47 protein-coding genes, 1 tRNA gene and 1 pseudogene (2 of these 49 only partly in view) are annotated in these 57,076 nt (G+C 73.9%); 21 read left to right on the top strand and 28 right to left on the bottom strand.

What is annotated here, in order from left to right; all coding sequences use genetic code 11:
• Window positions 1-760, bottom strand: a pseudogene (mgt, locus tag IF88_RS0119655) (macrolide-inactivating glycosyltransferase) (it extends 487 nt beyond the left edge of the window).
• Window positions 761-766: 6 nt separating this feature from the next.
• Window positions 767-3,028 (bottom strand): FUSC family protein, encoded by a 2,262-nt coding sequence (locus IF88_RS0119650; RefSeq protein ID WP_063754817.1) that lies wholly within the window; start codon window positions 3,026-3,028, stop codon window positions 767-769.
• A 180-nt stretch (window positions 3,029-3,208) separates the two neighbouring features.
• Here IF88_RS0119650 and IF88_RS0119645 point away from each other — a divergent pair, with 180 nt between their 5' ends.
• A complete protein-coding gene (locus IF88_RS0119645; protein WP_030713665.1) occupies window positions 3,209-4,072 on the top strand; it encodes an aminoglycoside phosphotransferase family protein in 864 nt (287 codons plus the stop codon).
• A gap of 20 nt (window positions 4,073-4,092) precedes the next feature.
• On the top strand, window positions 4,093-4,731 hold the full coding sequence (locus IF88_RS0119640; protein ID WP_078892995.1) for a hypothetical protein: 639 nt from the start codon (window positions 4,093-4,095) through the stop codon (window positions 4,729-4,731).
• Between the two features lie 15 nt (window positions 4,732-4,746).
• Here IF88_RS0119640 and IF88_RS0119635 read toward each other — a convergent pair whose 3' ends face one another.
• The 5 genes from IF88_RS0119635 to IF88_RS0119615 form a co-directional block, all read right to left on the bottom strand.
• Window positions 4,747-5,247 carry a hypothetical protein gene (locus IF88_RS0119635; RefSeq protein ID WP_030713661.1) on the bottom strand — a complete coding sequence of 167 codons (501 nt, stop codon included), beginning with the start codon at window positions 5,245-5,247 and terminating at the stop codon, window positions 4,747-4,749.
• Between the two features lie 137 nt (window positions 5,248-5,384).
• On the bottom strand, window positions 5,385-6,293 hold the full coding sequence (locus tag IF88_RS0119630; RefSeq protein WP_030713659.1) for an oxidoreductase: 909 nt from the start codon (window positions 6,291-6,293) through the stop codon (window positions 5,385-5,387).
• A 367-nt stretch (window positions 6,294-6,660) separates the two neighbouring features.
• Window positions 6,661-6,939 carry a GlsB/YeaQ/YmgE family stress response membrane protein gene (locus tag IF88_RS0119625; RefSeq protein ID WP_030713656.1) on the bottom strand — a complete coding sequence of 93 codons (279 nt, stop codon included), beginning with the start codon at window positions 6,937-6,939 and terminating at the stop codon, window positions 6,661-6,663.
• A gap of 502 nt (window positions 6,940-7,441) precedes the next feature.
• Window positions 7,442-8,173 (bottom strand): exonuclease domain-containing protein, encoded by a 732-nt coding sequence (locus IF88_RS0119620; protein WP_030713654.1) that lies wholly within the window; start codon window positions 8,171-8,173, stop codon window positions 7,442-7,444.
• A 148-nt stretch (window positions 8,174-8,321) separates the two neighbouring features.
• Window positions 8,322-9,611: an SAV2148 family HEPN domain-containing protein gene (locus IF88_RS0119615; RefSeq protein WP_030713651.1), complete on the bottom strand. Its 1,290-nt coding sequence runs from the start codon at window positions 9,609-9,611 to the stop codon at window positions 8,322-8,324.
• Window positions 9,612-9,894: 283 nt separating this feature from the next.
• On the opposite strand from IF88_RS0119615, the gene glgX reads away from it, so the two are divergent.
• Window positions 9,895-12,009 carry a glycogen debranching protein GlgX gene (glgX, locus tag IF88_RS0119610; protein WP_030713650.1) on the top strand — a complete coding sequence of 705 codons (2,115 nt, stop codon included), beginning with the start codon at window positions 9,895-9,897 and terminating at the stop codon, window positions 12,007-12,009.
• On the opposite strand, the gene IF88_RS0119605 is transcribed toward glgX, so the two are convergent.
• Window positions 11,994-13,277 carry an MFS transporter gene (locus IF88_RS0119605; RefSeq protein ID WP_030713647.1) on the bottom strand — a complete coding sequence of 428 codons (1,284 nt, stop codon included), beginning with the start codon at window positions 13,275-13,277 and terminating at the stop codon, window positions 11,994-11,996. The genes glgX and IF88_RS0119605 overlap by 16 nt on opposite strands.
• Before the next feature lie 82 nt (window positions 13,278-13,359).
• Between IF88_RS0119605 and treY the strand changes: the two genes are divergently transcribed.
• Entirely contained in the window at window positions 13,360-15,630 is a 2,271-nt protein-coding gene (gene treY, locus IF88_RS0119600) for a malto-oligosyltrehalose synthase (RefSeq protein WP_051837188.1), read from the top strand.
• 52 nt (window positions 15,631-15,682) lie between these two features.
• On the opposite strand, the gene IF88_RS0119595 is transcribed toward treY, so the two are convergent.
• Window positions 15,683-16,591: a LysR family transcriptional regulator gene (locus IF88_RS0119595; RefSeq protein WP_051837186.1), complete on the bottom strand. Its 909-nt coding sequence runs from the start codon at window positions 16,589-16,591 to the stop codon at window positions 15,683-15,685.
• A gap of 83 nt (window positions 16,592-16,674) precedes the next feature.
• Between IF88_RS0119595 and lpdA the strand changes: the two genes are divergently transcribed.
• Both lpdA and IF88_RS0119585 read left to right on the top strand, forming a co-directional pair.
• A complete protein-coding gene (gene lpdA, locus IF88_RS0119590) occupies window positions 16,675-18,126 on the top strand; it encodes a dihydrolipoyl dehydrogenase (RefSeq protein WP_107050575.1) in 1,452 nt (483 codons plus the stop codon).
• Window positions 18,127-18,264: 138 nt separating this feature from the next.
• On the top strand, window positions 18,265-19,545 hold the full coding sequence (locus IF88_RS0119585) for a M14 family zinc carboxypeptidase (protein ID WP_030713640.1): 1,281 nt from the start codon (window positions 18,265-18,267) through the stop codon (window positions 19,543-19,545).
• Here the strand turns inward: IF88_RS0119585 and IF88_RS0119580 are convergent.
• A complete protein-coding gene (locus tag IF88_RS0119580; RefSeq protein ID WP_037806404.1) occupies window positions 19,542-20,021 on the bottom strand; it encodes a GNAT family N-acetyltransferase in 480 nt (159 codons plus the stop codon). The genes IF88_RS0119585 and IF88_RS0119580 overlap by 4 nt on opposite strands.
• 582 nt (window positions 20,022-20,603) lie before the next feature.
• Window positions 20,604-23,261, bottom strand: a complete 2,658-nt coding sequence (gene lanKC / locus IF88_RS0119560) for a class III lanthionine synthetase LanKC (protein WP_051837184.1) — start codon at window positions 23,259-23,261, stop codon at window positions 20,604-20,606.
• Between the two features lie 219 nt (window positions 23,262-23,480).
• On the opposite strand from lanKC, the gene IF88_RS0119555 reads away from it, so the two are divergent.
• The 3 genes from IF88_RS0119555 to IF88_RS42195 all read left to right on the top strand — a co-directional run bounded on the left by IF88_RS0119555 (window position 23,481) and on the right by IF88_RS42195 (window position 28,896).
• Window positions 23,481-23,945, top strand: coding sequence for a hypothetical protein (locus IF88_RS0119555; RefSeq protein ID WP_030713634.1), 465 nt, complete (start codon window positions 23,481-23,483; stop codon window positions 23,943-23,945).
• Between the two features lie 95 nt (window positions 23,946-24,040).
• Entirely contained in the window at window positions 24,041-25,672 is a 1,632-nt protein-coding gene (locus IF88_RS0119550; RefSeq protein WP_051837182.1) for an AfsR/SARP family transcriptional regulator, read from the top strand.
• Between the two features lie 269 nt (window positions 25,673-25,941).
• The gene (locus tag IF88_RS42195) at window positions 25,942-28,896 is read left to right on the top strand and encodes an AfsR/SARP family transcriptional regulator (RefSeq protein WP_051837181.1); all 2,955 of its coding nucleotides are present in this window, start codon (window positions 25,942-25,944) and stop codon (window positions 28,894-28,896) included.
• An 80-nt stretch (window positions 28,897-28,976) separates the two neighbouring features.
• Here IF88_RS42195 and IF88_RS0119540 read toward each other — a convergent pair whose 3' ends face one another.
• On the bottom strand, window positions 28,977-30,362 hold the full coding sequence (locus IF88_RS0119540) for a helix-turn-helix transcriptional regulator (protein ID WP_051837179.1): 1,386 nt from the start codon (window positions 30,360-30,362) through the stop codon (window positions 28,977-28,979).
• A 153-nt stretch (window positions 30,363-30,515) separates the two neighbouring features.
• Between IF88_RS0119540 and IF88_RS45525 the strand changes: the two genes are divergently transcribed.
• Window positions 30,516-30,767 (top strand): hypothetical protein, encoded by a 252-nt coding sequence (locus tag IF88_RS45525; protein WP_030713623.1) that lies wholly within the window; start codon window positions 30,516-30,518, stop codon window positions 30,765-30,767.
• A gap of 99 nt (window positions 30,768-30,866) precedes the next feature.
• Here the strand turns inward: IF88_RS45525 and IF88_RS0119530 are convergent, their stop codons facing one another.
• Window positions 30,867-31,430, bottom strand: a complete 564-nt coding sequence (locus tag IF88_RS0119530; protein ID WP_030713620.1) for a DUF1707 and FHA domain-containing protein — start codon at window positions 31,428-31,430, stop codon at window positions 30,867-30,869.
• Window positions 31,431-31,541: 111 nt separating this feature from the next.
• On the opposite strand from IF88_RS0119530, the gene treZ reads away from it, so the two are divergent.
• The gene (gene treZ / locus IF88_RS0119525) at window positions 31,542-33,326 is read left to right on the top strand and encodes a malto-oligosyltrehalose trehalohydrolase (protein WP_030713619.1); all 1,785 of its coding nucleotides are present in this window, start codon (window positions 31,542-31,544) and stop codon (window positions 33,324-33,326) included.
• A 29-nt stretch (window positions 33,327-33,355) separates the two neighbouring features.
• Here the strand turns inward: treZ and IF88_RS0119520 are convergent, their stop codons facing one another.
• Together IF88_RS0119520 and IF88_RS0119515 are read right to left on the bottom strand one after the other, a co-directional pair.
• Entirely contained in the window at window positions 33,356-34,495 is a 1,140-nt protein-coding gene (locus tag IF88_RS0119520; RefSeq protein WP_030713618.1) for an aminopeptidase P family protein, read from the bottom strand.
• Complete coding sequence (locus IF88_RS0119515) at window positions 34,492-35,337, bottom strand: LysR family transcriptional regulator (protein WP_030713617.1); 846 nt, start codon at window positions 35,335-35,337, stop codon at window positions 34,492-34,494. Before IF88_RS0119515 ends, IF88_RS0119520 begins: the two co-directional genes overlap by 4 nt.
• A 77-nt stretch (window positions 35,338-35,414) precedes the next feature.
• Here IF88_RS0119515 and IF88_RS0119510 point away from each other — a divergent pair, with 77 nt between their 5' ends.
• Both IF88_RS0119510 and IF88_RS0119505 read left to right on the top strand, forming a co-directional pair.
• The gene (locus IF88_RS0119510; RefSeq protein WP_078892997.1) at window positions 35,415-36,251 is read left to right on the top strand and encodes a glutamine amidotransferase-related protein; all 837 of its coding nucleotides are present in this window, start codon (window positions 35,415-35,417) and stop codon (window positions 36,249-36,251) included.
• Window positions 36,252-36,324: 73 nt separating this feature from the next.
• Window positions 36,325-36,397: transfer RNA gene (locus tag IF88_RS0119505), tRNA-His, on the top strand.
• 100 nt (window positions 36,398-36,497) lie between these two features.
• Here the strand turns inward: IF88_RS0119505 and IF88_RS0119500 are convergent.
• Entirely contained in the window at window positions 36,498-37,253 is a 756-nt protein-coding gene (locus tag IF88_RS0119500) for an alpha/beta fold hydrolase (protein ID WP_030713613.1), read from the bottom strand.
• 72 nt (window positions 37,254-37,325) lie between these two features.
• Here IF88_RS0119500 and IF88_RS0119495 point away from each other — a divergent pair, with 72 nt between their 5' ends.
• A complete protein-coding gene (locus IF88_RS0119495; protein ID WP_158754458.1) occupies window positions 37,326-38,039 on the top strand; it encodes a hypothetical protein in 714 nt (237 codons plus the stop codon).
• Here IF88_RS0119495 and IF88_RS0119490 read toward each other — a convergent pair.
• The 9 genes from IF88_RS0119490 to IF88_RS0119450 all read right to left on the bottom strand — a co-directional run bounded on the left by IF88_RS0119490 (window position 38,026) and on the right by IF88_RS0119450 (window position 47,657).
• Window positions 38,026-40,086 (bottom strand): phosphocholine-specific phospholipase C, encoded by a 2,061-nt coding sequence (locus tag IF88_RS0119490; RefSeq protein WP_030713609.1) that lies wholly within the window; start codon window positions 40,084-40,086, stop codon window positions 38,026-38,028. The two genes, IF88_RS0119495 and IF88_RS0119490, sit on opposite strands and share 14 nt — an antisense overlap.
• A gap of 199 nt (window positions 40,087-40,285) precedes the next feature.
• On the bottom strand, window positions 40,286-40,870 hold the full coding sequence (locus tag IF88_RS0119485; protein WP_030713605.1) for a GTP-binding protein: 585 nt from the start codon (window positions 40,868-40,870) through the stop codon (window positions 40,286-40,288).
• Window position 40,871: 1 nt separating this feature from the next.
• Window positions 40,872-41,240, bottom strand: a complete 369-nt coding sequence (locus IF88_RS0119480) for a DUF742 domain-containing protein (protein WP_030713602.1) — start codon at window positions 41,238-41,240, stop codon at window positions 40,872-40,874.
• A complete protein-coding gene (locus tag IF88_RS0119475; protein WP_030713599.1) occupies window positions 41,240-41,659 on the bottom strand; it encodes a roadblock/LC7 domain-containing protein in 420 nt (139 codons plus the stop codon). The genes IF88_RS0119480 and IF88_RS0119475 overlap by 1 nt, the downstream gene beginning before the upstream one ends.
• Entirely contained in the window at window positions 41,656-44,007 is a 2,352-nt protein-coding gene (locus IF88_RS0119470) for a nitrate- and nitrite sensing domain-containing protein (RefSeq protein ID WP_030713598.1), read from the bottom strand. The genes IF88_RS0119475 and IF88_RS0119470 overlap by 4 nt, the downstream gene beginning before the upstream one ends.
• A gap of 366 nt (window positions 44,008-44,373) precedes the next feature.
• Window positions 44,374-44,787, bottom strand: a complete 414-nt coding sequence (gene msrB / locus IF88_RS0119465; RefSeq protein WP_030713597.1) for a peptide-methionine (R)-S-oxide reductase MsrB — start codon at window positions 44,785-44,787, stop codon at window positions 44,374-44,376.
• 23 nt (window positions 44,788-44,810) lie between these two features.
• Window positions 44,811-46,205: a UDP-N-acetylmuramate--L-alanine ligase gene (gene murC / locus IF88_RS0119460; RefSeq protein WP_030713596.1), complete on the bottom strand. Its 1,395-nt coding sequence runs from the start codon at window positions 46,203-46,205 to the stop codon at window positions 44,811-44,813.
• Between the two features lie 53 nt (window positions 46,206-46,258).
• On the bottom strand, window positions 46,259-46,726 hold the full coding sequence (locus IF88_RS0119455) for a hypothetical protein (RefSeq protein WP_037806379.1): 468 nt from the start codon (window positions 46,724-46,726) through the stop codon (window positions 46,259-46,261).
• A gap of 148 nt (window positions 46,727-46,874) precedes the next feature.
• Window positions 46,875-47,657 carry a pyrimidine reductase family protein gene (locus tag IF88_RS0119450; protein WP_030713594.1) on the bottom strand — a complete coding sequence of 261 codons (783 nt, stop codon included), beginning with the start codon at window positions 47,655-47,657 and terminating at the stop codon, window positions 46,875-46,877.
• 84 nt (window positions 47,658-47,741) lie between these two features.
• Between IF88_RS0119450 and zapE the strand changes: the two genes are divergently transcribed.
• Entirely contained in the window at window positions 47,742-48,797 is a 1,056-nt protein-coding gene (zapE, locus tag IF88_RS0119445) for a cell division protein ZapE (protein ID WP_420710991.1), read from the top strand.
• A gap of 62 nt (window positions 48,798-48,859) precedes the next feature.
• Entirely contained in the window at window positions 48,860-49,288 is a 429-nt protein-coding gene (locus tag IF88_RS0119440) for an OsmC family protein (RefSeq protein WP_030713592.1), read from the top strand.
• A 58-nt stretch (window positions 49,289-49,346) separates the two neighbouring features.
• On the opposite strand, the gene IF88_RS0119435 is transcribed toward IF88_RS0119440, so the two are convergent.
• Both IF88_RS0119435 and IF88_RS0119430 read right to left on the bottom strand, forming a co-directional pair.
• Window positions 49,347-50,441, bottom strand: a complete 1,095-nt coding sequence (locus IF88_RS0119435; RefSeq protein ID WP_078892993.1) for an amidohydrolase family protein — start codon at window positions 50,439-50,441, stop codon at window positions 49,347-49,349.
• Window positions 50,442-50,468: 27 nt separating this feature from the next.
• Complete coding sequence (locus tag IF88_RS0119430; protein ID WP_051837177.1) at window positions 50,469-51,782, bottom strand: cytochrome P450 family protein; 1,314 nt, start codon at window positions 51,780-51,782, stop codon at window positions 50,469-50,471.
• A 253-nt stretch (window positions 51,783-52,035) separates the two neighbouring features.
• On the opposite strand from IF88_RS0119430, the gene IF88_RS0119420 reads away from it, so the two are divergent.
• From IF88_RS0119420 to IF88_RS0119410, 3 genes are all read left to right on the top strand, one after another.
• Window positions 52,036-52,617, top strand: a complete 582-nt coding sequence (locus tag IF88_RS0119420; protein ID WP_030713580.1) for a hypothetical protein — start codon at window positions 52,036-52,038, stop codon at window positions 52,615-52,617.
• Between the two features lie 95 nt (window positions 52,618-52,712).
• Window positions 52,713-54,065, top strand: coding sequence for an alkaline phosphatase PhoX (locus IF88_RS0119415; protein WP_030713577.1), 1,353 nt, complete (start codon window positions 52,713-52,715; stop codon window positions 54,063-54,065).
• An 88-nt stretch (window positions 54,066-54,153) separates the two neighbouring features.
• Entirely contained in the window at window positions 54,154-55,071 is a 918-nt protein-coding gene (locus IF88_RS0119410; RefSeq protein ID WP_030713574.1) for a polysaccharide deacetylase family protein, read from the top strand.
• 23 nt (window positions 55,072-55,094) lie between these two features.
• On the opposite strand, the gene IF88_RS0119405 is transcribed toward IF88_RS0119410, so the two are convergent.
• A complete protein-coding gene (locus IF88_RS0119405; protein ID WP_030713571.1) occupies window positions 55,095-55,286 on the bottom strand; it encodes a hypothetical protein in 192 nt (63 codons plus the stop codon).
• Window positions 55,287-55,553: 267 nt separating this feature from the next.
• Between IF88_RS0119405 and IF88_RS0119400 the strand changes: the two genes are divergently transcribed.
• On the top strand, window positions 55,554-56,903 hold the full coding sequence (locus IF88_RS0119400) for a discoidin domain-containing protein (RefSeq protein WP_030713569.1): 1,350 nt from the start codon (window positions 55,554-55,556) through the stop codon (window positions 56,901-56,903).
• Window positions 56,903-57,076: the beginning of an MFS transporter gene (locus IF88_RS0119395; protein ID WP_030713567.1), read on the top strand. It continues 1,065 nt past the right edge of the window; 174 of the gene's 1,239 nt are visible here — the first part of the coding sequence; its start codon is at window positions 56,903-56,905; the stop codon falls past the right edge of the window. The genes IF88_RS0119400 and IF88_RS0119395 overlap by 1 nt, the downstream gene beginning before the upstream one ends.

The raw sequence follows: 57,076 nt of genomic DNA, 5'->3' as shown, positions 1-57,076 counted from the left end.
GAGACGAGCACGACCTTCTTGCCCTCGGCGGTGGCGGGCCTGTGCCAGCGGCCCTGGGGCGCGCGGTCGCCCTGGCAGGCGCCGACGAAGGTGTACGCGGACTCGTCGACGCGGTCGGCGTGGGGCTGAAGGGCCCTGGGGATCAGGACCAGGCTGCGGCGCGGCCGGCCCTGGAAGCGGTCGACATCGTCCGGGAGGCCGTTCTCGGTGAGCCAGGCGGCGAATCGGGCGTAGTACGCCCGGCCCCGTTCGGAGGCCTTCAGCTCGGCGAACATCGGCTCGGCCACCTCCTGCTCGTACCCCTCCCAGGCGACGAGGTTCGGGGAGAGGGAGACGGCGGGGACGCCCCACCGGTGGGCGAGCACGGGCGCCGGGTAGGAGGTGATGTCGTGCAGGACGAGGTCCGGCTCGTCGCCGTCGAAGGCGGCGGCGAGCTGCGGGAGTGCCTGGACGGCGTCGTCCAGGAAGGGCTCCAGGTTCTCGATGAGCTCGGTGCCCCAGGCCTCCGGGTCGTCGTCGGTGGGGAGGGTGGAGGTGTAGATCACGGGCGTGGCGCCGGTCTCCGCGATCTTCTCGGCGAAGGCGGCGGGGATGGCGTAGCTGACGCGGTGGCCGCGGGCGACGAGCTCGCGGATCACTTCGATGCTCGGGTTCACGTGGCCGTGGGCGGCGATGGAGAACATGGCGATGTGCGCGACGCCGGCGGCGGGCTGGGCGGAGGTCATGATCAGACCATAACGAGACGAGACGTCTCGTGCAACCAATTTCAGGGCGCCGTCCCGTCCGGCCCGCCGGAACCGCCGATGGGTGCGGTGACGCGCTCGACGTCGGTGGTCAGCGAGTCGAGCCAGGCCAGGCCCGCGTAGAACCGCGGCAGGGCGACCCCGTCCCCCGCTCCGTCGGGGGGCTCCCGGCCGGGAGCGGGCAGTCCGTCCGTCGGCGGTCCGTCCGCCGGCAGTCCGTCCGCCGGCAGGGCGCGGACGGCCGGCAGGGCGTGGACCGCCGGCGGGTCGTCCACCGGCACCGGCTGCCGCGGGTCCATCGGCAGGTCCTTGCCCGTCGGATGGTCCTTGTGCGGTGGTGGGGACGTGTTCGACGTCAGGGCCGAGGCGGCGCGCAGGCCGGTGGCCACCCGCGTCGCCCGGCCGCGCAGGCGCGTCTGCTGGGCCGGTTCCAGGGGTGGGCCGCCTCGGGCGAGCAGCCGCCGCGAGCCCCACAGCACGTGGTGGCCCGTCATCAGGGCCGCCTGCCAGTCCGCGGGGGCGCCGACCGGCGCGCGGGGCTCGCTCAGGCGCTGCGAGAACGCGGACTCCGCCAGCAGCAGAGCACGCTGCAGCGCCGTGTCGTCCGGGGGCCGTCCCGGCCCGCCCCCCGCCACGGCGGCCGCGGTGCTCCCGACCTTGTCGGCCGCCTCCGCCAGCAGCAGGGCGACCGCCCGGTGCAGCTCCACCTGCGCCCCCCGCGGCCAGGCGAGCAGCCCGAACACGATGCCGATCAGGCTGCCGATGACCACGTCCAGGATCCTGACCTCGGCCAGCTGCCAGGTCACCGGCGCCAGCTGGGCGAAGACGAAGGACACGACAAGGGTGAACATGCCCTGGGCCCAGCCCACGCCCCGCACCGGCCCGACCCGGAACGCCACGAACATGACGAACGGCAGGGCGACCGCGTAGACGGTGCTGTGCACGCCGATGAGGGCCAGTAGGACGCCGGCCGTGAGGGCGCCGAGCAGCGTGCCCGTGAGCGCCACGCGTACGGTCGCCCGCGTCTGCGAGACCGTGGTCCGGGTCAGGCTGAGCACGGCGAGCATCGCCCAGAAGCCGTGGGGCAGGGAGTCGATGCCCGCGATCGTGCGGGCGGCCGCGAGCGCGAGGCTGAGCCGCACCGCGTTCTGGAAGTGCACGGACCGCGGCCCGGCGTGCGCGGCCAGCCGGTGCCACCACAGGCTGGGGGCGTGCCGGCCGGCGTACCAGAAGCGGCCCGCGTCGATCTCGGCCGGCAGCCGCGCGCGCAAGCCCCGTACCGCGAGTTCGGCAGCCGTCGTGAAGGCGACGGCGGCGTCCGCCACTTCCAGCAGCGCCGCCCTGCGCACGCCCAGTGCCTCGTTCGCCGGCCGCTCGTCCACCGCCACGGCCTCGGCCCGTACGTGTCGCAGGGCGCGGGCCGCGTCGACGGAGTCGCCGGTGCCACGCAGCAGGGCCGCGCTCTCGGCGACGGCCGCGCCGACCGCGGCGGGCACCCCGGGCGCCTGCTCCGGCGGCGGGCGGTCCGGGGGCGGCGCGGGCAGGTTCACCATGCGGTTCAGGAGCGTACGGGCGGCCAGGCCCGCATGCGCGAGCCCGCGGTCCCGCAGCCCCGGCCCGGCGGGCCGCTCGGCCTCGGGGACCCGGAAGGGCCGCAGCGCCTCGCCGGCCGCCCTGGCCGCCTCCGCCCCGGCGGCGGACAGCGTGTACGGGGCACGGCGCAGCTCGTCGGCGCAGCGGGCGGCGGTGTCGGCGGCCTCGGCGGCCAGCGACCGGTAGGAGGTGCCGCGCGGCTCGGGCAGGACGAAGAGCTCGGCGAGGATCAGCAGCGCGAGGCCGACGGTCGTCCCCAGCAGGCGCTCGCCGAGGGTGTCGGGGGCGTAGGGCGGGAAGCACGGGAGGATGTAGAGCAGCTGCAGGCCGGGTGCGGCGCCCGACGGCCGGGGCCCGGCCACGGCCACGAAGGCGAGGCAGAAGCCGATCACCAGCATGCCGGCCACGGCGGTCCAGGTGCGCACCGCGAGGTAGGTGCCGATCGTGACCAGCACCCAGGCCAGCGGCGTCGTGCGGGCGATGACTACCGCCCGCTGGGGGCCGGTGCCGGGGATGTGCGAGAGGGCCGCCATCGACACGACGGCGAACAGGGCGTACGTCGCGGCGACGGACAGGTCCAGCCCGTACAGGAAGAGGAAGAACCCGGCGCACGCGGCAAGCGTGGTGCGGATGGCGCGCCGCGCCACGCCGCCGGGGCCGCGGGCGGCGCCTGCGTCACGGTCGGCGCCCATGCCTCCAGCATCGGGCCGCCCTCCCGAAGCCACCACCCGCGGGGGCCGGCGGCGGGCGGTGGTAGAACTCGGATGCGTCGTGATCACGCCGGCCGCAGGAGCCGAAGCCGGAGCCGGAGCCGGAGCACGATCAGGCACAGGCACAGGCACAGGAACGGGAACGGAACGGGAACCGACGGCATGGACGAAGCGCAGGCCAGGCGGGTACTGACGGCGGCGGGCCTCACGCGCGGGGCGACCCGCGAGCCGGCCCTCCTCGCGTTCGGCGAGAACGCCGTCTTCGCCGTCGGCGACCTCGTGGTGAAGGTGGGCCGGGAGGCGGCGCTGCTGGAGCGGGCCCGGCGGGAGCTCGCGGTGGCCGACTGGTTCGCGGCGGCCGGGGTCCCGGCGGTCCGTGCGGCCGAGCCGGAGCCGCGGCTGGTCGAAGGGCATCCGCTCACCGTGTGGCACCGGCTCCCCGACGCGGTCCGGCCCGCGGGCGCCGAGGACCTGGCGGTGCTGCTGCGCGCCGTCCACGCCCTGCCCGCGCCGCCCTTCGCCTTGCCCGCGCGGGACCTGCTGGGCGGGGTGGAGCGCTGGCTGCGGCTGGCGGGGGACGCGATCGACCCTGCCGACGCGGCGTACCTGTGGGCCCGCCGGGACGCCTACGCCGGCGAGGTGGCGGCCCTGGCCCCGCACATCCCGCCCGGCCCGGTCCACGGCGACGCCCTGCCCCGCAACGTCCACGTGGGCCCGGACGGCCCGGCCCTGGTCGACCTGGAGACCGTCTCGGCCGATCTGCGCGAGCACGACCTGGTGGTGATGGCCCTCTCGCGCGACCGGTACGGCATGCCCGACGAGGAGTACGGGGCGTTCGTGTCGGCGTACGGGTGGGACGTCCGTGACTGGCCGGGCTGCGCGGTCCTGCGCGGGGCCCGGGAGACGGCGAGCTGCGCCTGGGTCTCCCAGCACGCCCCGGGCAACCCGAGGGCGCTCGCCGAGTTCCGCCGCCGCGTGACCTCCCTCAGGGACGGCGATCCGGAAACGCGCTGGCATTCCTTCTAGGACCCCGGTAGCAAGGGACCATGCACGTGCAGATACCCGTCACCGTCCATCAGGCCCGTCTGGGTCCGCAGGAGTTCCAGGTCGTCCGCCCGGCACTGCCGCCGCGGCGCGCGCTGCTCCTGGACGAGGGCCCGTACCTGAACGCGTACGTCGGCCAGGAGGCCGCGCGGCTCCTGGCCGGGCTGTGGAGCCTGGCCGCCATCTCCCCGCGCTGGCTGGTCCACGTGCCGCTGCGCCCCACCGGCGCCGGCGCGGGGGAGCCGGGATCACGACCGCTCGACCTCGTTCTGCTGCACCACTCGCTCCGGTTCGCGCCCTCGCGCTGGAAGGAACTGCGGGGGCGGCTCGGCCCGGGCCGCCGCCGGAGCGTCAGCGCGCCCGCGTCGGAACCGGAGATCGACTACGAGGCCCTGCGCCACGCCGGGAACCGCGACCACTTCCACCAGCACCTCCATGCCGAGACGCTGTTCATGACGGGCAGCGCGAAGGCGTTCCGCGAGACCGCCGGCCTCTTCCGCGAGGTCGCCCGGCACGGCCCGGCTCACGTCCGCGACGCCACGCGCCACGGCCACTACTGTGCCCGCCTCCACCGCGGCGACGCCCGCACCCGGGAGATCCACATCGAGTACGTCGACTCCTGGCCGTTCGTGCCCGCCTGAACGGGTTCGCGCTCCTCATGCCCGGCGCCGTTTTGCGTACGACCAGGTCACCGCGGTCATCAAGGCGGGGATGGCGAACAGCGGGGCGAAGGCGAGCCACCAGACGGTCAGTGCGGTATCGCTCGACATGTACGTCTTGCTTTCGACGGTGAAAGCGACCACGAGTTGCCACAGCGCCACCAGGACCAGGGCGCCCGTGCCGGTCCAGGCCAGCCTGGCGAGTGCCCGGGGGCGCAGCGGCTGCCACCTGTCGCTGACGAGGAGGAGCGGAAACAGAGCGGCCGCCTCGGCCAGGACGGAGAGGCCGACGACGTACGCGATGCCCCATCCCGGGATGTCGAAGACGTCGCGCAGCACCTGGTCGCTGTAGCCCACGTAGACACCGGAGGCCATGGCGATACGCCACAGACCGGACGGGACCGCGCAGAGGGCTATGGCGTGGGCGGCGCGGCGAGCCCAGGCCGGCGCGGGTGCGAGGGAGGGGAGGGGAGCGTGGGCTGTCGTCATGACGTACATGCTGGCTTCGGACACGGCAGCCGCACATCGTCCGTCACGGCGGGCCGCCTCCCCTGGCGGAGGGAGGGCGCGCCCCTCAGGTAGGACCTGAGGGGCCCCCGATCGCCCGACCCGCCGGGCGACTCGCAACCAGCCCGCTAGGACTGCGCCTTCACGGTGTCCAAGGTTTCCAGGTCGTCCCGGGACAGCCGCAGCGCGCCGGCGGCGATGTTCTCCGCCAGGTGATCGGGGTTGGAGGTGCCGGGGATCGCCAGTACGTTCGGCCCGCGGTGCAGTGTCCAGGCCAGAAGGACCTGCGCGGGTGTCGCACCGTGCGCGCGGGCGACCACGCGGAGCGCGTCGTGGTGGGAGCCGGCCGCCGGCGCCTCGCGCCGGCGGCCCGAGATCGCGAAGAACGGCACGAAGGCGATGCCCTGCCGGTGGCAGTCGTCGACCAGTGCGTCATCGTCCGCGCGCCGCTGATCCAGGCCGTACGGATTCTGCACGCAGACCACGGGCGCGATGGTCAGGGCCTCGGCGAGCTGTTCGGGCGTGACGCAGGACAGCCCCAGGTGCCGGATCAGCCCGGCCTTCCGCAGCTCGGCCAGCGCACCGAAGTGGTCCGCGACCGACACGATCCCGTTCACCCGCAGGTTGACGACGTCGAGGTGGTCCCGGCCGAGCTGACGCAGGTTCTCCTCGACCTGCCCGCGCAGCTGTTCGGGCCCGGCCATCCCCAGCCATTCGCCCGACGGGCCCCGCCACGGCCCGACCTTGGTGGCGATGACCAGATCGTCGGAGTACGGCGCCAACGCGCGGTTGATCAGCTCGTTCGCGGAGCGCAGCGGCGAGAAGTAGAACGAGGCGGTGTCGATGTGGTTCACCCCGAGCCCGACCGCGCTCCGCAAGATCCGAACGGCGACTTCCCTGTCGATCGGGGCGCCGTCGGAGTTCCCACCCATCCCGTTCCCGGTCAGCCGCAGCGACCCGAACCCGAGGCGGTTCACCTCCAGATCGCCGAGCCTCCACGTACCCGCGGCCGCCGCCGTGACCGTCGCTGATTCCACCCTGTCCCACTCCCCTGCTCGTCGTTCCTCCGGCACCGGGCGGCCGTCGGCCACCGGTCGCGCTTGGGGAGTATGGGGTGGTGATCACCACGGCGAGAAGGCGTACAGGGTCGGCGAAAAGTCACACCGCGGACGGGAACCCAGCGCCCGCACAAAGCCGTTGGATTATGTGTACGGACCTGGCCGAGTGCTGGGACTTGTCCGGCAACATGTGACTACTCGCGCCGGCCGGCAGGTCACCTTGAAACTCTGACGCAGCGGTACACCGGGGAAGCGAGGCCCGGGTCTGCTTGGACTCCCGACGGCAAACGGCTCCGCCCTCGAAAGGAGGGGGAGCCGTTCGCGTGTGGCAGTGGGACCGGGCCGCTCAGGCGTGGCGGTGATTGCGCTTGTTGCCGGTGACCAGTCGGTAGATCACGAGGAGGATGACGGAGCCGATGATCGCGGCGATCCAGGTGGAGAGGTCGAAGAAGCCGTCGATGGAGTCGACGCCGAAGATGACCTTGCCGAGCCAGCCGCCGAGGAGACCGCCAGCGATGCCGATCAGCATCGTGATGATGACGCCGCCCGGGTCCCTGCCCGGCATCAGCGCCTTCGCGATGAAGCCCGCGAGCAGTCCGATCAAGATCCAGGCAATGATGCCCATGCGCTTCTCCTACCTCGCAGAATAAGAACGATGTCAACGCGCGTCTTCACCGCGACGAGGTTTCCAAACGTCGGAACCCTCGGTTCCTTTGCCGGCGGATCTGGCCGTAGCCCCTCCACTGTGGGGACGGATGACGACGCGTCCGCCCCGTTCCCGGCCGGCCGTCAGCTGCCCAGGGGGCACCAAGTTCTCCAGGTCCTCGGTCTGCGCTCGCTGCTGGGACGGCCGGGACTCGACGACGACGAAGCGGACGGACCGCCTGCACCGCCTGATCCGCGCAACCGGCGCCCCCGGCCTCGTCGAGGAGACGATCGACGCCCGCCGGCGGCGTGCACGGCGGCCTGGTCATGGTCTGCGCCGGCCTCAAGGACCGCCCGCCCCGTGGGGGAACCTCGATCAGGTGGTGGTCCGTGCGGCGGCCGTCACCAGCGTGCGGAACCGCTGCGAAGGCATGCGAGCCCGCAAGGTCTCAAGGTGTACGCCCAAGACGTCGAAGGCCTCATCATCGCCCGGAGTCCTGGCTCTCCCGGTGCGGGACCACCGGCCACGCCGGCTCGACTATCGCCTCGGGGTCCGAAGTGCGCCGGAGGTAGCTCTGGAGCGACTCGGCCTGCTGGGCGGCCGCGCGGATCTGGAGGTCGTGGAGGTCCGCCAGCTCGATCGTGCCTATGGAGGCGTGCCTCGCGCCCACCCGGCGGGCCGCGCGCGCCGCCGCGAGGGCGTCGGCGGCCGCGTTGTGCGCGTCGTCGAGGGTCACTCCGTAGTGCTCGCAGAGGGCCTGCAGGGTCCGCCTGCCCTTCCGGTACCGGTCCGCATGCTTGTCGAGGACCAAGGGGTCGATGACGGGCGCGGGCCTGCCCGGCAGCCGGTCGGCCAGCGATGCGATCCCGTGCCGGCGGCACTCTCGGTCGAGCAGGGACAGGTCGTAGCGTGCGTTCATCACCACCAGCGGGGTGCCGGAGCGCAGCCCGTCGGCGAGCGTCCGGGTGATCTCCGCGATCGCCGGGGCGGCCGGCACGCCCTCGGTGCGGGCGTGCTCGGTGGAGATGCCGTGGATCGCCGCCGCCTGTTCCGGGATGGCCACGCCGGGATCGAGCAGCCATGTGCGGGTCCGCGCGACCCGGCCGTCCGGCTCCATGGCCACGACCGCGGCGGTGACGATGCGGTCGGACTCGATGTCGGTCCCGGTCGTCTCCAGGTCGAAGGCCACCATCGGCCCGCTGATCCAGCTCATCGCAGGAACCCCCGCGATTCCCCCGGTTCCCCCGCGCCGGTCCGTTCCAGATCCCCCATGCCGTGCCCCTCCCCCGTACGCCTTCGGTCAACGGCTTTCAGCCTGCCACGGGGCACTGACAAACCCGACGACACCCCCCTCAGGGGGGTCACGACACGGGGCGGGAGTCCTCCCACATCGACTCGAACTCCTCCCGGTACGTCGCGAACAGCCCGTGGTCCGCGTCCTTCGGGACGCCGCGCCCGCCGCCCCGCAGGACCAGGACGGGCGATTCCATCCCGCGCGCCCGCCGCAGGTACGACTGGACCACCGCGATGCCCGAGGAGTTCCCCTCCACCAGGTAGGCGGTGAAGCGCGGGGTCTCGTCGAAGACGTGGATCTCGAAGCGCGAGGGGTCCCGCAGGCCCGCCCGGACCCGGCGGACGTGCAGGATGTTCATCTCCACCGAGCGGCTCAGCTCGCCCTTGCGCAGTCCCAGTTCCCGCTCGCGCCGCTTGACCGCGCTGCTCGCCGGGTTCAGGAACAGCAGCCGCACCCGGCAGCCGGCCTCCGTGAGCCGGACGAGTCTTCGGCCCGAGAAGTTCTGGACCAGCAGGTTGAGCCCTATGCCGATGGCGTCGAGCCGCCGCGCGCCCCCGAAGAGGTCCTCCGCGGGGAGCTGCCGCTGCAGGCGCACCCGGTCCGGGTGGACGGAGATGACGTCCGCGTAGCGGTCGCCCACCAGGTCCTCGACGGCGTCGATCGGCAGCCGGTCCGCCGAGGGGCTGCCGGCGCCGCCGCCGAGGACCTCCAGCAGCCGCGCCGAGGCCCGTTCCGCCTGCTCCAGTACGGGCCGCGACAGCGCCCGGTTGCGGGAGACGACGTTGCGGGTGACCTCCAGCTCGTCCAGGGCCAGCTCGATCTCGCGCCGGTCGTCGAAGTACGGCTCGAAGCACGGCCAGTGCTGGACCATCAGCTCCCGCAGCTGGGGCAGGGTCAGGAAGCTCAGCACGTTGTCGTCGGCCGAGTCGAGCAGGTAGCCCTTGCGCCGGCTGACCTCGCGGACGGCCACGGCCCGCTGCACCCATTCCTGCCCGGCGGGCCCGGCGGCCGCGACCACCCAGTCGTCCCCGCCGTGCACCGGCTCGTAGATCGGCCGGAGCACCGCCCCGACCACCGAGCGCAGCCGCTGTTCGATGAGGTTCAGCCAGATGTACGCTCGGCCGGCCCGCTGCGCCCGAGTGCGGACCTCGCTCCAGGCCTCCGTGCTCCAGTCGAGTTCGGCGCCGGCGGATCCAGGACCCCCGGCGCTCCCGGCCTCCGCCGGTCCGCCCGCCAGGGAGACCGCTCCGGCCGCGATCCCCGTCGGTGCCCCGCCCGGGACACCTCCTGGGGCGTCCGCCGGGCCACCCTCGTGACTGCTGTCACCAGGGGGCAGCTCCAGACCTCCCGAGCTCACCCGTGCACCGCCTTCTGCGTCTGGACGCCCGTCTCCAGTGATCACGGAAGGGTACTCCGCGCGCGCGGCCCGGTGCAGCCCGATGGACCCCCACCTGTCGCCCGTTGACCCATTATCCGATCCGCAGACAGTCCGCTGACCCGCATACCAGCTCTGCGGGTCACCCGGTAGGACCCCTCCCAAGTCCGCGCGTGGACGCCCTCTTTCGGGGAAGATCGGAACAGTGACGTGGTCCACGCCGGATCAGCCGGGACATCCGACAACGCGGGAAGAGTCGTTATCTATGCAGGTCTGGCCGGGACAGGCGTATCCGCTCGGCGCCACTTACGACGGCGCCGGCACCAATTTCGCGGTCTACTCCGAGGCCGCCCGACGCATCGAGCTGTGCCTCCTCCACGACGACGGCTCGGAGTCCGCCGTGGAACTGCGCGAGACGGACGCCTTCGTCCGCCACGCGTACCTGCCCGGGGTCATGCCGGGTCAGCGCTACGGTTTCCGCGTCCACGGCCCGTACGAGCCCGAGCGCGGGCGGCGCTGCAACGCGGCGAAGCTGCTGCTGGACCCGTACGCGCGGGCCATCAGCGGCCGGGTGACGTGGGGCGAGGCGGTGTACGGCTACCACTTCGGCCGGCCCGACTCGCGCAACGACCTGGACTCCGCCCCGCACACCATGAGCTCGGTCGTGGTGAACCCGTACTTCGACTGGGCCAACGACCGGCCGCCGCGCCACGAGTACCACCACACCGTGCTGTACGAGGCGCACGTCAAGGGCCTGACGATGCGCCATCCGGACCTGCCCGAGGAGCTGCGCGGCACGTACGGGGCGCTCGCGCACCCGGCGGTCATCGGGCACCTCGCCAAGCTCGGCGTGACGGCGCTGGAGCTGATGCCGGTGCACCAGTTCGTCAACGACCACCGGCTGGTCAACGACGGGCTGAGCAACTACTGGGGCTACAACACGATCGGTTTCTTCGCCCCGCACAACGGCTACGCCTCGGGCGACCGCGGCCAGCAGGTGCTGGAGTTCAAGTCGGCGGTCCGGGCCCTGCACGAGGCGGGGATCGAGGTGATCCTCGACGTGGTCTACAACCACACCGCGGAGGGCAACCACCTGGGCCCGACGCTGTCCTTCCGCGGGCTCGACAACGCCTCGTACTACCGGCTGGCGGACGATCCGCGGCACTACATGGACACCACCGGCACGGGCAACTCGCTGCTGATGCGCTCCCCGCACGTGCTCCAGCTGATCATGGACTCGCTGCGCTACTGGGTCACCGAGATGCACGTGGACGGCTTCCGCTTCGACCTGGCGGCGACGCTGGCCCGCCAGTTCCACGAGGTGGACCGGCTGTCCTCGTTCTTCGACCTGGTCCAGCAGGATCCGGTGGTCAGCCAGGTGAAGCTGATCGCGGAGCCCTGGGACCTGGGCGAGGGGGGCTACCAGGTGGGCAACTTCCCGCCGCTGTGGACCGAGTGGAACGGCAAGTACCGGGACACCGTACGGGACCTCTGGCGCGGGCAGCCGCGCACGCTCGCGGAGTTCGCCGGGCGGCTGACCGGCTCCTCGGACCTGTACCAGGACGACGGGCGGCGCCCGCTGGCGTCGATCAACTTCACCACCTGTCACGACGGTTTCACCCTGAACGACCTGGTCTCGTACAACGAGAAGCACAACGAGGCCAACCGGGAGGGCAATCGGGACGGCGAGACCCACAACCGGTCCTGGAACTGCGGGGTGGAGGGGCCGACGGAGGATCCGGAGGTGCTGGAGCTGCGCGAGCGCCAGATGCGCAACTTCACGGCCACCCTGATGCTGTCGCAGGGGGTGCCCATGCTCAGCCACGGCGACGAGTTCGGCCGCACCCAGGGCGGCAACAACAACGCGTACTGCCAGGACAACGAGCTGTCGTGGGTGCGCTGGCCGGAGCCGGGCAAACCGTCGCCGTCGCTGCTGGAGTTCACCCGGCGGATGGTGTGGCTGCGCCGGGACCACCCGGTCTTCCGGCGGCGCCGGTTCTTCCACGGCCGGCCGGTGGAGGGGACGCACGACGAGCTCTCCGACATCGCCTGGTTCACCCCGCACGGCGAGGTGATGCGGGCGCGGGACTGGCAGGCGCAGCACGCGCGGGCGCTGACCGTGTTCCTCAACGGGGAGGCGATCTCCGAGCCGGGCACCCGCGGGGAGCGGATCACCGACGACTCGTTCCTGCTGATGTTCAACTCGGGCGCGGATCCGCAGGACTTCACGATTCCGGCGGGGCACGGCGCGCAGTGGCACCTGGTGGTGGACACGGCGCGGGCGGACGTGCTGCCACCCGGTACCGGGCCGCAGTACGCGGCCGGCGACCGGGTGGCGCTGACGGGTCGGTCTCTGGTGGTGCTTCAGCGCCCGGCGTAGGCGGCGCCGTTCTCGTCGGCCACCTGCGAGGCGGTCCGCGGGCCGGGGGCGAAGGCGGCGGTGTGCGTACGGGCGGCGGGCACCCGGGTGACGAGGGCGAGGGTCAGGCAGAGCGCGGCGGCCCCGACGGCGACGGCGAAGGCCCCGGCGGGGCCGTACCGCTCGGCGAGGCGCCCGCAGACGACGAGCGCGGTGGCCTGCCCGGCCACCAGGCAGCTGGCGGCGAAGGCCATGGACGTGGAGAGCCGGGCCGGTTCCACGGCCCGCTCGGTGAGGGCGAAGGCGGTGATCAGGTGGGGCGCGTAGGCCGCCCCGAGGACGGTGACGACGGCGTACAGGGGCCACAGGCTGTCGGTGACCAGCAACGGCGCCGAGAGCACCAGGGCCGCTGCGGTCGCCACCCGCCAGCGCAGCCGCAGTCCGAAGCGGGCGGGCAGCGCGCCGAGCGAGAGACCGACGGCGGCGCTGACGACGCCCATCGCGGAGTAGACGACGGCGGCCTGGTCGGGGACGCCCAGCCGGATGGTCAGTGCGGTGATGCCGGCCTGGCAGGCGCCGAACATCGCGCCCTGGAGGGCGAGGGAGCCGCGTACGGCGTAGACCACGCCGGGCGGCCGGACCCGGTTTCCCGTGCCTCGTCCGCGCGCGGGGGCCCCGGCCGTGACGGCGGCGGTCGGGTGCAGGGCGTAGGCGGTGCCGAAGACGGCGACGAGGCCCGCCGCGCCGCCGAGGGCGACCGCCGGGTGCGCGAGGAGCGCGGCCATCCCGACCAGGGCGGGTCCGAAGACGAAGGAGACCTCGTCCAGGGTGCCTTCGAGCGCGTGGACGGCGCCCACGACGCTCTCGTCGGCGCCGGCCCGGTGGGCCAGGGCCACGGAGCGGGTCCGGGCGAGCGGCCCGATCAGTGGTACGGAGGCGCCGGTGAGGGCGCCGATCGCGGCGAGCGGCACGGTGGCCAGGTGGGTGAGGGCGCCCGTTACCAGGGCGGCGGTGGCCACCGCGTTGACGGCGGCGGCGGCCAGGACGACGGGCCGCTGCCCGTGCCGGTCGGCGAGCCAGCCGAGGACGGGTCCGAAGAGGACCTGGCCCAGGGAGAGGGCGCCTCCGACCACGCCGGCGGTGGCGAGGGAGCCGCTGGTCTGGGCGACCAGCAGGAAGCTGCCGAACTGGGACATCGCGACGGGCAGTCGGGCGAGGAAAGAGACGAGCGGGAGTAGGGGCCCGGTCAGGGCGATGACTTTTCGATAGGTGTTGACGGTTCCAACCACTTGATCGACATTAACTCGGCGCAGTCACTCGGATGCATTGGGTCATGGCACGGAATCCGGCAGGTTGGGTACGTACGTTCTCATGAGCCAGCCGCAACCGGTCACTGAATCGGAATCTAATGTTCCGGCACCTGTCACTCCGGCGTCGACCTACCGCCTCCAGCTGCGTCCGGAGTTCCCCTTCGCGGCGGCCGAGGCAGCCGTACCGTACCTCGCCTCGCTCGGCGTGTCGCACCTGCACCTCTCCCCCGTACTGGAGGCGGTACCCGGCTCCGCGCACGGGTACGACGTCACCGACCACTCCCGCGTACGGGCCGAGCTCGGCGGCGAGCCGGGCCTGCGCTCCCTGGCCCGGGCGGCCCGGGCGCACGGGCTCGGCCTGGTCCTCGACATCGTGCCCAACCACATGGCCGTGCCGACGCCGCTGCGGCTGAACCAGCCCCTGTGGGAGGTGCTGCGGGACGGACCCGGCTCGCCGTACGCCCGCTGGTTCGACATCGACTGGGAGGCCGGGGGCGGGCAGGTGCTGCTGCCGGTGCTCGCCGGGCCGGCGGAGTCGTGCGAGCTGACGGCCGACGGCGGCGTACTGCGCTACGGCGAGCAGGAGTTCCCGCTGCGGGCCGGCACCGAGGGGCTGGCGCTGCCCGAGCTGCTCGCCGCGCAGTGGTACCGGCCGGCCTGGTGGCGGGAGGCCCGGACCGCGCTCAACTACCGGCGCTTCTTCACCATTTCGGATCTGATCGGGGTCCGCGTGGAGGACCCGGAGGTGTTCACCGCCACCCACGCGAAAGTGCTGGAGCTGCTCCGGGACGGTGTCGTGCAGGGGCTGCGGATCGACCACGTGGACGGCCTGGCGGACCCGGAGGAGTACCTGCGGCGGCTGCGCGCGGCGGCCGGGGACGGCTGCTGGGTGGTCGTCGAGAAGATCCTCGCCCGCGACGAGCGGCTGCCGCCCGCGTGGCCGGTGGCGGGCACCACCGGGTACGACGCGCTGTACCGGGTGGACGGGGTGTTCACCGATCCGGCGGGGGCCGCGGAGCTGGCGGCCCGGTACGGGCGGTCCACCGGGCTGCCGCGGTGGCCGGAGGCGGCGCGGGCGTGCGCACGGGAGGTACTGACCGGTGACCTGGCCGCCGAACTGCGGACGCTGGAACGCCGGTCCGGACCCGAACTGGCCGGGGCGGTGCGTGAGTTGCTGATCGCCTTTCCCGTCTACCGGCCCTACCCCGGCGATTCGGAGCTGCCGCCGCAGGCCCTGGAGCAGGCGGCCGCGGTGGCCGGCCCCGGCGCGGTGGCCGGCGTACGGGAACTGCTGCTGCGGGACCCGGCCTTCGCGGCCCGCTTCGCGCAGACCTCGGCGGCGCTGCGCGCCAAGTCCCTGGAGGACCGCGCCTTCTACCGGTACGCACCCCTGCTGTCGGCGACCGAGGTCGGCGGCGAGCCGGGCCGACCAGCGGTGTCGGCCGCGGAGTTCCACGCCTACTGCGCCGCCCAGGCCCGGGAGTGGCCCGCGGCCGGGACGGTGCTGTCCACGCACGACACCAAGCGCAGCGCGGACGTCCGGGCCCGGATCGCGGCCCTGTCACAGGCACCGGAACTGATGGGCCGGCCCGACGGCCCCGACCCCCACCTGGCCTGGATGGCCCGGCAGACCGCACTCGGGCTCGGCCCGGTCCCCGACGCCGTGCCCCGGCTGTCCGAGGCGCTGCTCAAGGCGGTCCGCGAGGCCGCCCTGCGCACCAGCTGGACGGAGCCGGACGAGGGCTACGAGGCGGAGGTGACCGGATACGTACGGGCCCCCCTCGACCTCCCCGTGGAGCTGGCGGAGGCCGCCCGCGCCAACGTCCTCGGCATGACGCTGCTGCACCTGGCGATGCCGGGGGTCCCGGAGGTCTACCAGGGTGCCGAGACCGAGTACCGGGCCCTCGTCGACCCCGACAACCGGCGCCCGGCCCGCTTCCCCCGCCAGGAGCTGGCGCGGCTGGACACGGGGGCCGCCCCACAGGGCCCGGCCGAGGAGAAGCTGGCCCTGACGGCCGCCCTGCTGCGGCTGCGCCGGGACCGTCCGGAGCTCTTCCGGGGCTACGCCCCCGTCCCGGCGCAGGGCCCGGCGGCCGGCCATCTGGTGGCGTTCACCCGGTCCCCCGGCCTGCTGGTGGCGGCCACCCGGCTGTCCCACCGGCTGGCCGCGTCCGGCGGCTGGCGCGGCACCCGGCTGCCCCTGCCGCCCGGCACGTGGACCCCCGCCCTCCCCCCGCACCCCGACGCGAACTCCCCCGTCTCGCACAGCGGTTCGGTCGACATGGCCGACCTGCTGGCCGGCCGCCCGGTGGGGGTCTGGCTCCGCCGGTGATCCTCCGCGGACGCCGGCCGGGAGCCCGCGGGTGCCTCGGCGCGTCCGCCGCTCAGTCCGGCCGCGCACTCGCGGCCGGAACCGCCGCGGCCCGGGCCCCGAACAGCTCCGCGAAGGCCTCGGCCGCACCGGTCAGCGGGACCCGGGAGAAGACCGCCAGGGACCGGTGCCACGGCGGATCGAGGGAGAGCAGTACGCAGTCCTCGCCGACGGCGCCCCGGACCATGTGGGCCGGGGCCATGACGACGCCCACCCCGGCGGCCGCCATCCGTACGGCCGTCGAGGTGTGCTCCGTACGCAGCACCGTGCGCGGGGTGAAGCCGACCGCGCCGCACGCCCGGTCCAGTACGAGGACGCCGTCGGCCAGCGGTTCCATCGCACAGCGGATCCAGTCGCGATCGGCGAGCTCGGCGAGGCGGACGGCTCCCCGCCCGGCCAGCGGATCGTCGAAGGGGACGACGATGACCAGCTCCTCCCGCCCGATCCGCAGCAGCGGTCCCATCCACTCCGCGGGCTCCGGGCCCACCGCGAGGTCGGCGACGCCCCGCTCCAGCTGCTCCTCCAGCGCGTCGGTGGAGCCGTACTCCCGCAGGACCAGCGACACCCCCGGGTGCAGCGCCCGCCAGCGGGCGGCGATGCCCGGGAGCAGGCCGACGGCCAGGGCGTGCACGGTGGCGACGTGCAGTTCGCCGCCCGCCACGCCGGCGGCGGCGCGGGCCGCCCGCTCGGCCTGGCGGGCGCTGCGGACGGCGAGCTGCGCGTGCGGGAGGAAGGCACGGCCCATGGGAGTGAGCCGGACCCCGCGCGGCAGGCGCTCCAGCAGGGCGCCGCCGACGGACCGCTCCAAGGCCTTGACCTGGTGGGACAGGGCGGGCTGGGTGACGTGCAGGGCGTCCGCGGCGCGGGTGAAGGAGGACTCCTCCACGACGGCGAGGAAGTACTCCATCTGGCGCAGGCTCATGAGCCGGAAGCATAAAGAGCGCGCATGGGACCCAGAAGATCATTTCCTTGGACGTGGCGCGACGGCCGGTCCAGGCTGGGCACATGACCCAAGACGTGCACAACGACGCGACCGACGTGACCGACGTGACCGACGACAGCACCGTGGACGTGATCGTGATCGGCGGTGGCACCGGCGGCTACAGCACCGCCCTGCGCGCCTCGGCCCTCGGCCTGACCGTCCTGCTCGCGGAACGCGACAAGGTCGGCGGGACCTGCCTGCACCGCGGCTGCATCCCCAGCAAGGCGATGCTGCACGCGGCCGAACTCGTCGACGGCATAGCCGAGGCGCGCGAGCGCTGGGGGGTCCGGGCGAGCGTGGAGTCGGTCGACTGGTCGGCGCTGACCGCCACCCGGGACGACATCGTCTCCCGCAACCACAAGGGAGTGGAGGGGCACTTGGAGCACGCCGGGGTGCGCGTGGTGCGCAGCGGCGCGCGGTTGACCGGTCCGCGCTCGATCCGCACCGAGGACGGGCGGGAGTTCACCGCGACCCGCGGGATCGTGCTCGCCACCGGGTCCCGGCCGCGGGTCCTGCCCGGGCTGGAGCCCGACGGGGCCACGGTGGTGACCAGCGACGACGCCCTGTTCGCCCCCGGGCTGCCGGCTTCGGTCCTGGTACTGGGCGGTGGGGCGATCGGCGTCGAGTACGCCTCCTTCCACCGCTCCATGGGCGCCGAGGTGACCCTGGTCGAGGCGGCCGACCGGCTGGTTCCGCTGGAGGACGCGGACGTGTCCCGGCACCTGGCGCGGGGCCTGAAGAAGCGCGGCATCGACGTGCAGGCCGGGGCCCGGCTGGAGGGGGCCACCGTGGCGGACGGGATCGTCCGGGCCACGGTGCGCACCGCGCGCGGGGAGCTCCGCGAGCTGACGGCCGAGCGGCTGCTGGTGGCGGTCGGGCGGGTCCCGGTCACGGACGGGCTGGACCTCGCGGCGGCCGGACTGGTCACCGACGAACGGGGGTTCGTGGCGCCGGCCGACTGGTCCCGGCTGGAGACCGCCGTCCCCGGCGTCCACGTGGTGGGCGACCTGCTGCCGCCGCCCTCGCCGGGGCTGGCGCACGCCTCCTTCGCGGAGGGGCTGCTGGTCGCCGAGACGCTGGCCGGGGTGGCGAGCGCACCGGTGGACTACGCGGCGGTGCCGCGGGTGACGTACTCGGCGCCGCAGACCGCCGCGGTCGGGCTGACGGAGGCGCAGGCGCGCGAGGCGGCGCACGACGTGGTGGTGAACACGATGCCGCTGACCGCCGTGGCGAAGGGCATGGTGCACGGGCAGGGCGGCACGGTGAAGGTGGTCGCGGAGCGGCACGGACGGGTGCTCGGCGTGCACCTGGTCGGGCCGCACGTGTCCGAGATGATCGCGGAGAGCCAGCTGATCGTGGGCTGGGACGCCGAGCCGTCCGACGTGGCCCGCCACATCCACGCCCACCCGACGCTCTCGGAGGCCGTCGGCGAGGCCTTCCTGTCCCTGGCGGGCCGCGGCCTGCACCAGCAGTAGGCCCGTGCTCCGCCCGGACCCCTGGGGGGCTCCGCCCCAGACCCTCCCCAGGCTCCGTCCGGGGGACCCCCACGCCGGCGGCGCCGCACCCAGGCCCTGCGCGGATACGGGCCCAGCCCGGCGGGCATGGCATCACTTGTGAATCTCCTCCGTGACATGCGCTACCCCACTCCGCACGAACTCGGGCTGGCCGCCCGCGCACTGGCGGACGAACACCCCGGCGAGGTCCGGCTCCGCCAGGCCGGCACCTCCCGGGCCGGGCAGCCGCTCTGGGTCCTGTCCGTGGCGGCCGTCGGCCCGAACACCCGCAACGTCCTCGTCGTCGCCGGGGCGCACTCCAACGAGCCCGTCGGCGGTGCCACCGCCCTCTCGCTCGCCCGGCGCGTCCTGCACGAGCCCGCGCCGCGGGCCGGCTGCGGCTGGCACTTCCTGCTCTGCGCCGACCCGGACGGCGCGGACCTGCACCGCACCCCGCGCCCGTACTCGCTCCTGGACTACCACCGGAGCTTCTTCCGGCCGCCCGGCCCCGAACAGCCCGAGTGGGCGCCGTCTTTACTGCCTCCGGACCGGCTGCCGCCCGAGACCCTGGCCCTGACCGCGCTCATCGACGAGCTGCGGCCCGTGCTCCAGGTCTCGCTGCACGCCACCGATCTCGGCGGCTCCTGGGTCCAGCTCACCCGGGACATACCCGGCCTCGCCGAGCCGTTCGCCAAATCGGCCGCCGAGCTGCACATCCCGGTGGAGAACGGAGCCTCGGACGCCGCCGGCTGGCCCTCCCCCGGCCCCGGGATCTTCGTGATCCCGCAGCCGGGGAGCGAGGCCGCCGGGGCCTTCCACCCGGAGGACACACGGCTCAGCACCTGGTACCACGCCCACCGGTACGCCGGCACCACCGCGATCGTCGAAGTCCCCATGTGGGCCTCCGACCTGGTGGACGATCCGGCCCCGCACCCCGACCCGCGCGGCGCCCTGCGGATGCTCGCCGGGCGGCTCACGGCGGACTCCGCGCTCGTCGCCGGGGTACGGGACCGGATCCGCTCGGGCCCGCCGCCGCACGAGGACGGGGCCACGGCTCCGCTGCTGCGCGCCGTGGACTGGACGCTCACGCTGATCCCCCGGATCTCCGACGAGTGGACGGGCGACGGGGCTCCCACGGAGGCCACCGCGGCGTACATCGCCAGCATCGACGCCTTCGGGCGGCGGCTGTCGCTGCGCGCCGCCGCGATGCTGCTGCGGGTGCTGCGCGCGCAAGGGCATCCGGCGGCGCCCGGCCTCGACCGGCTGGTCACCGGGTGGTGCGAGGACTTCGCAGCCCGCTTCGGCGCCCGCTGGGTCCCGGTGGCCACCCAGGTGGAACACCAGTCCCGGACCGTCCTGGCCACGTACGAGCGCCTCCTGGCGGCCGACCAGGCCCCTTAGGCGGTGGGCTCCACCGGCTCCACGGGCAGGGCGTACCGGCGCTTCGGGGAGCCGGTGGCGCCGAGCCTGTCGTAGAAGCGGATGGCGCCCTCGTTCCAGTCGGGGGTCTGCCACTGGACCTGGTCGAGGCCGAGCTCGCGGGCCAGGTCCCGCACCCCGTCCATCAGGGCGGCGCCGAGGCCGTGGCCGCGGGCCTCCTGCGCGAGGTAGAGGCAGTCCATGTGCAGGTAGTGCCGGGCGTCCCAGAACGCGAACTCGGCGGAGCAGGCGGCGTATCCGGCGACCGCGCCGTCCGGGGTCGCGGCGAGCAGCACCCACAGCCGGGCGTCCTCGGCGAACAGCTGCGGGCCGAGCCGCTCGGCGAGGCCCGGCGGCCGCGGCGCCGACTTCTCGTAGGCGATGTGCTCGTGGACGAGCTCCACCAGGCGGGGGAGGTCCCCGACGCGTGCACGGCGGATGACAGAGGTGTGTTCCATGCCCGTCATCCTGCGCGGTGGCTCCCACCGGCGGACGGGCGGGACCCGGCGGACGGGCGGGACGGTCTGCGGGGCGCTGCCCCGCAGACCGTCCTGGTCCGTGAACGGACCCTCACCGCACCTGCCGGGCAGGTGGGTCACACCCGGCTTCAGTGGAAGCTGGTGTTGTGGCACTGGAAGCTGGCGGAGCTGGCGAGCAGCACGTCACCTTCCCCCTCGGCGATCTCGAGCTGCTGGAGGCTGAGGATGGACATGGACTTCACCTCCTTTCGATGGTGTTCGTGTGAGCGGGCGAGCCACCCGTGGATCAGTGGAAGCTCGTGTTGTGGCACTGGAAGCTGGCGGTGCTGCCGAGCAGCGCGCCGCCCTCTTCCTCGGCGATCTCGAGCTGCTGGAGGCTGAGGATGGACATGACGGTCACCTCCCTTCGGGTGTCGGGGTGTCGGGGGTCGCGCGGGCCGGGAGCGGCCCGGCGGGCTCAGGCGAGGGTGCCGTGGCACGCGTAGCTGATGGCGCTGGCCAGCAGTACGCCTTCTTCCTCGGCGATCTCGAGCTGCTGAAGGTTGAGGATGGACATGACGGTCACCTCCTTTCGGGTGTGGGGGTTTCGCTGGGCCGGGAGCGGCGCAGCGGGCTTCGGGCGGCGGTGGTCGGTGCCGGACCGCCGAGCAGGGGGAGGAAGAGGTCGGTGCGGCGGTGGGCGGCTTCCATCGCCAGGAGCACTCCGGCCGATCCGGTGGCGAGGTCCATCGACAATCGGACCAGGTGCCTGCCGGGGAAGGCGAGGCCGTCGCCGTGGGGGACGGCGTGCCGCCACAGGTCGCGCCGGTGGCCCTGGAGGGCGGCCTCGTCGGCGGCGCCGCGGCCGGCGGCCGTCAGGAAGTACAGCAGTCCGGCGCGGCCGTCGAGCAGGCCGGGGAAGACGGTGAACTGGCCGCGTGCCGCCTTCCGGATCGCGCTGAGGGCGTCGGCGAAGCCCGGGTCGGCGCGGTGCTCCAGGAAGGCTGCCAGGGCGAGTCCGATGCCGGTGGACCCGGTGCCGAGGTAGATCACGGACCGCCAGCCGTCGTCGACCTGCAGGGAGCCGTCGACGTCCGCGCATCGTTCGAGGTCGCGGCGCAACGCCTGCTCGGCGAGGTCGAGGTGACGTGGCTCGCCGGTGCGTTCGTGGAGGCGGACGAGGAACAGGGCGGCTCCGGCTGCCCCGGTGGTGAGGCCCGCACCGTGGTCCGCGCCGGGGCCCGGTTCCGCACCGGGGCCCGCGCCGGCCGGGCGGACCAGGGCGGCTTCGACGCGGTCGGCGATGCGGCGGGCGTGGTCGAGGTGGCGGTGGTCGCCGCCGCGGGCATGGAAGCCGAGGGCGGCCAGGCCCGTGCCGGGCAGTCCGGTCAGCAGGCCGAGGCTGGTCGTCTCGGCGGTGCGGTCGAGGGCCCGGCCCAGGATGTCGGCGGCCTCGTCGTGCCGTCCGAGGAGGTCGAGGACGGTGGCCACGCCGCAGGAGCCGTTGAACAGCCCGACCGGGGCGGTGGTGACGTTCCGCAGGGCCGTGGCGGCGAGCCAGTCAGTCCAGGCGGGGTCGACGGCGTGACCCGTGGCGTGCAGGGCGTACAGGACGCCCGCGGCGCCGTGGGACAGGCTGGTGCCGCCGCCCTCCTGGGCTCCCTCGGGGTCGTTGGGGAAGAGCCGGTCGTTCCGGTCGGGGGTGGCGGAGGCGGTGAGCGCCGCCACGAGCCGCGCCCGGTTCTCCTCCCAGTCCCGGCCGGCGGGACCGGGGCCGGAGCCGGGATCAGGACCAGGGTCGGCGCCGGCCGGTACCGGTGCGGTGGTCCCCGCGATGGCCGCCATGGCCGCGGCTGCGTCGCGGGCGTAGTCGGCGGGCAGCGGGAAGCGTTCGTGCGCCCAGCGTGCGAGCTGGTCGGGCTTGGCCGGGTCCAGGGCGGACAGTGCTCCCAGCGGGATGAACTGGCCTAGCCGCACGGCGGCCAGGCCGTAGGCGTCGACGTCGGTGCCCGTGACGTGGGCGGGAGCGGCGAACCCGGGTGCGCCCAGAAGGCCGGTGCGCCGTTCGCCGACCGGGTGGGCGGCTTCGAGGTCGATGAAGGTGACGGTGTCGTCGGGGCGCACGATGATGTTGTTCGGGTGCAGATCGCCGAAGACGATCCCGGCCCGGTGGACGGCCTCCGTCGCCGCGGCGACCTTGTCGAGGACCGACAGCGACCAGCGCGTGTACTGCGCGTACGCCTCCGCTGTCGCGCCGGGACGCACCAGCGGCAGGCGCAGCACGGCGGCCTTCGCCAGCGAGTCGCCGTCGATGTGCTCCTGGACGAGGAAGTGGTGTTCCCAGTAGGTCTCGTAGCCCAGTACCCGCGGTACGAGGCCGGTGCCGGCCAGTGCGGTGAGCATGCGGTGCTCGTTCCGCAGGCGGCCGACGGCGTCGAGTCCCTGCGCGTCGAGCCCGGCCAGGGGCCGTGCTTCCTTCAGGACGACCAGGTCCCCGGTCTTCGGGTCCTTCGCCAGGTAGACCCCGCCCCCGTTGGAGAAGTGCAGCGGTCGCACGATCTCGTAGGGCAGGTCGACGCGGCTGACCGCGGTGAACCGTTCGACGCGGTCGCGGATGAAGGGGGGCATCGGGGCCCACCGCGGCGGGGTGAACGCCGCGGTGCGCGGATCGCGCACCGGGGTTCCGTCCGGCCGGACGATGGCCAGCACGGGTGCGTCGCCCCCGTCGTGGGCCCACCGCGCGGCGAACGCCCCGTACCGCACGAACACCGGGCTGCTGTCGCTCCAGCGCAGGTCGGACAGGATGTAGGGGCCCTGCTGTCCGTCCAGTGCGGCCGTGAGGGCGTCCAGCAACGCCTTCAGCTCCTCGTCGCCCGCCGGGTAGACGGTGATGAACTTGCCCGAGGAACCGCGGTGGGCGTACTTGGAGTTGAACGCCGACAGCAGCCGGCCGCTGCGCAGGTACTTGAAGGCGACGCGGTGCGAGGCGCAGACGGCGGCGGTCCTGTGCAGGATCTCCTGGGCGGCGGGGGCCGCGGCCGATATGTGGATCTTCCACCCCTGCGTCGGCAGGGGCCGGCCGAAGAACACCCGCACCCATACGTCCGTGTCGTCCTGCGACACGGTGGCGTCGCCCACCGGCGGAGGTGTCCAGCGGTCGTCCTCGTCCCGGATGCGCTGCGGCACGTCGTAGAACACCGGGTCGGCCAGACAGAACGCGTACATCTGAGCCAGGTTCATCGCGTCCCCTTCCCGGACTCGTGGGGGGCCAGTTCGTCGGTCATGGCCGTAACTGTGCGGCGGGCCGGTCTTCGTGGGATGAACGGGCGGCCATCGCCGGCGATCGCCGGTGATCACCGCGTCGATCGGCTGCTCATCCCGCGTGGACGGCCGCCGAGGATCTTGTTTCCCGGTGGCCGCAGAGCCGCGCACCGTCACGGAACAAAGAAAGAGCCTCTCATGATCAACTCGAAGCGCATCCGCCTCGCGCTCGTCGCCCTCGTCGCCTCCGGAGCGGCGCTCGCCGCAGCCCCCGCCCAGGCCGCGGGGACCGTCACGGCCGTGACCCGGACCCAGGCGTCGATCGCCGTCCAGGCCGAGTCGCCGATCTCGCTGATGCGCTGCCGCGACGACGGCCAGGGTTGCCCCCTCCCGGCCAAGCCGGACTGCGGCCGCAAGTCCGCCCCGACTACGATCGACTTGTGGTCGCAGCACATGCGGGACCGGATGAACGAGCGGACCTTCACCGAGGAGCAGGCGCGGGAAGCCGTCAGGATCGGCGCGGACGACGCCTGGTGCCAGGTCGACGAGGGCACCTGGTTGTACGACGCGCAGCTGAGTGGCGGGGGCCGGCTGGTGGTCGTCGTCGGCTGGGACCGCGCCTCGCGTCAGTCGACGGCCGTCACCGGTTGGTGGAAGAAGTAGGGGCCGCCGGCCCGCCCGGATCGCGTCCGGGCGGCCCGCCGCCACACCGTCGGACACCGTAGGACCACCCGGCACCGCGGAGGAGGCCAGACCGGATGCGCGGAGTGAACCCGGCTGTGCCCCGGGGCGGCGACGGCCACCGCTTCCGGTTGCTGGGACCGGTCCGGATGGTCCTGCGCGGCGCCGCGGTCCGCCCCGGCCCGCCCCGGCAGCAGGCGGTCCTGGCCGTCCTGCTGCTGCGCCGCCGCCGGCCGGTCACGGTGGACGAACTCGTCGCCGCCGTCTGGGGGGACGACGCCCCGGCCCGCGCGGCCGGCAACCTGCGCACCTACGCGTGGGGGCTGCGCACCCTGCTCGAACCCGGCCGCGGCGCCCGCGAGCCGGCCCGGGTGCTGCTCGGCGACGGGCGCGGGTACGTCCTGCACACCGCGGAGGACTCGGTCGACGTCCTGCGGTTCGAGGGCCAGGTCGAGGCCGCCCGGCAGGCGCGCGGACGCGGCGACACCGCAGCCGAACACGCCCTCCTGGCGGACGCGTTGGGCCGGTGGACCGGAGAGGCCCTGGCCGGCGTGCCCGGCCCGTTCGCGGAGGAGGAGCGCGTCCGGCTCGGCGCCCTGCGCGCGGCCGCCCGCAAGCGGTACTTCGCGTGCGCGCTGCGCCTCCGCCTGCACCACGCCGTGATCCCCGAACTGACCGCTCTCACACGGGAGTTCGCGCTCGACGAGGAACTGCGCGCGCTGCTCATGCGCGCCCTGCACGGCTGTGGCCGGCAGGCGGAGGCGTTCACCGTGTTCGCCGACACGCACCGGATCCTCGGCGAGGAGCTGGGCGTCGCCCCGTGCGCCGAGCTGACGGCCCTCCACGCCCGGCTGCTCGCCCACGATCCGCCGCCCGTCGCCCCGGACCACCGGCCTCCCGCGCCTGCCCGAGCCCCGGCTCCACCCCCGGCCCCGCCGCTGCTGCCGCCTCCGCCGCCCTCGCCGGAGCAAGAGGTGCTCCCGGAAGCGGCGCAACGTGCCCTCGCCCAGGCGGAGCGCCTCCTCACCGAGGGGGTCGACCGCGGTGTGGTCCCCGTTCTGACGATCACCGGGCCGGGCGGGGCGGGCAAGACGGAACTGGCCGCGCGGATCGCGGACCGTGTCGCCCGCCGCTTCCCCGACGGCCCGCTCTTCGTCGACCTGCGGACCCCCGGCCCCGTCCCGGCGGGCCCCGGCCCGCTCCTGGCACACCTCCTCCACGCCCTCGGGATCCCGCCGGCGAGGATTCCCGCCGACGCGGATCAGCGGGCGGCGCTCTACCGCTCGGTCCTCGCGGGACGGCGCGCCCTCGTCCTCCTCGACGGCGCCCGGGACGCCGCCCAGGTCGTCCCCCTGCTGCCCGGCGCACCGGGCAACGCCGTCCTCGTCACCACCCGGTCCCGCGCCCTCGCCCTGCCCGGCGCGGCGCTCATCGAGCTCGCCGCCCGCCCGTACGCCGGGGAGCCGTCCGCCGACGAGGGCGCCGACGATCCGGCCGCCTCGGCTTCCGGCCGGGACGGCCTGCCGCCCGAACTGGCCCGTGCCGCCCGCCTGCTCGCCCGCCACACAACCGACCTGTCCGTCGATGCCGTCGCGGCCGTGCTGGACACCGGGCGCGAGAGCGCGGCCCGCATCGCCGAGGCCCTGGTGGACGCGGGGGCACTCGACACCCCCGCCGCCGGCAGCTACCGCACCCCGGACCGGCCCTGAGGGGCGGGCGAGCGGCCTGCATCCCGTTTTCGTGACGCGGCCCGGGGGTTTCGTCACGCCGCGCGGCTCCCCCGTACCTCCTGAAGATGCATGGCACTCACATGATCCTTCGGGGGGCGGTCCTGCCGTGGAGCGGGCTGGCAAGGTCGGATCGTGCCCGGCGGGCCGGCGCCCCCGGCCGGTCCGCCGGGCCGTGCCGGCCCGGCTGCCCTCCCAGGGAGCCGACGCGTGCGCACGCCACCGCCGCAGAGACGAGAACGGAGTCCACCGTGAGCAGCGACGCCCCGCCCGAACCGTTCTTCTCCGTGCTCGGAGCGGTCCAAGCCCGGCGGGGCGACGCACCGCTGCCCCTCGGCTCGCCGCAGCAGCGGGCGCTGCTCGCGATGCTCCTGCTGAGACGCAACGACGTCGTGGCTCTCGACGAGATCATCGACGGCCTCTGGGGCGAGGAGTTGCCGCGGACGGCGGTGGGCACGGTCAGGTCGCACGTCTACCGGCTCCGCCGGGCGCTGGGGCCCCGCATCGCGACCCACGGCCAGGGGTACCTGCTGGACTGCGGCCCCGGCGCACTCGACCTCGATGTGTTCGAGCAGCTGGTCGCCGATGCCCGCGCGTGCACGGCGGCGGAGAGGACCGGTGAGGCGGCCGAGCTGCTGGCCGGAGCGCTCAAGCTGTGGCGGGGGGCTCCGCTCGCGGGAGTTCCGGGCCCGCACGCCGCGATCCACCGCGAACGCCTTTCGGAACTCCGGCTGTCGGTGCTGCTGGAGCGCGTCGAACTCGACCTGCGGCTGGGACGGCACGCGCGGCTCGTCCCTGAGCTGACCAGGCTCTGCGCGGAACACCCCCTGCACGGGAGGCTGCGGGAACTGGCGGGGATCGCCCTGGCGCGCAGCGGTCCCACCGTCCGGCCTGCGGGGGGCGAACCCACCGGGCGCCCGCACCGGACCCCGCCCGGACCGCCACCCGGGACCCGGCCCGGAACACAGCCCGGGACCCCGCCCTCGACCCCGCCCGGGCCGCCGTCCGCCGGCGAGGCGCCCCCGGCGGCCCACGAGCGGTCCATCCGCGCGGACGCCGCCACCGCGCGGCCCCGACCGGCCCAGCTCCCCTTCTCACCGGGCGACCTCATCGGCCGCACCGAGGCGGTACGGGACCTGCTCGACGCCTTGACGACGCCCCGGACCGGATCCGTCGCGGTCGCCGCGGTCACCGGCACCGGCGGCGTCGGGAAGAGCGCACTCGCCGTCCACGTCGCCCAGCGGCTGCGGGAGCGGTTCCCGGACGGGCAGTTGTACGCGAGCCTGCGCGGCACCTCGGCGGAGCCCGCGGACCCCGGCACGGTCCTGGCCGGCTTCCTCCAGGCGCTCGGGGCGGAGGAGGAGGCGATCCCGGACGGACGGGAGGAGCGGGCCGCGCTCTTCCGTACGACCGTGACGGACCGGCGGATCCTGCTGGTCCTGGACGACGCCCGGGACACCGCCCAGGTCGAGGCGCTGCTTCCGGGCTCGCCGGCCTGCGCGGTGCTCGTCACCGGCCGTGCCGCGCTGGACGGGCTGCCGGCGGTCCGGCGGGTACGCCTGGAACCCCTGGCCGGCCCGGAGGCACTCGCCCTGCTCGGCGCCGTCGTCGGGCCGGAGCGGATCGCCGCCGAGCCCGGGCAGGCGGCGGTGCTGGCCGAGCGGTGCGGCGGCCTGCCACTGGCGCTGCGCCTGGCCGGCGCGCGGCTCGCGGCCCGCCCCACGTGGTCGTTGTCCGACTTCGTCCGGCTGCTCGACGGCCACCATCCCGCCTTCCCCGCGCTGCCCCCGTTCGCCGTGTTCCCCGCGTCGGCCGGATCCCAGGACGGCATCACGGCGTGCATCCGGCCGAGCTACGACCTGCTCGACGACGAGGAGGCCCGGCTGTTCCGGCTGCTGGCACTCACCCGCCGGGGCACCACGGACGTCACGGGGGCGGCGGCGCTCGGCGGCCTGCCGCCGGCGCGCGCCGGGCAGTTCCTGGAACGGATGACCGGGCTGGGTCTGCTGGAGTCGCCCTGCCCGGGTGTCTACCGCCAGTACCCCCTGCTGCGGATGTTCGGGGCCGAGCGCTCCCGCGAGGACGACCGCCCCGACGAGCAGGCCGCGGCCTTCACCCGGTTCCTCGACCACCTGCTCGCGGTGGCCCGCACCGTCCACGCCGCCGAGCGCCCGGGGCACCACGTCTCCGGCCTGTTGCCGCCGGACGGCCGGCCGGGCGGCCCCGACAGCAGGCGGCGGCTGCTCGACCCCGAGCACGACGGCGCACTCGGCGTCGCCGTGCGGACCCTGGAGGCCGTGCCGTCGGCCGTCGCGGTGGCCGCCGATCTCGCGCTCGCCGTCGAACCGCTCCTGGAGGGCTCGTACCTGTGGGCGCAGTCACTCGATCCGGTGCGCCGGATCCTGCGGACCGCGCAGGACCAGGGGCACCTGCGTGCGGCCGGCCGCGCCGGCTACGTGCTCGGCAGCGCGCTGGCCCAGCTGGGACGACTGGACGAGGCGGACCGGATACTCGACGCCGCCGAACACGCGGCGCTGGCGGTGCGGGACGACGCCGTGCGCACCGAGATCCTCAACCGCCGGGCCCACGTGTGCCAGTACCGGGCGCACTGGCGCCGGGCCGACACCCTGCACCGGGAGGCCGTCGCCGTCGGGGAGGCGTACGGCAGCGCCTGGGCCTGCCGCAACGCCCGCGCGAGCAGCGTCAGTACGCTGCTGCGCCTCAGCCGCCGCGACGAGGCCGCGGAGATCAGCCGCGCCACCCTCGCGTCCGCCGTCGACGCGGGGGACCATCACGGCGAGGCGTACGCCCTCTACAACCTGGGGCTCACCGCCCGGCACCTCGGCCGCACCGACGAGGCGGTCGCCCGGCACCGGCAGAGCGCCGCACTGAGCGCGCGGCACGGCTGCCCCACGGTGGAGGCGATGAACCTGGTGTCGGAGACGACCGCCCAACTGGCCGGCAACCGCCTGCCGGAGGCCGTGGAATGCGGCGAGCGGGCGGTGGCGGCGACCCGCCGCATCGGCTGGCACGCCGCCGAGGTCCGGGCCCTTCGACTCCTGGGCAGCGCCGTCGCGGCTGCGGGCGACCGCGAGCGGGCCGGGGCCCGGCCGGCGCAGGCCGCGGACGTGCTCGTCCCTTCCGGCCGGCCGGGGCGTCCGCTCGACCCGTCCCTGCCGGCCTTGCCGCCCGGCGGTACGTCATGACCGGGGCCGGGAGGCGGACCCGTCGGGATGCGGTGGCGCACGGTTCACCGGGGTTTCGTGACGGGGGCCGTCGCCTTTCGTCACGCGCCTGCGGTGGGTCCCTCGCCTCCGGGCCGCGACCTGCGGCGGGCCCGGTAGGCCCGCGCCCGGCAGGACGCCGAGCAGTGCCTGGCGGGCCGGCCCGGGGCCGGGTGGCCGCCGGCGGCCGCCGGGAGCGCTCGTCCGCAGCCGGGGCAGCCGGGCGGACGGGCCGGGCCGTCCGTGTGCGGCGCCGGGGTGGTCGCCGGCTCCGAGGCAGGGGCCGGGCGCGGGGCGGGTGCCGACGCCGGTGCCCGCTCCGGCGCCCCGGCGGCCGGTACCCGTACCGCCCCCTGTTCCGCCCGCTGTTCCGGCCCCTCCTCCGGTCCCTGTTCCGACGGGCGTTCCGGAGCCGGCCCGCGGCCCTGGGTCAGGCCCTGCCGTTCGGCGATCACCCCCGCCTGGAAGCGGCTGTTCGCGCCCAGCTGGAGCAGCAGCTCCGAGACGTGCCGGCGGCAGGTCCGCAGCGATATCGCCAGGCGCCGCGCGATCGTGTCGTCCTTGAGTCCCTTGGCCAGGAGCGCCAGGATGCTCTGCTTGACCGTTTCCGAGATGTCGTGGGCCGCCTGCGGGCCCGTCGCGAACGGCGTCGCGTACTCCCAGTCCCGGTGGAAGACGTCCAGCAGGTACCCCAGCAGGTCCGGCTCCCGGATCAGCAGCGCCCCGCCGGAGCGGGACGGCAGGAAGCCCAACTCCCCGTCGATGACGATCATCTGCGGGAGCACCTCGGGGAGCGTACGGATCTCCGCCCCCGCCCCGATCAGCCGCTCCGCGTGCGCCCGCGTCACCGGGTCGAAACGGGTGGCGTGCTGGTACAGGCTGCGCATCCGCACGCCCCGCTCCAGCAGCGCGAGATCACGCGGCAGCGCCTCGCGCAGCGCCGCCTCCGGGAACGAGCCGCCGTGCTTGGACACCAGTATCTCGGCGCGGCAGCCGTCGATGACCTCGGTGAGGAGGGCGCGCACGGCGAACTGGTCGGGCAGGTGGTCGATCGTGCCCTGCGGGAAGACGTGCTGCCGTGCCTGGAGGTAGACGGGGATGAGCCCGGTGAAGGCGTCCCGCCGGTTCTGGAGTTCCTCCCTGCGGGCCCGCAGCTGCTCCTCGTGCGCGCGCAGCGCGGCCTCCGGCCCGGACAGCAGGTGGGCCCCCGCCGCCTGGGGGCTGACGGCCTGCCAGCCGTCGCCCGCCGTTCGCAGGAGGCAGGTGTCGGTCAGCGAGCGGACCGCGGCGCGGCACTCCTCCTCGGTCAGCCCGGTCTCGGCCGCGGCCCTCGGCAGGGCCGACGGGGCGAGCCCGCCCTGCACGAGCGTCCACCGGTAGAGCACGATCGCCGCGTGGTCGACCTCGGGTAAGCCGGCGTCCGAGGCCCCGCCTGCGCCCGTGTGCAACTGCTTGCCTCCTAAAAGTGCATGGCACACACATGATCCCTTACGTGCCTGCCACTGTCACGCCGGGCTCTGGCAGAGTCGTGATCAACGGGGAGACGGCGCGCATGACCACCGCGTCCTCCGGCAACGTTCCATATCCACAGAGGGGTTGTCGTGATCAACAAGTACGCAGCATGGGTAGTCGCGCTGGCCGCCGCGGGGGCCGTCTGGACGGGTACCGGAACCGCGGCCGCCGCGGCCTCGCCGGCCGACGCGCCCGCCGGACCCGTGGCCGCGGCGGGTACGACCCGCACGGTCCTTCCCGAGGTGGGCGACTGGCTCCGCGACATCCGCCCGGACGATCCCACCTGCGCCACCACGACGGCTTGGGGCGACGCCTATTGCCCCGGCAAGCCGCTGGCGTAGGGGGGACACCTCCTGAGCCGCCCGGGGGACCGGGTGCGGGGGCGGCGGGAACCATCCGCCGCCGGTTGGGTGGACGTGGGCCCGAACCCGGTCCTGATATCAGCTCGCCCAGAGCCGGAAGGTCATCTTCCCGAAGCTGACCTGGTCCCCGGCGCGGACCACCGCGGAGCCGGTCACCCGGTGCCCGTTGACGGAGGTCCCGTTGGTGGACCCGAGGTCCTTGAGCACCCACAGCCCGTCGCGCAGGCTCAGTTCCGCGTGCGCCCGGGACACGGTCTCGTGGCTGAGCCGCAGTCCGTTGCCGGGATCGCGGCCGATCCGCAGGACGGCCGCGCTCGGATGTGGCAGCAGCAGCTTGGGCAGCTTCTCGGCGGCCCAGGCGTGCCGGATGCCGACGGACACGGCGGAGACCCGGCCGACCCAGCCGAACAGCCGACGTGTCCACGGGCTTTCGGCGGCCTCCCTTGCCTGGAGGTCGGCCGTGAGGACGGCGAGGTCCTCGGAGCGGCGGGCGACCAGGGCGAGTTCCATCCGGCGCAGGAAGGTGTCGTGGGACAGCTTGCCGAGGGCAGCGCCCTCTCTGAGCTGGCCCAGCGCCCTGTCGCGCTCGGCGTCGGACAGCCGCGGCGCGGGGAAGGCGGGGATCTCGAAACTCGACGTCACAGGGTGATTGTCGGCCCGTCGGGGCCGGAGTGTCCAGAACTCCCCCGCCACGCCCGGAATGATGGGCAGGATACGCATGCCGGCCACCGCCGCTGACGAGGGGACCGTCCGTTGCACTTCGAGGTGTGGGCACCGCTGACAGGTCATGTCGCCATGCGACTCGACGACGCGACGTACGCGATGGAGCGCGATCCGGAACGGTCCGGCTGGTGGACCGCGGAGGCCCCGGCCGGCGAGGGCAGCCGCTACGGGTTCCTGCTGGACGCAGACCCGGTCCCGCGGCCCGATCCGCGCGGCCGGCGGCTGCCCGACGGCCCCGACGGCCTGTCCGCGGTGGTCGACTTCGAGGCGCTGGTCCAGGCGGCGGGCCCGCCGGTCCCGCCGCCGCACACCCGGCTCCAGGACGCGGTCCTGTACGAGCTGCACATCGGCACCTTCACGCCCGAGGGCACCTTCGACGCGGCCGCCGCCCGCCTCGGGCACCTCAGCACGCTCGGCGTCACGCACGTGGAGCTGATGCCGGTCTGCTCCTTCCCCGGCCGGCACGGCTGGGGCTACGACGGAGTCGCGCCGTGGGCGGTGCACGAGCCGTACGGCGGCCCGGCCGGGCTGGTCCGGTTCGTGGAGGCGGCCCACGCCGCCGGGCTGGGCGTGGTGCTGGACGTGGTCCACAACCACCTCGGCCCCTCCGGCAACCACCTGCCCGCCTTCGGCCCGTACTTCACCGACACCCACCACACGCCCTGGGGGGCGGCGGTGAACCTGGACGCGCCCGGCTCCGACGAGGTGCGCGCCTACCTCGTGGGCAGCGCGCTGGCCTGGCTGCGCGACTACGGGATCGACGGACTGCGGCTCGACGCCGTGCACGCGCTGGCCGACGGGCGCGCGCTGACCTTCCTGGAGGAGCTGTCCGCGGCCGTCGACGGGCTGGCCGCGGACACCGGCCGGCCGCTGTTCCTGATCGCCGAGTCCGACCAGTGCGACCCGCGCACCACCACCCCGCGCGCGGCCGGCGGACTGGGCCTGCACGCCCAGTGGAACGACGACTTCCACCACGCCCTGCACTGTGCGCTGACCGGTGAATCCCAGGCGTACTACGGGGACTTCGCCGAGGCCCCGCTCGCCGCCCTCGCCAAGACCCTGACCCGGGCCTTCTTCCACGACGGGACCTGGTCCTCCTTCCGCGGCCGCACCCACGGCCGCCCGGTGGACCGCCGCCGGACCCCCGCGCACCGCTTCCTCGGCTACACGCAGACACACGACCAGATCGGCAACCGGGCGCAGGGCGACCGGCTCGCCGCCTCCCTCTCCCCCGGCCTGCTGGCGTGCGCCGCGGCGGTGGCGCTGACCGGACCGTTCGTGCCGATGCTGTTCATGGGCGAGGAGTGGGGGGCGCGCACCCCCTGGCAGTACTTCACCGACCACCCCGATCCGGAGCTGGCCGAGGCCGTACGGACCGGCAGGCGCCGGGAGTTCGCGGCGCACGGCTGGAAGGCGGTGGGGGTCCCCCCAGCGGTAGCTGGGGGAGAGATCCCCGACCCTCAGGACCCGGCGACCCGCGAGCGCTCCTGCCTGGACTGGTCGGAGCCCGAACAGGCCGCCCACGCCCGCCTGCTGGAGTGGTACCGCACCCTGGTCGCGCTCCGCCGCGGCCACCCGGACCTGCGCGACCCGGACCTGGCGTCGGTCCGGGTCGCCCACGACGAGGAGCGGCGCTGGCTCACCTTCCGGCGGGGCGACGTACGGGTGGCCGTGAACCTCTCCCCGGAGCCGTTGACGATCGCGCTGGGCCGCAACGGGGTGCGGGTGCTGGCGGCGTGGGAGCCCCTCGAACGCCCCGGCCCCGACGGCCGGATCCACGTCCCCGGCGAATCGGCGGTCGTGCTGGGTCCGTGAGGCGGCGGTCGCCGCGCCCGCCGGGCGGGCTACTCGACGACGGCCAGCTCGCGCGGGGCGTTGTTGAGCCGTCGCCCGCCCTCCTCGGTGACGGTCACGATGTCCTCGATGCGGACGCCGAACCGGCCGGGCAGGTAGACGCCCGGCTCCACGGAGAAGCACATCCCGGGGACCAGGGGCTGTTCCTCGCCCTCGACCATGTACGGCGGCTCGTGGGTGGTGACGCCGATGCCGTGGCCGGTGCGGTGGATGAAGCGGTCCCCGTACCCGAACTCGGTGATCACCGCGCGGGCCGCCCGGTCCACCTCCTGGCAGGAGACCCCGGGGCGGACCGCCGCCACGCCCGCCTGCTGGGCCTCGCGCACGATGTCGTGGACGCGCTGCTCCTCGGCGGTGGGCTCGCCCACGTGCACGGTGCGGGAGATGTCGGAGCCGTAGCCGAACCGCAGGCCGCCGAAGTCGAGGACCACCATGTCGCCGCGGCGGATGACCCGGTCGCCGGCCTCGTGGTGCGGGTTGGCCCCGTTGGGGCCGGAGCCGACGACGGTGAAGTCGACCTGGGAGTGGCCGTGGGCGCGCAGCAGGGCGGCCAGGTCGGCGGCGACGTCCGTCTCCCGGCGGTCGGCGAAGGGCAGGTGGAGGATCTGCGCGTACGCGGCGTCGGCGGCGGCCCCCGCCGCGGCGAGGCGCTCCAGTTCCCGTTCGTCCTTCACGGCGCGCAGCATGGGCAGGCAGTCGGTGAGCGGCGTGTGGGAGGTCTTCGGCAACTCCCGCTGGAGGCCGAGGAGGTGGAGGGCCCAGGTGTTGTCGCTGACCCCGAACCGGCCGGCCGGATCCAGCAGCGGGGCGGTCACGGAGTACGGGTTCGTCCCGTCGGTCCAGTCCCGCAGGGTCAGCGCGGCGGCGCCCGCGGCCTTGGCCGCGTCGGGGGCCTCCAGTGCGGGGACGACGAGTACCGGGTCCTGTCCGGCGGCAAGCACGAGCAGGGTCAGCCGCTCGGTCTCTGCGGTGGGCCGGTATCCGGTGAGGTGCGTGAGGTCGGGCCCGGGGGCGATCAGCAGGCCGGCCAGTCCGGCGTCGGCGGCGGTCCGCGCCGCGGCGGCCATCCGGGCGGCGTAGTCGTCGGCCGTGAAGGGTGCCGGGTCTTTGAATGCGGCGTCACGTGTCATACGGGTGATCCTGCCGTGAGCCGGGCGGCGAGGGCAGCGGCCGCGCCGGTCGGGGTGCCGGGCGTGAGGAGTTCCGTACGGTGCACCAGGCGCGGAGCGGACAGCGGCACGGCGACCCCCGCGCCGGCGGCCTCGGCGACCCGGCGCGGAAGCAGCGCGAGGCCGTGCCCGGCCGCGGCGAGGGCGCAGAGGGCGTGCAGGTCGGTGCCGTCGTAGCGGACGGAGGCGCGGGCGGCGGTGAGCGGCAGCCCCACGCCGGGGGCGTCGAGCCAGCGGGCGTCGGCGAGGTCGTCCAGCCGGACGGCGGCCCGCCCGGCGAAGGGGTGCCCGGCGGGCAGCAGCACGGCCAGCTCCTCCTGCGCCACCCCGGTCACGGTGAGGGGGGCCACGTCGGGCAGCCGCAGCGGGTCGCTGGGCGCGGCCGGGCCGTCGACGAGGCCGAGGTCGCAGCCCCCGGTGGCGACGGCCGCGGGTACCTCGGCCGGGGGCAGCACCCGCAGGGTGACCCCGGTGGCGGGCAGGGCCGCGAGCAGCCGGGGCCCGACGGCGAGCGGGGAGGCGGCGAGCGTGACCCGGCCGGGCGGGGCGGCGGTCAGCCGGAGCACGTCGGCGCGGGCGGCGTCGAGCCGCAGGAGCAGGGGCCCGGCGTGCTCCAGCAGCCGCGTCCCGGCCGGGGTCGGCGCGACGGGCCGGCGGGTGAGCAGCTCGGCCCGGAGGTCCCCTTCGAGCGCGGCGATGTGCTGGGAGACGGCTGACTGGGTGTAGCCGAGCTCGCGGGCGGCGGCGGAGAAGGAGGCGAGCCGGGCCACGGCGACGAACGTACGGAGCAGGTGCGGGTCCATGGTCATCAGGATCACTGATGGAGGGTGCAGGAACAATCGTTGGCGCTGAACGGGGAGCCGGCCGCAGGATGATCCACATGACCACGGCACAGACCGCACAGACCCCGCACCCGACGCAGACCCCGCCGGCCCCGCAGCCCACACCGGCGGCGCGGATCGCGCTCGTCGGCGACCGCTCCCCGCACGTGAAGTCCCACACCCGGATCCCGCTCCTGCTGGACGCCCTGGCCTCCCGCGACGGACTCGTACTCGACGCCTACTGGATCCCCACCGGCGATGCCGAGGCCGAGGCGGCCGCCGGGACCCTGGCCCGCTTCGACGCCGTGTGGGTGCTGCCCGGGAGCCCGTACGCGAGCGAGGCCGGGGCGCTGGCCGCGATCCGGGTGGCCCGCGAGGAGGGCATCCCCTTCCTCGGGACCTGCGGCGGCTTCCAGCACACCCTGCTGGAGTACGCCCGGACGGTCTGCGGGCTGACCTCCGTGGCGCACGCCGAGAACGACCCGGGGGCGGCGGACCCGCTGATCGCGCCGCTCGCCTGTTCGCTCGTCGGGCACGAGGGCCTCGTACGGGCCGAGCCCGGCTCGCTCGCCGAGGCCGCGCTCGGCGCGGAGCGGTCGATGGAGCGCTACCACTGCAACTACGGACCCGCGCCCCGGCACCTGCCGACGCTGACCGCCCACGGGCTGCGGCTGTCGGGGCACGACGAGGAGGGCCAGGCCCGCATCGCCGAGCTGCCCGGACACCCGTTCTTCCTGGCCACGCTGTTCCAGCCGGAGCTGCACGGGGACGGCTCGCGGCCGCACCCGATCGTCCGGGCCCTGGCCGCGGCGGCCGTCGCGCACGCCGCCGGCCGCCGGGACGGGGTCACGGCCCGGCTCGCCGCCACGCTGGGCGCCAGCCGCTCGGCCGGATAACGCGTCGCGGGACCACCCCGCAGATCGGCTATGCTGTGCATGCACGTCGACGGGTGGTCCGCCGCCCTTCGTGGTGGGTGTAGCTCAGTTGGTAGAGCACCTGGTTGTGGTCCAGGTGGCCGCGGGTTCAAGTCCCGTCACTCACCCTGATCCCCCGGGGTACGAGGTCTCCTCGTACCCCGGGGGTTTTTTGCGTCCGAGGTCCGACGCCGGACGTCCGGCGTACGGCGGCGGCTCCGGCTGCGGCTAGTCGCGCAGGTAGGCCTCGACCTCGGTGACGAAGGCCACGGGGGTCTCGTGCGGCGGGTAGTGGCCGGCGCCGGGGAGGGTGCGGATGCGGCAGTTCGGGTACCAGACCTGCCAGGTGGCGCGCATCACATCGGCGGTGAGCGCGAGGTCGTACTCGCCGACCAGGACGAGCACCGGCACCGTGTTGCCCTTGACGGCGTCGGACAGGTCCAGGGACTGCCAGCTCGCGAGGTAGTCGGCGAAGGCCTCCGGGCGGGAGACCTCCAGGGAGTGGGCGACCATCCGGTCGATCCAGCGCCGGCTCGCCCGGTTGCCGGTGACGAGGTCGAGGATGGCGCGCCGGTTCTCGGGGCTCTCGGCGGCGCCGAAGAAGAGGGTGTGGGTGGCGTCGTCCATCGCGTACGGCGCGGCCGGGACCGGGTTGATCCCGACGAGCTTCTCGATCCGCTCGGGGGCGCGCACGAGGACCTGCTGGGCCGCCTTGCCGCCCATGGAGTGGCCGAGCAGGGAGAAGGTGTCCCAGCCGAGCTGGTCGGCGAGTTCGAGGACGTCGTCGGCGATCTCGCCGAGGGTGTGGCGGCCCGTCACGTCCCGGCGTTCGCCGTAGCCCCGGTAGTCGAGGAAGGCGTACGAGAACCCCTCGGGGTCCAGGTGGTCCAGTACGGAGCCCCAGTTGGCCGAGGTGCCGAACCAGTCGTGCAGCACGATGACGCGAACGGGTCCGGTACCGATCCTGCGGTGGGCGATGGCCATGCGTTCTCCCTCGGTGACGGGGCCGACGAAAACGGACCCGTACGTTCTGCCCACCGGGTCTACGATCACACCGTGAAGCCGACATCGCGCCCGGAGCCGCTGGTCATGGGGGACTTCTCCCGTCCGGACGGGGCCCGGCACCCCCACCATCCGCGCAGCTACGAGATCACCGCTCCCGCCGAGATCGACGAGGTCCGGGCCGTCCGGCGGCTCGGCCGGGAACGCGCCGCCGAGGCGGGATGGGACCTGATCGAGTGCGCCTGCTCCGACGCCCAGGGAACGGCGCACCCCACTCCCGAGTCGAGCCGCCTGCTCGACCCGCTTTCCCCCGACGGTATCCCGGCCCGTCACCGGGAGCGGTGGGCAGCCGCGGCGCCCGAGGGGCTGCGGGAGTTCGCCCGGGCCCTGGCCGCGGGCGAGGAGGAGCCGCCCCCGCCGCACGGGGTGCCGCCGGCCGTGGTGTTCGGCTGGCTGGGCGCCGTACGGGAGGAGCCGCGCGACGCGGCGTGGCTCCTCGCGGAACGGGCCCCCGTCCGGCTGCTGGCCGGGAGGCCGACGGAGGAACTCGCCTGGGCGGTGCGGGAGACGGACCGCACCGGGCTGGAGGGCGCCGTGCGGTTCTTCGCGAGCGAGGAGTTCACCACCCGCCACCCGAAGCGGCGCCGCGTCCCGGACACCGCCCGCGACCTGCTGCTCCGGTACGCCCGCAGCCGCCGCCCCGAAGACCTCCCGGTCCTGGAACGGCGGCTGCTTCGCACGCCGGAGGACCGCGTCAGACGGTCTTGATCGCCGGGTCGGAGACGCCCGGGGCGCCCGTCTCCACGTGGCCCGCGAAGCGGCGGAGGAAGCTGGCGTCGGCGTCGGAGACGACGTTCACGTCGTACCAACGGCCCGTGGCACCGAGGTCCACCGTGTGGGCGACGGTGCCGCCGGCCGCGACCCTGACGACCTGCGGGGCGCCGCCGTAGGCGTTGGTCACCGTCAGGTTGACGGCTGCGGTACCGGAGTTGGTGAGGGTCAGGGCCAGGTTGCCGGTGCCGGCGACGTGGCGGGCCGTGGCCTCGGGGCCGGCCTTCTTCGCCGGGCCCTTCCAGGTGCGCAGGAAGCCGTTGGGGCCCCAGACCGTCAGGTTGACCTGGTTGCCGGTGGAGCTGCTGGTGGACCAGGTGTCCGAGAGGGTCTTGCCCGCCTCGACCGTGTAGGGCCAGGGGCCGTCGGTCCGGTTGCCCGAGGTGCTGTGGAAGTGGGCGCCGAGGGTCGGGCCGGAGGAGAAGGTGAGGGTGAACTTGCCCGTGGAGACGGTGCGGGCGCCGTCCACGTACGGGCTGTAGCCCAGGGCGCGGGTCGGCTTGGAGCCGGCCTCCTGCTTGGGCAGGGTGCCCGTGGCCGGCGGGGTCGGATGGTAGGACGGGTGGCGGTTCTTGTCCGGCGGGACGTACCCGGCCGTGGAGGGCAGGGCGGCGGGCGCGGCGTCGGCGCGGGTGAAGTCGAAGGCCGAGGTCAGGTCACCGCAGACGGCGCGGCGCCACGGGGAGATGTTGGGCTCCTGCACGCCGAAGCGCTTCTCCATGAAGCGGATCACGGAGGTGTGGTCGAAGGTCTCGGAGCAGACGTAGCCGCCCTTGCTCCACGGGGAGACCACGATCATCGGCACGCGCGGACCGAGGCCGTACGGTCCGGCCGCGTAGCCGCCGCCACCGACGTACAGGTCCTTGGACACGTCGGCCGTGGACAGGCCCCAGGCCGAGGAGGCGGGCGGGTACGGCGGGACCACGTGGTCGAAGAACCCGTCGTTCTCGTCGTAGGTGATGAAGAGGGCGGTCTTCGCCCACACCGCCGGGTTCGCCGTCAGCGCGTCCAGGACCTGCGAGATGTACCAGGCACCGAAGTTCGTCGGCCAGTTGGCGTGCTCGCTGAAGGCCTCGGGGGCGGCGATCCACGAGACGGAGGGCAGGGTGCCGCCCACGACGTCCGCGCGCAGCCGGTCGAAGTAGCCGTCGCCCGCCTTGACGTTCGTGCCGGTGCGCGCCTTCTCGTACAGGGCGCTGCCGGGCTGGGCGCCCCGGTAGGCGTTGAAGTACAGCAGCGAGTTGTCGCCGTAGTTGCCGCGGAAGGCGTCGTTGATCCAGCCCCAGGAGCCGGCCGCGTTCAGGCCGTCGCCGACGTCCTGGTAGACCTTCCAGGAGACCCCGGCGGACTCCAGTCGCTCGGGGTACGTCTTCCAGCCGTACCCGGCCTCCTGGTTGCCGAGGACCGGGCCGCCGCCCACGCCGTCGTTGCCCGTGTAGCCCGTCCACATGTAGTAGCGGTTCGGGTCCGTGGCGCCGATGAAGGAGCAGTGGTAGGCGTCGCACACCGTGAAGGCGTCGGCGAGGGCGTAGTGGAACGGGATGTCGTTCCGGGTCATGTACGACATGGTGGTGGCCGTCTTGGCCGGGATCCACTTGTCGTACTTGCCGTTGTTGTACGCCTGGTGGCCGCCTGCCCAGTCGTGGTTCAGCCCCTCCAGGAACTGCATCCCGAGGTCGGCGACCTGCGGGTGGAAGGGCAGGACGTCCTTGGTCCCGTCGGACTGGAAGAAGACCGACTTGCCGTTGTCCTGGAGGACGGGGCGCGGGTCGCCGAAGCCCCGGACGCCCTTCATCGCGCCGAAGTAGTGGTCGAAGGACCGGTTCTCCTGCATCAGGACGACGACGTGCTCGATGTCCTGGATCGTGCCGGTGGTGCCCTGCGCCGGGATGGCGGCGGCCCGCGCGATGCTGTCGTTCAGCATCGTGAGGGCAGCGGTGCCGCCGGCTATCTGCAGGAACCTGCGACGGTTGAGTTCTGCCATGGCGTGACGACCTCTGCGGGTGAGGGGGGAGTCGAGGGGCGCCCCAAGGACAGCGGCCCCGGGGTACCGGCCGGGGATCCCCTCGTGACGCGGTGCCGTACACCTGGAGAACGGACGGCGTTCCTCCGTCCGCCGCGGCCGCGCTGGTGGGAGGGTAGGGCAACTCCCCGCAACACAACAGCCCCTCGCGGCCCTCCCGTCAGCCGTCGGCGGCCGCCGGTTCCCGCGCCGTGACGATGAGCCGGTCGAGCAGCGCGAGCAGGGAGGCGCGGACGTCGTCACGGGAGCGGGCGTCGAGCATGAGGACGGGCGTTCGCGGATCGCGCAGGTGCAGGGCCGCCGCGATCTCCTGCGCGGTGTACGGCTGTTCGCCGTGGAAGCAGTTCGCGCCGACCACGAAGGGCAGTCCGCGGCTCTCGAAGAAGTCGACGGCCGGGAAGCTGCGGTCGAGGCGCCGCGTGTCGACCAGCACGATCGCCCCGAGGGCCCCGTTCAGCAGGTCGTCCCACATGAACCAGAAGCGTTCCTGGCCGGGCGTGCCGAAGAGGTACAGGACGACCCCGGCATCGGTGAGGGTGATCCGGCCGAAGTCCATCGCCACCGTGGTGACCGTCTTGGACTCGATGCCGTCGAGGTCGTCGACCCCGACGCCCGCGGCCGTCAGCCGCTCCTCCGTCCGCAGCGGCTCGATCTCGGAGATCGTCTCCACCAGGGTCGTCTTGCCGACCCCGAACCCGCCGGCGATAAGGATCTTGACCGGGTCGGGTTCCCCGGAGGCGGGCATGTCATATCCGGGCAAGGTTGTCCCTGATTCTCATGAGCAGGTTGACGTCGGTGGTGTCGGTGGCCGCCAGCGGCGGCCGGTGGTCGATCAGCCCGCGGTCGGCGAGTTCCCCGAGGAGCACCGTCATCGGGGTGAGACGGATGTGCATCCGCGCCGCTATCTCGGCGACCGCCCGCCCGCCCGGCGGCGCGCACATGGCGAGGATCTCCTGCCACTCGGTGGGCAGCCCGCCGAGCGCGTCGTCGGCGACCGCCGCCGTGATGGTGGTGTCCATGGTGAGGACGGTCTGCGAAGCGTCCGTACGTCCGTCGGTCAGGGCGTACAGCCGCGTACGGCGGCGGCTCGCGGGCTGCGACTCGTCCTGCGGCATTACGAGGACGGCACCTGACCGCGGTCGGGGGTGCCCAGCCACTCGCCGAGCGCCTGAGCCGTGCGTACGGCCTCGCCGCCCAGCTCGCCGAGGCGGGCCTTGCGGGAGGTCACCACGATCAGCGTGCTGCCCTCCCCGCACCCGACGATGCAGAGGTACCGGTCGTCCATCTCGACGAGCTGGCGGATGACGCCGCCGCCGTCGATCTCCCGCGATATCGCCTTCATCGTGGAGGCGATGCCGGAGGCCGCGGCCGCCATGCGCTCGGCCTGGGGCTGGTCCAGTAGGTAGGCGCTGAGCCGGATGCCGTCGTTGGACAGGAGCACGGCGCCCTGGATGCCCGCGATCCTGCTCAGGTTGTTGTCCAGGACGCTGTAGATCGCGTCGTTGGATGCGGTGGTGTTCGAGGAGATGGTCATGGCTGATCCCGTCGGAGCTCTTCTTCCACTGTCTGGGTCCCCTGTTCGTAGTCCGCCCAGGCGTCGGCCACCTCTTCGGGTGTCTCGGTGTCCGGCCGCACGGGTGTTTCCGGCGCGCGGGGCGCGCGCAGCTGGTCTGCGATGTGGGTCTGCGGGACGCGCTCGGGGAGGGCGGGCCGCGCGGGGGCGTCCGCCGGAGCCGGCCGGACCGCCAGTGCGGCCACGGGACCGGGCGCGGGCGTCTTCGTACGGCGGCTGGGCAGGCCCGCGCCCGTGAGCAGGACCGGCTCGGGTTCGGCCACCTGCTCCGGCTCGGCCGCGGGTTCCGGCCCGGGCTCGACCGCGGGCTCCGGCTCGGGCGCGGGCTGGGCCAGGGCCCGGGGCGCGGGTTCGCGCCGGGCGGGCTCGCGCGGGGTCTCCGCCTCGGTCGCCAGCAGCAGCTCCCCGGGGAGGACCACCACGGCGCAGGTCCCCCCGTACACCGAGCGGCGCAGGGTGACGGTCGCCCCGAGCTGGTCGGCGAGGTGGCCGACGACGAAGAGGCCGAGCCGGTGCGCGTTCTGCGCCAGGACGGAGTACGGCGGGGCCTGGTGCAGGCGCCCGTTCATCTCCTCGTAGCGCTCGGGGCTCACCCGCGGTCCGCGGTCCTCGATCTCGACCGACAGTCCGTCCGCGACCAGTTCGGCGCGGATGACCACCTTCGCCTTCGGCGGGGAGAACCGGGTGGCGTTGTCCAGCAGCTCGGCCAGCAGGTGACTGATCTGGCTGATCGCGCTCGGTTCCACGCTGGTCTCGTCCAGGGCCTGCCGCTCGATGCGCCGGAAGTCCTCGACCTCCGCGGCGGCTTCGCGCAGCAGGTCAGCGACGCGCATGGGCTCGGTGTGCGGGTCGGGGACCTCGCCGCCCGCCAGGATGAGGAGGTTCTCGATCTGCCGCCGCATGCCGACCGTCAGCTGGTCGGACCGCATCAACTGGGCGAGCAGTGCCTCGTCGTGGCCGAAGGTGTCCTGGAGGTCCTCGGTGAGGCTCAGCTGGCGGCTGACCAGGTTTCCGGTGCGCGAGGCGATGCCGGAGGCGAACAGGCCGAACCCGTGGCGTTCGGCGGCGAGCTGCCGGTGCCCGTCGACCGACACGGCGACGGCCCGGGCGAAGGCGTCGCTGATGCGTCCGACCTCGTCCCGGTCCCCGCTCACGGCCGGCAGGGCCGCGGCGTCCACGTTCTGTCCGCGCTGGAGCCGGGCCACGACGTCGGGGAGGGTCTCCTCGGCCACGGTCACCGTGCGTACGTGCAGCTCGTGCAGCCGGCGGAGCACCGACCGGGTGGTGAACACGACCACGATGACAACGGCCAGCAGCCCGCCGCCGCTTCCCCCGATCAGCCAGGCCACCTCAGTCTGCAGCTCCGCGGCCTTGGCCTCGCCGCGGGCGAGCACCGAGCGCGCCAGGTCGATGTTGAGCGTGGTCATCTGCACGGAGAAGTTGGCGTGCGCGGAGGACCAGCCGGCGACCTCGGCGGGCACCCTGATGCCCGAGACGGTGTCCTTGTGCCCGGAGAGGACGGCGTTCTCGATGCGCGTCTTCGTCTGCCAGTCCGCGGAGCCGACGACCCGCTCGTAGAACCGCTCGTCCCCCTCCGCGAGGTGCGGCACGATCAACGCCTCGTGCAGGTACCGCTGGGCGCCCAGGGAACTGACGAACTGGTCGTAGCCGACGAAGCTCAGCTCCCCGGAGGGCCCGGCCAGGGCCAGGACGGTGTCCTCGCGCGCCACCATCTCGGTGGCCTGGAGCATCGCCACCACGGGCCGGCTCGCCTGCGCGAGTTCGGCGTCCTCCGCGTGGCTGAACTCCTGCTGGTACACCTGGATGACCTTGCCGATCACCTCGGAGTAGTAGGCCAGCGTGCTGTCGGCGGCGCCGCTGCGGGTGTCCGCGCGCTGGCGGTACGCGGCCAGTTTGTCGAGCTGCTTGGTCACTTCGGCGAAGGACCTCGACGGATCGTCCGCCAGCCGGCGGAACTCGGCGGCGGCCAGGTCCGTGGCCCCGCGCCGGGCGCGCAGTTCGCCCTCGGCCCCGTCGTTGCCCGCCCACTGGGCGGCGGTCGCCGTCCGCTCCGCCTGCATGTCGACCATGAGCGTGTACAGCGGTGCGCCGATCCGCTCGGCGGCCTGCACGTCGGCCCGCAGCTGTTCCGACTGGGCCAGCAACCGCTGTGCGCTCAGGGTGACCTGAGTGCCCATCGCCAGAGTGGGGACGACCGCCAGCCAGATCAGCAGGGTGCGCAGGCGCACGTGGCGCCACCGACGCGTCGTCGACTGCCCTCGTACGCCTTCGGGTTCTATGGGAGACATCGGTCCTCGGGAGCGGGGGCGGCAGGGGGATGTCGGGGGTTGCCGAGCAGCCGGACGGCACGGTCCTGGGGAGGGGACGGCCACAACCGGTCCGGCTGCGGCGGGATGTGAGGGTGCCGATCATAACCAGACACATGGAGAAAACGGATAGGTGTCTTCACTGCCCAACCGTGCTATCGCCTTCGGATCACCGCAGGCCAGAGACCGGATCGGAATCGAACTGCGATGTCCTCGACATCACGAAGGACCCCTTCCGGCCAGCCGCGCGAGCGCCCGCCCGCCGCGGGCGGACCGGCAACCGGAACGCGCGCGGGCCCCCACCGACCCCGTACGGGGTCGGTGGGGGCCCGGCGGGGTCCCGCGGTGTCAGCCCTCGTCGGTGGAGGGGGTCAGGCGCAGGGAGATGCTGTTGATGCAGTACCGCTGGTCGGTGGGGGTGGGGTACCCCTCGCCCTCGAAGACGTGGCCCAGGTGGGAGCCGCACTTCGCACAGCGGACCTCGGTACGGACCATGCCGTGCGAGGTGTCGGCGATCAGCTCGACCGCGTCGGTGTCCTTCGGGTCGAAGAAGGACGGCCAGCCGCAGTGCGACTCGAACTTCTCCGAGGAGCGGAACAGCTCGGCCCCGCAGCCGCGGCAGGAGTAGGCCCCCTCCGTCTTGGTGTCGGTGTACTCACCGCGGAAGGCTGGCTCGGTGCCCGCGAGGCGCAGCACCTGGTACTCGGACGGGGTCAGCTCCGCCTGCCACTGCTCGTCCGTCTTCTCTACCTCGTAGGACATGACTCTCCCGCTCCCTCGTACCTTCAGCTCGACAGCCGGGCGAGGATGGCCGGACCGAGGTCCGTGACGTCTCCCGCGCCCATGGTGAGAACGAGATCGCCGGGCTTGGCCATTCCCGCGATGACGTCGGCGACGGCCGCCTTGTCGTGCTCGGCGGTGACGTCGGCGCCCGCGGACCGGGCGGCCGCGATGATCAGCTCGCTGGTGATGCCGGGGATCGGGTCCTCGCGGGCCGGGTAGATGTCCAGGACCACGGAGGCGTCGGCCAGGGCCAGCGCCTGGCCCATCTCCTTGCCCAGCTCCTGGGTGCGGGAGAAGAGGTGCGGCTGGAAGACGACCAGGATCCGGGAGTCCCCGGCGGCTCCGCGGATGGCCTCCAGGTCGGCGGTCATCTCGGTGGGGTGGTGCGCGTAGGAGTCGATGACCTGGACGCCGGCGGCCTCGCCCTTGAGCTGGAGGCGGCGCTTGACGCCGGTGTACTTGCCGAGGGCGGAGGCCAGGTTGTGCGCCGGGATGCCGAGGGCCACGCCGGCTGCGAGGGCCGCGACGGCGTTGTGCGCGTAGTGGCGGCCGGGCACGGAGACGGTGAAGGTGAGCATCCGGCCGTCCAGGACCACGGTGACCTCGCTGGTCAGGCCGCGCGGGGTGATCTTGGTGATCCGGACGTCGGCGTCCTCCTCCTCGCCGTACGTGACGACGGTGAGGCCCTCCCGGCCCGCGACGCGGCGGGCGATCTCGGCGGCGCCCTCCTGCCCGTGGGCGACGACCAGGGTGCCGCCGGGCACGACCTTGGCGACGAAGGTCTCGAAGGACTCGTAGATCTCCTCGATCGACGCGTAGTTCGCGTGGTGGTCGAGCTCCGCGTTGAGGATGATCGCGACCTGCGGGCTGTACTTGTGGAAGGTGCGGTCGCTCTCGTCCGCCTCGGCCACGAAGATGTCGCCCTCGCCGTGGTGGGCGTTGGAGCCGGGGGCGTCCAGGTCGCCGCCGATGGCGTAGGAGGGGTCCAGGCCCAGGGCCGAGAGGGACACCGCCAGCATCGAGGTGGTGGTGGTCTTGCCGTGCGTGCCGGCGACGGCGATCGGGCGCAGCCCGTCCATCAGGGCGGCGAGGGCGTCGGAGCGGTGCACGACGGGGATGCCGAGCTCGGCGGCGCGGGCCAGCTCGGGGTTGTCGGCGCGGATGGCGCTGGAGACGACCACGCAGGTGGAGTCGGCGGCGAGGTGGCCGGCCGCGTGCCCGATGTGGACGGTGGCGCCGTGGGCGCGCAGGGCCTGGGCGGTCTCGGAGTCGCGGGAGTCGCTGCCGGCGACCCGCGCTCCGCGCTGGGCCAGGATCTTCGCGATGCCGGACATCCCGGCGCCGCCGATGCCGATGAAGTGGGGCCGTTCCATGGCGGTCGGCAGGCCGGGCTTCATTCAGGTCGCTCCAGGATCGAGGGGTGGTGCTGTCAAGCTCTGACGGGCCAAGCCTATTCGTTGTGGGCGAAGAGCTTGAGCACCGGAACGCCGACCTTGTGCCGGGCGCGGGAGGCCCAGTCCCGGTGGAAGAACTCCTCCACGAAGTGCGGGGCGGTCAGGACGATCACCTCGTCGGCGCCGGTCTCGTCCACGACGGCCTTCAGCTTGTCCAGCGGGTGGTCCCCGATGATCTGACCGGTGGCGTTGGCGCCCTTCTGCCGCAGGGCGTTCAGGGAGTGCGCGAGGGCGTGTGCCGCCGGGCCGCGGGCGGCCTCGCCCTCGGGTTCGTCACCCTCGTGGATGGCCTCGGGGAGCTCACCGAGCGCGACGTCGTCGATGGCGCGCAGCAGTCGGTCCTGGTCGCCCCGGGGTCGCATGAGGACGACGAAGGAGACCGGGTCGTCCCCGTGCAGGGTGGTGACGAAGTCCACGTCCACCGTGGTCAGCGGCTGCTCGATCATCAATACGCTCGTGAACACGGACGCCCTCTCCTTCATGGGCCGAGGCCGGCTGGCCTGCCCCTGCGGAAACCATCCTGCCCCGCTGTCGCACGGGGCCCTGCGCAGACATGTCTGCCCAGTTATGTGCCCAGCGGAAGCAAAGCGGAACGCCAAACTCCGCCCCTTGTCAGATCCGACGGTAGCTCGTGAAGAGGAACCCGGCCTCTTCCAGTACGGAGGCGGGCGCGAGCCGGTGCGGAACCGTGACGGAGGGTCCTCCGGCGATCCGCTGGGCGTCACCGGCCGCGAGCATCGGCGAGATCGTCAGGCACAGCTCGTCCAGGGCGTCGGCGGCCACGAACTGGCCCAGCAGCCGGGGCCCGCCCTCGGTCAGCTGGCGGCGCAGCCCCCGCTCGGCCAGCTCCCGTACCGCGCGGGCCGGGTCCACGGCCGCGCCGTCGCCGGCCACCACGACCTCGGCCCCGGCCTTGAGCGCCTCGGCCACCCGGTCGGCGGGCGCGGTGGCACCGGTGACCACCAGGGTCGGCACCAGCGGGGAGGTGAACAGGGGGAGCGAGAAGTCCAGGTCCATGCGCGCGGTGACCACGGCGATCGCGGGGGCCGGGCCCTGTCCGGCGGCCGCCCGGCGGGCGGCGAAGGCCTCCCGGGCCCGGGCCGGGCGGTAGCCCTCCTGGCGAACCGTTTCCGCCCCGACGACGACCACGTCGGCCAGAGCCCGCAGGGTGCCGAAGATCCTCATGTCGGTCTCGCCGGAGATCGGCTGGGAGCGGCCGTCGTGCTGGGCCGCCCCGTCCAGGGTGGAGACCATGTTCGCCCGCAGCCAGTGCCCGTCCGTCCCCAGGACGGGGTACGCGTAGGCCTCCGCGAGCTCGTCGAGCGACCACTCCCGGTCGGCCCGGTCCTGGGGCGGGGCTGGTGTCTGATCGGTCACAGGGAACAGGCGTCGCATCCGGGCAGTGTGCCACGCCCCGTAGAGTTAAGGGCTGTGTCGACATCACTCTCCACCTCCGGTTACACCTCCGGCCGGCCTCCGATAGCCGACGCGGGGCCCCAGGCCCTGTGCGCGCGCGAGCCGCGGGTGCCCGCCGAACGGCTGGTGGCCGAGATGGTGCCGCCGCCGCGCTTCGACTCGGTCCGCTTCGACACGTACGACCCGGACCCGACCCAGCCGAGCCAGTCCGAGGCCGTCACCGTGCTGAGCGGCTTCGCCGCCGGTCTGGGCGGCGCGCACGCGAGCGGCGCCGGCAAGAAGCGCTGGTTCTCCAAGAAGCCCGCGGTCCCCGCCGGCCCGCGCGGGGTCTACCTCGACGGCGGGTACGGCGTCGGCAAGACCCACCTGCTCGCCTCCCTGTGGCACGCCACCCCGGCCGAGCCCGCGCTCAAGGCCTTCGGCACCTTCGTGGAGCTGACCAACCTGGTCGGCGCGCTCGGCTTCCAGCAGACCGTGCAGACCCTGGGCGGGCACCGGCTGCTGTGCATCGACGAGTTCGAGCTGGACGACCCGGGCGACACCGTGCTGGTGTCCTCGCTGCTCAGCCGCCTCGTCGAACAGGGCGTGGCGCTGGCCGCCACCTCCAACACGCTGCCCGGCAAGCTCGGCGAGGGGCGCTTCGCCGCCGCCGACTTCCTGCGCGAGATCCAGGGGCTGTCGGCGCACTTCCGGCCGCTGCGGATCGACGGCCAGGACTACCGCCACCGCGGCCTGCCGGAGGCTCCCGCCCCGTTCTCCGACGAGCAGGTCGCCAAGGCCGCGTACGCGACCGACGGCGCGAGCCTGGACGACTTCCCCGGCCTGCTGGAGCACCTGGCCCGGGTGCACCCCAGCCGCTACGGCGCGCTGACCGACGGGATCACGGCCGTCTGCCTGACCGACGTGGGCCCGGTGCCCGACCAGTCGACGGCGCTGCGGCTGGTGGTACTGGCCGACCGGCTGTACGACCGCGAGATCCCGGTCCTGGCCTCCGGGGTCCCCTTCGACCGGCTCTTCAGCGACGACATGCTGAACGGCGGCTACCGGAAGAAGTACTTCCGCGCCATATCGCGGCTCACCGCGCTGGCGCGCGACGCGAAACCCCTGGTGTCCCAGTAGGTTTGGGGATGCCGGGCTCCTCCGGGCGCCCGGCCGTTCCCCCATCTACGAAGGGATCCACCATGGCCGCCACACGCAACGCCCACGCCGTCTGGGAGGGCGACCTGTTCGAGGGCAAGGGCGTCGTCACCCTCGACTCGTCCGGCCTCGGCAGCTACCCGGTCTCCTGGCCCGCGCGCACCGACGAGGCGGCGAACGGGCGGACCAGCCCGGAGGAGCTCATCGCCGCCGCGCACTCCAGCTGCTTCAACATGGCCTTCTCGAACGGCCTGGCGAAGGCGGGCAACCCGCCGGCCAAGCTGACCACTTCGGCCGCCGTCACCTTCGTTCCCGGCAAGGGCATCACGGGCATCCACCTCACCACCGAGGGCGAGGTGCCGGGCCTGGACGCCGACGCCTTCACCGCCGCGGCCGAGGAAGCCAAGAAGAACTGTCCGGTCAGCCAGGCCCTGACCGGTACGACGATCACCCTGGACGCCAAGCTCGTCTGAGCTTTCCCGCCCCCGCCCTGACGGGGGTGCGGGCCGCGCCGTGCGGCCCGCACCCCCGTCAGGCGTTCGCCAGCTGCGGGATCAGGCGCATCGCGTTGCCGTGGTAGATGCCCTGCAGCTGCTCCGGGGTGAAGGACGGGTCCGCTTCGAGAGCGGGCAGCGCCAGGTCCGTGACCGTGTCGGCGGGCGCGGCGGGCCAGTCCGTGCCGAAGAGGACGTGATCGGCCGGCACGTGCTCCAGCAGGGTCGCCGCGGGCGCCATGGGGCCTGCCGTGTCGTAGTAGAAGCGGCTCAGGTGGTCGCGGACGGCGGCGGGTTCCACGCGCGGTTCGCAGAACCGGCCGAGGGCCTGCAGGCGCGTGACGATGTACGGGAGGAAGCCGCCGGCGTGCGGCAGGACCACGGAGACGTCCGGGAAGCGGTCCAGCGTCCGGTTGCTGATCATGTTGACGGCGGCCCGCGTGGTGTCCAGCAGGAAGTCGCACATGAAGTTCGGAATGCCCGGGACGCTCGACGCGCCGGGCGGGCAGCCGGGCAGGTTGTGCGGGTGGGTGTCCACCACGGCGGAGAACTCGTTCAGCTCGTGGAACACCCGGTCGTAGGCGCGATCCCCGAGGTAGACGCCCCCGTAGTTGGCCGTCACGTTGACCCCCACGGCGCCGAGCTGCCCGAGGCCGCGGCGCACGGCCCACGACGAGGCCTCCGGGTCGTCCAGGAACAGGGGCACGTAGTACGAGAACCTGCCCGGATGCGAGGTCGTCACCTCGATCATCGACTGCAGAGTGATGTTGACGGCCTCGCGCAGCTGCGCCGACGACCGGTAGCGGGCCGGCAGCATCGGCTTGAGGACGGCGGTCGTGATGCCCGCCCCGTCCATGAACCGGATCGCGTCCGCGATGCCGAGGCGCGTCCACGGGGGCAGCTGGTCCTGCGTGATCAGCCCGTGGTGCACGGCCCACTCGCGCCATTGCGGCGCGCAGTAGTGGTGATGCATGTCGATCTTCGAATGGACCGCGCGCGCCGCGTCCGGGCCCGCTGCGGAGGGGTTCTGCCCGACGCGGATGACCTCGCTGGTGCCCACCGCGGCGACGCGCAGTTCGTCCGCCGGCGTGCCCAGGAGGCGCAGCGCGGGGGTACTCACGGAATCCGTCATGCCGATCCACCGTCCATCGGGTCTGGGCTACTTTCCGGAGGCCACGGAGGCCAGGGTCGGCTCGCCGGGATCTCCGTCCGGGCGCGAGGGCTCCAGGACGATCCGGAGGTGTTCGAGCCCCCGGAACGCCGCCACCGGGCCCTTGAGCCACGCCCCCTTGGTCTCCTCCGCGTCCGCGAGCTCCATGGCCGGGAACTCCCGCAGGAGGCAGGCGAACGCGATCTCGAGTTCGAGCCGCGCCAGCGGCGCCCCCAGGCAGTAGTGGGTGCCGTGTCCGAAGCCCAGGTGCGTCCCCTGGAGTCCCTCGCGCGTCACGTCCAGCTCGTCCGGGGAGTCGAACTTCTCGGGGTCCCGGTTGGCCGAGGAGAGCGCGATCTGCACCAGGGAGCCCTCGGGGATCAGCGTGTCCCGGATCCGGGCGTCCTGCGCCGCGTACCGGAAGGTCGACGTCTCCACCGAACCCTCGAAGCGCAGCATCTCCTCGACCGCCCCCGGGATCAGCCGGGGGTCCTCGCGGAGCTTCGCCGCCTGGTCGGGGCGGAGCAGCAGGTTGAGGACGGAGTTCCCGATCTGGTACGCGGTGGTCTTGTGGCCGGCGAAGAACAGCACCCACAGCGACGCGACCAGTTCGGGGTCCTCCAGCCGCTCCTCCGCCTGGACGAGGTCGCTGAGGAAGGAGTCCGACGGGTGCTCGCGGGTGTCCGCGATGAGCTGCTCCAGCCGGCGCTGCAGCCGCTCCCCGGCCGCCTTCAGCTCCGCCTTCTTGCCGGGGTCGAACCGGGAGCGCGTCACCACGGCGAACTGCTCCAGGATCTCCGGGCGGTCCTCCTGCGGGATGCCCATCAGTTCGCACAGGACCGCGATGGGCAGCGGGAACGCGAACGCGGCCATCAGGTCGACCGTGCCGGCCTTCCGGCACTCGCCGAGGATGTCCTCGGCGATCTCGGTGATCCGGGGGCGCATTTGCTCAACCCGCCGGGGGGTGAAGGCGCTGCGCAGGATGCGGCGCAGCCGCGTGTGCCGGGGCGGGTCCGAGAAGAGCACGTTGTCGTCGAGCGCGTCGAAGAAGCTCCCGTACACGGCGTGGTAGGTGTCGATGGCGCCGCGCATGTTCTTGCTGAAGCGCGGGTCCGACAGCGCGTCGCGGGCGTCGTCGTGCCGCGTGATGAGGTACGTGTCGACCCCGTGCGGCGGCGTCAGCCGGCACACCGGCGCCTGCTCGCGCAGGGCCGCGTACATCGGGTGGGGGCACTGCCGGTACTCCGGCGCGCCCCTGGACACGGCCGAGACGATGTCCCGCAGCTCTCCGCCGCCGTTCGGTGCCGCATCCTGCTGCGCCATGTTCCGCACCCTCCGTCGCACTCGCGCTCGTCTTCCGCGGACACACCGGTTCCCCGTGCGGGTGCGTCGCGAAACGGCGCCGTTCCCGTTCGGGTGAGGCCCGCGGGGCCGGGTACGGGGTCGTCCGCGTGCGGGGTCCGGCCGGCCCTCAGCCGATCGGCGGTCGGCCGTCCGGGGCCGCGTGTGTGGCGGGCGGGGCGGCCCGGGGAAGGGGTAGTGGGTCTCTTGCCAGCCCGCCGCAAGGAGCCCGCCCATGGCCCGCAGTCTCGCCCTGGCCCTCACCGCAGCCGCCTCGCTCGCCCTGGCGGCCGTCGCCGCTGCCCCCGCCGCGTCCGGCGTTCCGCCCCGTCCCGGCGCCGGCGCCGACGGTGGCGCCGGCCGGGCCGTGGCCGACCGGGCCCTCGTGTACAAGGCGACCGCCAAGTACCAGGTGCACGCCAACGGAGTGGCGGCCGGCTACAAGCCGGACAAGTACTGCGTCGTCGACAAGGCGGGGGGAACGGGCGCACTCGGCTACCCGCACTTCAACCACGCGTACGACAACTCCCTCGACCCCGCGAAGCCCGCCGCGCTGTACTACGAGGACGACGGGCGCGGCGGCAAGCGCCTCGTCGGAGTCCAGTGGCTGGTCTACGACCGCGACCAGAAGCTGACCACGGACGAGGACCGCCCCACGCTGTTCGGCGTCCCCTTCAAGGGCCCCAAGCCCGGCAACTTCCCGGGCCAGCCGGTCCACTACGCCCTGCAGCTGTGGCTCTGGAAGGACAATCCCGGTGGGCTGTTCCAGACCTTCAACCCGGCGGTGACCTGCCTTCCGGGCACCACCCGCCCCTGACACCGTCCCCGACGCCCTTCCTGCACACCATTGCCGAACACCGCCTGCGACCACCGCCTGCGACCACCGCTGCCGAACACCGCCCGGAGCCGCCGATGTCCGTCACCCGACGCAGCCTGCTCGCCGCCGGCGCGATCGCCTTCAGCGGGACGCTCGGCGCGCTGTTCGCCGGCGGCTCCCCCGCCGCCCTGGCCGCCCGCGCCGGGCGCGGGTACGGGCCCTTGCTCCCCGACCCGCGCGGGCTGCTCGACCTGCCCGCGGGGTTCGGCTACCGGGTGCTCTCGCGGGCGGGCGGTCCGCTGCGCTCCGGCGAGGGCACCGTACCGGCCAACTGCGACGGCATGGCCGCCTTCGACGCCGGCGGCGGCCGCGTGCGGCTGGTCCGCAACCACGAGAACCGCACCACCGCCGCCCTGCGCGTCCCCGCGGTCCCCGGGCTGACGTACGACCCCGAGGCCCTGGGCGGCTGCACGGCCCTGGAACTGGACGCGGCCGGGACGGTCACCGGCGAGCGGGTCGCCCTCGCCGGCACCGCCGTCAACTGCGCGGGCGGCCGCACCCCCTGGAACACCTGGCTGAGCTGCGAGGAGACCGAGGACCGCGCGGGCACCTCCGGCTACGCCCGCGACCACGGCTACGTCTTCGAGGTGGACCCCGGCGACCCGCACCGCTCGGGCGCGGTCCCGCTCACCGCGATGGGCCGCTTCGCGCACGAGGCCGTCGCCGTGGACCCGTACCGCGGGGTCGTCTACGAGACCGAGGACGCCTTCGTCAAGCCGTTCGGGCTGTTCTACCGCTTCCTGCCGGCGCGGCCGCTCGGGGGGCTCGGCTCGCTGCGGGCGGGAGGCGCCCTGGAGGCCCTGCGCGTACCGGGGATCGCGGACCTCGCGGTGGTGGACGAGCCCGGGGCGGAGTTCCCGGTGGAATGGGTGCCCGTACCGGACCCCTCGGCGGCCTCGACCCCGGTCCGGCTGCAGGACTTCGGGCCGGGCGGGATCACCCACGCGCAGAAGCTGGAGGGCTGCTACTGGGGCGGCGACGGCGTCCACTTCGTGTCCAGCTTCGCCCGCACCGGCGAGGGCGCGTCCGCCGACCACCACGGGCAGGTGTGGTTCTACGATCCGCGCCGGGCCCGGCTGCGGCTGGACGTGCTCTTCGGCCCGGCGGCCGACATCGCGCTGCCCGGGGACTCCCCCGACAACATCTGCCTGGCGCCGGACGGCGGCCTGATGGTGTGCGAGGACGGCGGCGGCGCCCAGTACGTCTTCGGCGTGACGGCGGGCGGCGAGGTCTATCCGGTGGCCCGCAACGCCCAGGACATCGGGCGGCCGGGGGCCCCGGAGTGGGGGGAGTTCGCCGGGGTCACCTTCTCCCCCGACGGGCGGACGATGTACGTCAACGCGTACACCCCGGGCACCACCTTCGCGGTGACGGGCCCCTGGCACTGACCCCCAGTTCGTATGACTACATGACCGCATCCCTGGGCGACCGCCTGTCGCGCAGCTCGCTTGTCGGATAGTCATATAGTTTGCGTACGTGACCATTTCCGTACGAAAAGTAGCCGCCACGGCTGCCACGGCGGTCCTGGGTGCCGCCCTCGCGGGCTGCGGGGGCGGCACCGCGCCGGACGCCGGCCGCGAAGCCCGCCTGGGCACTCCCGCCGCCTCGGCCTCCGGCGCGCCCACCGCGTCCCCGCCGAACAGCGCGCCCCCCAGCCCGCAGGCCGGCGCCCCGCAGGCCGGCGCGCCCGCCAAGGCCCCGACCCTGGCCCCCGGCCCGAACGGCCTGACCCCGGTCTTCGAGCGGGCGGCGCAGCGGACGGACAAGACCGTGGCGCTGACCTTCGACGCCGACATGACCTCCGACCAGGGGCCGCGCGCCGCGGACGGGGAACACTTCGACAACCCGCAGCTGATCTCGACCCTGCGCACGCTCAAGGCCCCCTCGACGATCTTCATGACGGGCCGCTGGGCCGAGGAGTACCCGGACCAGGCGAAGTCCATCGGCACCGACCCGAACTTCGAGATCGCCAACCACTCGTACAGCCACCACGCCTTCAAGTCCCCCTGCTACGGGCTGCCGGCGCTCGACGCCGCCGCTGCCCGCGCCGACGTCGACCGGGCCTTCGCCGCCTTCCGGCAGGCGGGGGCCGTCAACACCGTCCCGTACTTCCGCTTCCCCGGCGGCTGTTACGACGACCAGGCGCTGCGGGCCCTGTCCACGGCCAAGGTCACGGCCGTCCAGTGGGACGTGGTCAGCGGGGACGCCTTCGCGAAGGACCCCGACGCGGTGGCCGAACAGGTGCTCACCGGGGTGAAGCCCGGCTCCGTGGTGGTCATGCACTGCACGCGCAGCGCCGCCCCGGTCACCGAGGAGGCCATCCGGAAGATCGTCCCGGAGCTGCGCAAGCGCGGCTACCGCTTCGTGAAGGTCTCCGAACTCATCGGGAAGTGACCGAACGGGGAATGACCGGCCCTTCAGCCGGAGCAGGCGGTGCGCTGCGCGTCCTGCCACTCGCACACCGGGCAGAGCACTACGCCCGGCGTCGCGACCCCGTACTCGGTGGGCTTGCCGCACTCCAGGCAGTCCGCGTACGGCGGCCCGTCCACCCGCCCGGCCGGGGCGGCGGGGGCGGGGCAGTACGACGGCGTCCCGTTCGGCTGGTCCATGCGTACGAGCCTACCGGCGGCGGGCGGGGAACCCGGCTGCGAACAGCCTCCGGAAAACTGCTGCCGGTGCACTGGTAGGAAACTTTCCTTCCTGTTAAGGTCCCGGGCGGCGGCTCGGCGCGGTGCCCACCCCCACGGGCATGACGCGCTCAGCGAGAGCTCTGACCCGGCCGCCGCGGTGCCGCCCCCTGCCCGCCCCCGGGCAGGGGACCGCGCCGCCCGCCAGTGCCCAGCTCTCACCGCCCCTCGAAGCAGGGAGTTCCAGGCATGCGCCCGAACACCTCCGACCGGCCGCCTCTGTTACGCGGCAGACTCCGCACCCTCCTCCTCTCCGGCGTCACCGCACTCGCGCTCGTCTGCGGGCTGCTCCTGGCCTGGCCCGACCGTGCCGGGGCCGCCGCCGATCCCCTCATATCCCGCGGGAGGCCCGCCACCGCGTCCTCCACCGAGACCTCGTCGCTGGGCGCGAAGAACGCCTTCGACGGCGACCCGGCCACCCGCTGGGCCAGCACCGAGGGCAAGGACCCGCAGTGGATCCGGGTCGACCTCGGCCCCGGGGCCACCGTCTCGCGGGTACGGCTCACCTGGGAGGCCGCCTACGCCAAGGCGTACCGCGTCGAGCTCTCCACCGACGGCGCCGCCTGGACCCCGCTGGCCACCGAGGCCGCGGGCAACGGCGGCGTCGACGACTGGACCGGCCTGTCCGGGAAGGGCCGGTACCTGCGCGTCCAGGGCACCGCGCGCGGTACCTCGTACGGCTACTCGCTCTTCGAAGCCGAGGTGTACGGCACCGTCGAGGGCGGTCCGCCACCGGGCGGCGCCTTCACGGTCGTCGCCGCCGGTGACATCGCCGCGCAGTGCACGTCCTCCGACAGCGGCTGCGCACACCCCAGGACCGCCGCGCTCGCCCGGCAGATCGACCCGAAGTTCTATCTGACGATGGGCGACAACCAGTACGACGACGCCCGGCTCTCCGACTTCCGCGCCTACTACGACAAGAGCTGGGGCGCCTTCAAGGCCAAGACCCGCCCCGTGCCGGGCAACCACGAGACCTACGACCCGGCCGGCCCGCTCGCCGGGTACAAGTCGTACTTCGGGAGCATCGCCTTCCCGCAGGGCAAGAGCTGGTACAGCTACGACGAGGGCAACTGGCACTTCATCGCCCTCGACTCCAACTCCTTCGACCAGGCCGCCCAGATCGACTGGCTCAAGGCCGATCTCGCCGCCAACGCCAAGCGGTGCGTCGCCGCCTACTGGCACCACCCGCTGTTCTCCTCCGGCGGGCACGGCAACGACCCGGTCTCCAAACCGGTCTGGAAGATCCTGTACGCCGCGAAGGCAGACCTCGTCCTGGGCGGCCACGACCACCACTACGAGCGGTTCGCCCCGCAGGACCCCGAGGGCCGGGCGACCGCCGACGGGATCGTGGAGATCGTCGGCGGGATGGGCGGCGCCGAGCCCTACCCGATCGAGGAGATCCAGCCCAACAGCCAGAAGCGGATCAGCGGACCGTACGGCGTGGTGAAGCTCGACTTCACCGACTCCGGCTACGGATGGACCTACGTGGCCACCGACGGCCAGGTCAAGGACATCAGCCCGAAGTACAGCTGCCACTGATGTACCTGGCCGCCCACGGCCGCCCGGACGCGCCGCCCCGTACACCGGGGGCCGGGCGGCGCGTCCCCTCGGTCGTCCTCGCGCTCGGCACGGTCAGCCTCGTCACCGACGTCTCCTCGGAGATGGTCACGGCGGTGCTGCCGCTCTACCTCGTCCTGGACCTGGGCCTGACT

The organism is Streptomyces sp. NRRL F-2580 (assembly GCF_000720115.1).
Taxonomy (GTDB): domain Bacteria; phylum Actinomycetota; class Actinomycetes; order Streptomycetales; family Streptomycetaceae; genus Streptomyces.
The sequence above is the reverse complement of the archived record's forward strand: the minus strand, read 5'-3'. Positions and strand labels throughout refer to the sequence as shown.

Excerpts from the sequence above, each read along its gene's own strand:
- treY (WP_051837188.1), top strand. The coding sequence starts at position 13,360 with ATGAGCCAGCCGCAACCGGTCACTGAATCGGAATCTAATGTTCCGGCA.
- IF88_RS0119520 (WP_030713618.1), bottom strand. The coding sequence starts at position 34,495 with ATGACACGTGACGCCGCATTCAAAGACCCGGCACCCTTCACGGCCGAC.
- IF88_RS0119475 (WP_030713599.1), bottom strand. The coding sequence starts at position 41,659 with ATGACCATCTCCTCGAACACCACCGCATCCAACGACGCGATCTACAGC.
- IF88_RS0119595 (WP_051837186.1), bottom strand. The coding sequence starts at position 16,591 with ATGAGCCTGCGCCAGATGGAGTACTTCCTCGCCGTCGTGGAGGAGTCC.
- IF88_RS0119555 (WP_030713634.1), top strand. The coding sequence starts at position 23,481 with ATGATCAACTCGAAGCGCATCCGCCTCGCGCTCGTCGCCCTCGTCGCC.
- IF88_RS0119620 (WP_030713654.1), bottom strand. The coding sequence starts at position 8,173 with ATGAGCTGGATCAGCGGGCCGATGGTGGCCTTCGACCTGGAGACGACC.
- lanKC (WP_051837184.1), bottom strand. The coding sequence starts at position 23,261 with ATGAACCTGGCTCAGATGTACGCGTTCTGTCTGGCCGACCCGGTGTTC.
- IF88_RS0119500 (WP_030713613.1), bottom strand. The coding sequence starts at position 37,253 with ATGGCCATCGCCCACCGCAGGATCGGTACCGGACCCGTTCGCGTCATC.
- lpdA (WP_107050575.1), top strand. The coding sequence starts at position 16,675 with ATGACCCAAGACGTGCACAACGACGCGACCGACGTGACCGACGTGACC.
- IF88_RS0119640 (WP_078892995.1), top strand. The coding sequence starts at position 4,093 with ATGCACGTGCAGATACCCGTCACCGTCCATCAGGCCCGTCTGGGTCCG.
- IF88_RS0119420 (WP_030713580.1), top strand. The coding sequence starts at position 52,036 with ATGGCCCGCAGTCTCGCCCTGGCCCTCACCGCAGCCGCCTCGCTCGCC.
- IF88_RS0119450 (WP_030713594.1), bottom strand. The coding sequence starts at position 47,657 with ATGCGACGCCTGTTCCCTGTGACCGATCAGACACCAGCCCCGCCCCAG.
- IF88_RS0119580 (WP_037806404.1), bottom strand. The coding sequence starts at position 20,021 with ATGGAACACACCTCTGTCATCCGCCGTGCACGCGTCGGGGACCTCCCC.
- IF88_RS0119430 (WP_051837177.1), bottom strand. The coding sequence starts at position 51,782 with ATGGCGCAGCAGGATGCGGCACCGAACGGCGGCGGAGAGCTGCGGGAC.
- IF88_RS0119480 (WP_030713602.1), bottom strand. The coding sequence starts at position 41,240 with ATGCCGCAGGACGAGTCGCAGCCCGCGAGCCGCCGCCGTACGCGGCTG.
- IF88_RS0119645 (WP_030713665.1), top strand. The coding sequence starts at position 3,209 with ATGGACGAAGCGCAGGCCAGGCGGGTACTGACGGCGGCGGGCCTCACG.
- msrB (WP_030713597.1), bottom strand. The coding sequence starts at position 44,787 with ATGTCCTACGAGGTAGAGAAGACGGACGAGCAGTGGCAGGCGGAGCTG.
- IF88_RS0119625 (WP_030713656.1), bottom strand. The coding sequence starts at position 6,939 with ATGGGCATCATTGCCTGGATCTTGATCGGACTGCTCGCGGGCTTCATC.
- IF88_RS0119405 (WP_030713571.1), bottom strand. The coding sequence starts at position 55,286 with ATGGACCAGCCGAACGGGACGCCGTCGTACTGCCCCGCCCCCGCCGCC.
- IF88_RS0119415 (WP_030713577.1), top strand. The coding sequence starts at position 52,713 with ATGTCCGTCACCCGACGCAGCCTGCTCGCCGCCGGCGCGATCGCCTTC.
- IF88_RS0119490 (WP_030713609.1), bottom strand. The coding sequence starts at position 40,086 with ATGGCAGAACTCAACCGTCGCAGGTTCCTGCAGATAGCCGGCGGCACC.
- IF88_RS0119550 (WP_051837182.1), top strand. The coding sequence starts at position 24,041 with ATGCGCGGAGTGAACCCGGCTGTGCCCCGGGGCGGCGACGGCCACCGC.
- IF88_RS0119485 (WP_030713605.1), bottom strand. The coding sequence starts at position 40,870 with ATGCCCGCCTCCGGGGAACCCGACCCGGTCAAGATCCTTATCGCCGGC.
- IF88_RS0119510 (WP_078892997.1), top strand. The coding sequence starts at position 35,415 with ATGACCACGGCACAGACCGCACAGACCCCGCACCCGACGCAGACCCCG.
- IF88_RS0119515 (WP_030713617.1), bottom strand. The coding sequence starts at position 35,337 with ATGGACCCGCACCTGCTCCGTACGTTCGTCGCCGTGGCCCGGCTCGCC.
- glgX (WP_030713650.1), top strand. The coding sequence starts at position 9,895 with ATGCAGGTCTGGCCGGGACAGGCGTATCCGCTCGGCGCCACTTACGAC.
- IF88_RS0119470 (WP_030713598.1), bottom strand. The coding sequence starts at position 44,007 with ATGTCTCCCATAGAACCCGAAGGCGTACGAGGGCAGTCGACGACGCGT.
- murC (WP_030713596.1), bottom strand. The coding sequence starts at position 46,205 with ATGAAGCCCGGCCTGCCGACCGCCATGGAACGGCCCCACTTCATCGGC.
- IF88_RS0119435 (WP_078892993.1), bottom strand. The coding sequence starts at position 50,441 with ATGACGGATTCCGTGAGTACCCCCGCGCTGCGCCTCCTGGGCACGCCG.
- IF88_RS0119650 (WP_063754817.1), bottom strand. The coding sequence starts at position 3,028 with ATGGGCGCCGACCGTGACGCAGGCGCCGCCCGCGGCCCCGGCGGCGTG.
- IF88_RS0119440 (WP_030713592.1), top strand. The coding sequence starts at position 48,860 with ATGGCCGCCACACGCAACGCCCACGCCGTCTGGGAGGGCGACCTGTTC.
- IF88_RS0119400 (WP_030713569.1), top strand. The coding sequence starts at position 55,554 with ATGCGCCCGAACACCTCCGACCGGCCGCCTCTGTTACGCGGCAGACTC.
- IF88_RS0119635 (WP_030713661.1), bottom strand. The coding sequence starts at position 5,247 with ATGTACGTCATGACGACAGCCCACGCTCCCCTCCCCTCCCTCGCACCC.